Source organism: Autumnicola musiva, assembly GCF_031846585.1.
Classification (GTDB): Bacteria; Bacteroidota; Bacteroidia; order Flavobacteriales; family Flavobacteriaceae; genus Autumnicola; species Autumnicola musiva.
The window spans coordinates 230,685-288,355 of the sequence record NZ_JAVRHK010000001.1; the positions used below are offsets into that span (position 1 = coordinate 230,685).

Genomic DNA, 57,671 nt, shown 5'->3' on the forward strand with positions numbered 1-57,671 from the left:
ACAGATTTGATGAAACTCCTTCTAAAGAGCGCCTCCTATATTTTTCACCCCTTATGGATGCCATTTGCAGGAAGCCTCCTGTATTTCGTGCTTAGCCCTAGGTTTTTCCCTTTAGAACTAATCAAAGCAAAATTACTGGCCATTGCAATAATTACCCTTTTTATTCCTGTGGTCTTTTACTTCCTGTTGAAAAATCTGGGAAAAGCAAATTCTCCTTTCCTGCCGGATGTACGGGAACGTAGATGGCCACTACTATTCCACGTTTTGCTTACAATAATGGTGTTATATCAAATTTTAAATATCTATAACTATCCGGCTCTATATTTCTATTTTGTTGGGATTCTCTTTTCAAGCCTTACATGCCTAATTTTAGCCTTTTTCCGTGTAAAAGTTAGCTTACATCTTGTTGGCCTATCCGGATTCACTATGTTTATCATAGCCCTGGGGGTTCATTTTCATCTAAATTTAATCTACAGCATTGCTTTTCTGATAACTGCACTTGGACTTACGGCCTCCTCCCGCCTATATTACAGAGCCCACTCCTTTCTGGAGTTGATACTTGGTTTAATTATAGGTTTTCTGCCACAGCTTATCGTTCTAAACTACTGGTTATAAAATATAAAACATCAATCCCATCTTTAATGTAGAAATGCCAAGCTGTTCCTCCTGAATAGTAGCATCACCAAAAAATGGATTAAGACTGTAATAAAAATGAAAGTTAAAAGTATTATATCCAAATGTAAATGTAGCACCCAGCCGAAACCTTTCCAGTTCCGGAACTTCCGTCTGGTTAACCTTATTGGCTTCCTGCACAAAATTAGAGCGAAAATGGTAAATATAACCCAGCCGAAACCCTGTGTAAATTCTCCAAAACCTGTAGGAGGTTGCTGTTGAAGTTCTCCACCTAACTTCCAAAGGAGCTTCTACGGCTTGCGTGGTGAACCTGTTGGTATCGTAAGATACATCATCATCCAACGCACGGAATATACTCTCTCCGTTCTCGTCTTCCCCTATAAAAAGATTATGCCCGTAGCTATTAATAGCCCAACCCAAACCGGTACCCAATGAAATATTCCTTTGCTCATTCAATGGAAAATCCCTAACAAATCCAACTTGAAAACCACCGGAAAAACCTGATTGAGAAATTTCATCAGGCTTGTTGGTAAGAAGGTTAAATGTAAATCCTATATAAAACTGATCTTCCCGGTAAACACTATCAACAACTGTGGGAATACTATCACCAAGCCGAAAAATATGATCTGTTTCCTGACAAAAACCATAACTGCATAGCAGAAAAAGAAGCAGGAAAGAAAGCTCATTTTTTATATTCATCAAAAGAAGAGAAAAATTATTTGCAGGATTAAATATAAAAAAACATCCTGTCTAAAACTTAGACAGGATGCTATTATTATTTGAATTTTTAAAACTACTGTTACATATTCTGGGTTGGATCGCCAGGAACGGTTGTGTAATTAATCTTAAGTGCTTCAGCCTTTCTTAGTTCCTGTTTAATATCAGAAACCAGCCCCATATTTGTTTCTTCATCAACTTTTAAAGCTGTTGTTAAATATGGAACAAGCTCTTCACGCTTGGATTCCCTCTCCTGAAATATAAATTGCTGTACTTCTTCAACCCGCGCAAATTTATCATTTAGCTGAATCCGGGCTTCACTACCATATTGCTCCTGATACCTTTCGCTTGGTTTACCTGCATAAATATACATAACCAAATCTTTTTTATCCAGTTTTTCAACCTGATCAGCAAAAGGTAATTTATTTTGTACCATTAAGGTATTCTGACGCATTACCGTAGCTACCATAAAGAAGAAAAGCAGCATGAAAACAATATCAGGCAAAGATGCCGTATTAACAGCAGGCAACTCTCCGGATTTCTTCTTTTTAAATTTAGACATAAGTGCTCAATTTAAATTAATAATATAAAAGTTATTGAACTTTTTAACTCTCTTTAGGCTCTGCTTCAGATAATTTCTGTGGGATCATATCTTTTATTGCTTCAATCTTCTCCTCCAGCGCATCTTTATCGCCAGTATAATTAGGATCGTTATAAGCTGCCTCCATTTCATTAAAGGTAACATTATAAAGACGTGAAGCTTCCCGGTTTCTCAAGAAATTGTAAGCAGCAACAAGCTCATTCTGAACTGCAATGTAAGTACCATATTCCGTACCCCGGTTATTCTGCAGTGCTATAACAGCTTTTTGAGGATTTACCGACAGTTCAGGATCGGCAGGCCCCTGGCAAAAACTACATGCTTCATCACCTGTACCTCCTCCATTATCAAGAAATTTAATTGCAGCTTCACGAAGCTCACTAACCTCTAAATTTTCATCTTCAACCAACAACTCGTTATTACTATTAATAATAACCTCAAACACATTACGCATTTTTAGTGTAGGTGGTTCCACTTCTTCGTCCTGCCATGGCGGTAGCTTCCTGCTGATACCCTTATCTGTCTCAATGGTTGTAGTAACCAGGAAGAAGATTAAGAGCAGGAAAGCAATATCTGCCATAGAACCCGCATTAACTTCTGGTGATGATCTTCTAGCCATAATTTATTTTATTAATTTTCTCACTCCTGATATTATCATTGCCAGGATGGCTACAGCAGCAAGTATATAAAAAGTAACTAAACCTGCTCCCACCCAATGCGATCCACTGGCGGAAAGGGAAGTACCATCTTTCATGATCACTTCAGATCCATCAGTTAAAACATAAGCTAATATTACTATTACCGCAAAGGCTCCAACAGCAATAAGAGTATTTTTAATATTTCCTCTAAATAACCCCGCTATTACAAATATTACTACCAACACCACAATAACCGCCAGTACTATGTAGGCAACCCACATAAATGGTACCAGAAGGCTTGTTTGCAGATCGGCCGAGGCATCGATGGCATCATCACCCGCCGCAATGATCCTTCCCAGTAGGATAAGACCAATTACGCCAATGACAATAGCCAGATATTTTAAAATTTTATGTATGGTCATAATTAATTTATTCTGGTCTTAAACTCTTTTTCTGTTCTTATAATCTACTAACATATCAATCAAAAGGATTGACGCATCCTCCATATCGTTAACGATACTATCGATTTTTGCGATGATGTAGTTATAGAAAATCTGAAGTATAATTGCAACAATCAGACCAAATACAGTTGTTAAGAGTGCTACTTTAATACCTCCGGCAACTAAAGATGGCTGCATATCTCCGGCAGCTTCAATCCTGTCAAAAGCCTGAATCATACCTATTACCGTACCCATAAACCCAAGCATAGGAGCAAGTGCAATAAATAAAGAAACCCATGAAACATTTTTCTCAAGTTGTCCCATTTGAACACCACCGTAAGCAACAACCGCTTTTTCAGCAGCTTCAATACTCTCATCTGCACGATCAAGACCCTGATAATAAATAGATGCCACAGGACCCCTGGTATTTCTACAAACTTCTTTAGCAGCTTCAACGCCACCACTTCTAAGAGCTTCTTCTACGTTTTGCGCTAATTTTTTAGTGTTTGTGGTTGAAAGGTTCAAAAAGATAATCCTTTCTATGGCAATAGCCAAACCAAGAATTAAACATAAAAGAACAATCCCCATAAATCCAGGACCACCTTCAATGAAACGTCTTTTTAATTCCTGATGAAAGCCAACAGACTCCTCTTCACCTGCTTCATCAGCCGCAGCTGCAGTATCCTCGTCTTGTTGCACAAAGTTTACGATTGTGCCCGGCAATGTATTCACACTGTTTGCCGCATTTAGATTAACGGCCCCAAGCACCATAATCGCGGCGATTACCAAAATAGAAAATAATCTTTTCATTACTGTTTGTCTTAATTTAATTAGTTAAAGGGTTAAATATAAAAATAATTTTTCAATAAAACACTTAGCAGAGAGGAAGGGATTCGAACCCTCGATACGCTTTTGGCGTATACACACTTTCCAGGCGTGCGCCTTCGACCACTCGGCCACCTCTCTATTCAAAATGTTTAAATACGGTGCGGCAAATAACAAAAAAAATCATACATCTTCAAGCATGATGCGTTAATTTTATGACATTTCACCACGCAACGATGTTTCAAATATAGTTTTAAAAACTTTGGGAGATAAATCTTTTTGCAATAAATACATAAGTTTTCCAATTGCTGCCTCGGTTGTAATGTCCTTTCCGGAAACCACTCCTATCTCTTTAAGCCCTGTACTGGTTTCATAATTACCCATAGCCACACTTCCTCCAACACATTGGGTAACATTAACTATTTTTAATCCTGAAGAGATTTTATCTTTTAGAATATCCAGGAACCATTTGAAATTAGGAGCATTCCCGCTACCATAAGTTTCCAGGATAACACCTTTAAGATCTTTCTTTGAAAGCATATAATTGACAGTATCTTCAGTAATTCCAGGAAAAATTTTAAGAACAAGAATATCCCTGCATAAATCTCTGTGTAACTTCATCTCCTGCCTTTTATCAGATTTCCATAAGACCTGATTATTTACGGAAAGGTACACTCCGGATTCTGCAAGAGGCATGTAATTAGGTGAACCAAAAGCCTGAAAATGCTCTGCATTTAATTTAGTTGTACGGTTGGCCCGGTAAAGTTTATATTCAAAATATAAACCTATTTCAGATAATACAGGTTTTCCCTTTTTCTGAAGCCCCGCAATTTGGATGCTTGTGATTAAATTTTCTTTGGCATCGGTCCGCAAATCCCCAATTGGTAATTGGGAGCCTGTAAAGATGATAGGTTTATGGAGATTTTCAAACATAAAGCTAAGAGCAGAGGCCGTATAAGACATTGTATCACTACCGTGAAGCACCACAAACCCATCGAATTCCTCATAATTTTCCGCAATGGTTTCTGCAATTTGCAACCAGCAGCCGGGATCCATATTTGAAGAATCTATGGGATGTTCAAAACTAACTGTATCAATTTCATGCTCCAGAATCTTTAATTCAGGAATTTTCTGCAACAGCTCGTCAAAATTAAAAGCTTTTAACGCTCCTGTTTCATAATCTTTTATCATCCCAATAGTTCCCCCGGTGTAAACCAGCAGGATCTTAGCTCTTTTTCTCATACATGCTTTCTTTGTTTATTACAGGGCTTGCATACATGAGTAAATAACTGTTGAGCTCCAGCGCATTTTTATAACCTACTCTTCTGGTAAGCCTCCTTTCAAACTGCCGTTTCTCCTTATCTGTATATTTTGAAGCATATTTTTCATTATTATTCACCAAATCACAAGCGATATAATTAGCTGGCCATAACTTGTAATTTTCATATATTTTCTGATCAATTTTTTCAGCAACAGCCTTTAACTGATCATTTACAGATCCTACATTCTGCTCAATTTCAGTGAAAACATCTTCATTAAGGACTCCGCAGGCACTTATGTGAATTCGCCCTTTTTGTCCCATTGCTCCCTGCATGATGGAATTAAAATCTTCATTTGCAGATTTTACATAAGTCTCCTTCATACGTTTCGCCATAAGTTCAGGCATCTTCAGAATATCGGTTGGATCAAATTCATAAGAAATGGCTACAGGCACCATTTTTAAATTTGAAAAATATTCGGCCAGGCTCATTTTTCCTTTGGCCATAGCCAGCATTTTTAATACTCCCTGCTGAGTATGATCGCTACCATCCTTGGTGCGCCCTTCCCGTTGCGCCATCCACACCGAACGCTTATCTTTAAAAAGCAATTTCCTGATATATTCTGAAAGCTTCATAGAACTTTTCAGCATTTCCCTTGGCCCCAGCCCGCGCAATACCAAAAAATTACGGTTGAGCCGTGAAAGTGCCAGAAGAAAATTCTTTTGAACAAGATTATCCCCTATAGCTGAAGCCGTCATGATAAGATTATGGTCGTACAAGGTATAATTTAGTAATGAAGTATCGAGAATAATATCCCGGTGATTTGAAATATAAAAATAAGATTCGTCCTCCTTCAAGTCATTAAATCCACTGTACGTGAGACCTCCGGTAGTTCTCTCCAGCACCTTATCTACAGAATGATAAATCACTTTTGTCTGAAAATCCCTAATAGAACGGCAGGAAACCACCAGCTCCTCAATCTCCGAATATTCCTTCTCCGGAAAAGTAAACTGGAATAATGCCTTTACCATTGGATGCCTTACATATTCCCGTAACGCCTCCTCTACCTCTTCATCTTTATAAAATCTTATATCTTCAAAATCGTTATTCACTAATTTTCTCTTATCTAAGCTTCAACAGCTTTACATTAAACTTAATGTCTTTTCAGGGCAATATAAACAAACTCTCTAATTGCCTCTACAGGCAAATAAGAAAATATGAAAATATTAGCTTTTATATTCCAAAAACAGATTTGGAATTGGCAGTGGTAATTTCAGCTACTTCTTCAACCTTTAAACCATAAATTTCAGCAAGCTTTTCGGCTATTTTCAGAAGATAAACAGGATCATTTCTCTTTCCGCGGAAGGGAGTTGGTGCAAGATAAGGCGCATCAGTTTCAAGCACGACATCTTCAATAGAAACCTGACCAAGAAATTTATCAATTTTGCCATTCTTAAAGGTTACCACCCCACCTATTCCAAGTTTCATATTATAAGAAAGTGCCTTTCGGGCCTGCTCTATGGTCCCGGTAAAGCAGTGAAAAACTCCGTAGAGATCTTCTCCTTTTTCACTTTCCAACACCTCAAAAACCTCATCAAAAGCTTCCCGGCAATGAATTACAATAGGCAATTTATACTTTTTCGCCAACTGAATTTGCCTTTTAAAAGCTTCCCTTTGGATCTCCAAAGTACTTTTATCCCAATACAAATCTATACCAATCTCACCTACGGCATAAAATTTCCTCTTTTTGAACTGCTCTTCCACATTTGTCAGTTCCTCGCTGTAATTTTCCTTCACATGGGTTGGATGCAGGCCCATCATTAAAAATATGTGTTCAGGATAAGCAGATTCAAGTTCATACATTCCCTGTACATATTCAGAATCTATGGCCGGGATAAAAAAACGCTTAATACCTGCATCAAGGGCTTTAGAAATTGCTTCTTTTCTGTCTTCATCAAAAGCTTCGCTGTATAAATGCGTATGTGTATCTGTTAAAATCATAAACACAAAAATAATTTATTTTGAAGACCTATCTTTGTGAAAAAAGAAAGAATGTCGTCTCTAAAAAAATTACTTGAAGAAAAAGGATATCAGCGTGTAAAATTTAAATATACCAAAACCAACCATATTGAAATAGTTGCCAAAATTAATAACATAGAGGGTAATTTTATTCTGGACACCGGCGCATCAAGTACCTGTGTGGGCATGGAAGCTGTAAAACATTTTGAGCTGATTGCCGAAGATAGTGATGTAAAAGCAGCAGGAGCCGGTGCAACCAATATGCTCACGCAAATAGCCCAGAAAAACCTGATCCAGATTAAAGGCTGGAAAAAGAAAAAGGTGGACCTGGTACTTTTCGATTTAAGGCATGTTAATGAAGCATTGATTAATCATGATGCTGAAAAGGTACACGGAATTATTGGTGCCGACTTGCTTAAAAAAGGAAAAGCAGTGATAGATTACGGTAAAAAAGCCCTTTATTTAAGATAGGAAATTCCAACCGCAGTAAATATTCTTGAAGAAGTTCATTTTAGAAGTAATAATTTTAGAAGTAATAATTTTAGAAGTAATAATTTTAGAAGTAATAATTTTAGAAGTAATAAAAGAAAAGGCCGCAATTTGCGGCCTTTTCTTTTATTACTTCCTGCTTTATTCTATAATTCCAAAGCTCTTTTCACATCATTATCCATCAACAATTCTTCAGGATTTTCCAGCGCCTCTTTAACGGCAACAAGGAAACTAACCGATTCCTTTCCGTCTATAATACGATGGTCATAAGATAATGCCACGTACATGATAGGACGAATTTCAACATGGCCATCTATAGCCACAGGTCGCTCGACGATATTGTGCATTCCCAGTATGGCACTTTGCGGTGGATTTATAATTGGAGTAGACAACATTGAACCAAAAACTCCACCATTGGTTATTGTAAAAGTTCCACCGGTCATATCATCTACCGTGATCTTCCCGTCTCTGGCTTTTAGAGCCAGCTGCTTTACCTCGTCTTCAACTCCTCTGAAACTTAAATTTTCAGCATTTCTTATTACAGGAACCATTAGCCCTTTAGGCCCGGAAACTGCGATACTAATATCTTTATAGTCATAACTTACCTTATAATCTCCATCTATCATAGAGTTTACGTCAGGGAATAATTCCAGAGCTCTGGTTACCGCAAGAGTAAAGAAAGACATAAAACCAAGGCTCACACCATGCTTATCTTTAAACTCCTCTTTATATTTTTTACGAAGTGCAAAAATTGGCGACATGTCTACCTCGTTAAAGGTGGTAAGCATGGCGGTCTCTGTTTTTGCACTTACCAACCTTTCAGCCACCTTACGGCGTAGCATGGACATTTTTTTACGAGACTCCCCTCGTTTTCCGGTTCCCGGAGTTCCCATAGAAGCTTTGGCCTGTAAGGCATCTTCTTTGGTAACCCTGCCATCTCTTCCTGATCCACTTACAGATTTGGAATCGATTCCTTTCTCATCAAGAATTTTTTTGGCCGCAGGAGAAGGACTTCCACTGGCATAAGTATCCCGTTTCTGGGACGGGGTTGAAGATTTGGAAGGTTCTTCGGCTTTAGGTTCTGCTTTGTCACTTTCGGCTTTGGAAGGAGTTTTGTCCTCCTCCTCTGCCACTTCCTCCTCTGCAGATTCTTCTTTTTTATCTCCACCTCCAGGTTTTGGTGCGTCTGTATCAATTAAACACACTACTTCCCCAACAGCTACCGCATCTCCTTCTTCAGCTTTTAATGTTACTATTCCACTGGCTTCTGCCGGCAGCTCAAGCGTAGCTTTATCGCTGTCTACTTCGGCTATTGCCTGATCTTTTTCAACATAATCTCCATCTTCAACCAGCCACTGTGCTATTTCCACTTCAGTGATGGATTCCCCTGGAGAAGGAACTTTCATTTCTAAGGCCATGATCTTAATTTTTATTTTTGGTCTTCTGCCTAAACAGAAAAGTTATTCTTCTTAATATTTAAATTGATTCTTCTAAAGATTTATCAAATACACCTGCAATCACACGCTGGTGACGCTTTTTGAAACGAACCGAACTTCCCGCAGCCGGGGAGCCATAGAATTTTCTACTACAAACCCTCATATTCTTTGCTTCATCAAAATGCAGTAATAAATGGCCATAAGCCCCCATGTTTCTAGGTTCTTCCTGAGCCCAAACCAAATCATCAGCATTTTTATATTTCTTGATCACTTCTTTCATCTTCTCAACCGGCAATGGAAATAATTGCTCAATACGAACAAGTGCAACATCATCCCGTGCGTTTTCTTCTCTATATTCCAGAAGGTCATAATAGAATTTTCCTGTACAGAACACAAGACTTTTTACCTTTTTAGGACTCGCATTATCTTCATCAATAATTGGCTGAAAAGTGCCATTGGCGAATTCTTCTTTAGTCGAAATCACCTTTGAATGCCTTAACAGGCTTTTTGGTGTAAATACAATTAAAGGTTTTCTGAAGCCAACCTTCATCTGTCTTCTTAAAAGATGAAACATATTTGCAGGCGTGGTAATATCGGCCACATACATATTATCTTTAGCACAAAGTTGAAGAAACCGCTCCATCCTACCTGAGGAATGCTCTGCCCCCTGACCTTCATAGCCGTGAGGAAGAAACATTACCAGGCCATTTTGCAATTTCCATTTGTCTTCGGCCGCAGAAATATACTGATCTATTAAAATTTGTGCGCCATTAACAAAATCACCGAACTGAGCTTCCCAAATTGTAAGTGTCTTTGGGCTTGCCATGGCATAACCATAATCAAATCCCACCACTCCATATTCCGAAAGAGGAGAATTGTAAATAAAAAATTCACCGTTTCTATCTTGTACGTTATTATGAAGGATAATCTCTTCTTCACTGTCTTCAACCTTTAAAACTGCATGACGATGAGAAAAAGTTCCGCGCTCGCTATCCTGGCCGCTTATTCTTACATGATAGCCTTCCGTCATTAGAGAGCCGTAAGCCAAATGTTCAGCCATAGACCAGTCCAGCTTATTATCCTCGAAATACATTTTATGGCGAAGCTTTACCAGCTTATCTATTTTACGAAGGAATTTTTTGTCTTCCGGCAGCTTTGAGATTGCTTCGGCAACTTTATCCAGTTTCTCCAAACTATAGGTAGTATCTACCTCCTCCATCATTTTATCTTCCTGGGCATTGTCAAAACCTTTCCATTCATCCTGCATGAAAGGAGTGATTCTTGTTTTTTCCTCTTTCCGGGAATTTTCAAGGCTTTCTTCAAGGCTGGCTTTATAATCGTCTTCCAGCTTCTTCAGGAAACTATCATCAATAACTCCGTCCTTTTTAAGCTTTTCAGCATAAATATCACGTGCATTTTTATGTTTGGCTATAGCTTTATATAATTTGGGCTGCGTAAATCTTGGTTCATCTCCTTCATTATGCCCGTATTTCCTGTAACCAAGTAAATCTATAAAAACATCCCGATGAAATTTCATTCTGAATTCCAGTGCAAATAAAATGGAATGCACCACGGCTTCAGCATCATCTGCATTCACATGGAGTACCGGCGAGAGAGTGACTTTAGCCACATCTGTACAATAAGTTGAAGATCTTGCATCCAGATAATTTGTGGTAAAACCAATTTGGTTATTTACTACAATATGAATGGTACCGCCATTCTCATAACCTTCTAGCTGGGCCATCTGCACAATTTCATATACAACGCCCTGCGCGGCTATTGCTGCATCTCCATGTACTAAAATAGGCAAAACCTTAGAGCTGTCACCATTATAATGACGATCTTTTTTCGCCCTGGCAATACCCTCAACCACCGAACCAACAGTTTCAAGATGAGAAGGATTTGGAGCAATATTAATGTTAATATCCTGTCCGTTGTCTGTAGTACGGCAGGAAGTCCAGCCTAAATGGTATTTAACATCACCATCAAAAATATCCTGTTCATAATCTTTCCCGTCAAATTCACTAAATATATCTTTGGCACTTTTACCAAATATATTGGTTAATGTATTAAGGCGCCCCCTGTGTGCCATCCCCATTACAAAATCCTTGATACCAAATTCCGCGGCCCTTTCGATAAGTGCATCCAAAGCAGGAATTAAACTTTCACCGCCTTCCAGAGAAAAACGTTTTTGACCTACATACTTAGTATGTAAAAATCCTTCAAAAGAAACTGCTTCATTAAGTTTTCTTAGAATTTGCTTTTTTTGACCTACCTCAAATTTCGGGTGGTTTTCATTAATATTCAGTTTTTTCTGAATCCATTCAATTTCCTCAGGCTTCCGTATAAACATGTATTCCACCCCAATAGACTCGCAGTAAACATTTTCAAGGTGATTAATAATCTCCTGAAGCGTTTTAGGACCAATACCTAAAACTTCACCTGCATTAAAAGTGGTGCTTAGATCTTCCTTTGAAAGACCAAAGTTTTCTATATCTAAATTAGGAGTGTATTGTCGCCTTTCCCTTACAGGATTTGTTTTAGTAAACAAATGCCCTCTGGTACGATATCCATCAATCAACCTAATAACCTGAAACTCTTTTATTACATTTTCAGGAACTTCACCTTCCTGAAAAGTCGCGGGTGCATCGTCAAGAACTTCCTGGGCAATACCATCCTGCTGTAATCCAAAATCAAAACCCTGAAAAAAAGCCCTCCAACTGGGCTCTACACTATCGGGATATTGCAAGTACTGATCATAAAGTTCTGCAAAATAAGCTGTATGTGCGGCATTTAAAAATGAGAATCTATCCATAATGTGAAACTAATGTTTCTTTTAAGTGTAAAACATAGCAAAAGTACAATTTTTACAAAAAATACCCTGCCGCATATAATATATTTATCCTATGCATTATAAGAAATTTAACATGAAAGCAGGAGAAAAAATTATCAGGATTATGTTTTAATGAATTTTCAAAAGAAGATTTCTGCTAATTAAATTACACCTGCCGCTCCATTAAACTCTGACCAAATTTCTTAAGCGGTTCTTTTTTACTTGGGGAAATATTTATTTTCTCCAGAATTTCAAAAGCCTTATGTGTATACTTTTCTATTTCACGCCGGGTAAGCCCGGCCGCTCCACTGGATTCAAAAATATTCTTTACAGCTTCTACTTTTTCTGAATGTTCACCGGGATTGATGGAATATAGATGGGCAAGCTGGTTTGCCTCTCCTTTTACTGAAGTTTCCAGCGCTTTTAGATAAAGAAAGGTTTTCTTATTTTCAATAATATCACCTCCCGGTTGTTTTCCAAAAGTTTCAGGATCACCAAAAGCGTCCAGATAATCATCCTGCAATTGAAATGCTATTCCCAGTAGCCGCCCATATTGATATACCGCTTCTTTGCATTCTTTATTTTCCCCGGCAACTATAGCTCCCATTTGCAGCGATGCCCCCACAAGCACAGCTGTTTTATATTCAATCATTCTTAGATAATCTTCAATACTTACATCATCCCGCGTCTCAAAATCTATATCATACTGCTGACCTTCACAAACCTGAATGGCGGTTTTTGTGAATAACTGGGCGAGCTCCTTGAAAATTTCCCCTTCATAGTTTTCAAAAAGCTGGTAGGCATTTATTAACATAGCATCACCAGAGAGTATTCCAGTATTAATATCCCATTTCTCATGCACGGTTTCTTTCCCTCTTCTTATAGGAGCATCGTCCATTATATCATCATGAACAAGAGAAAAATTATGAAACATCTCTATAGCAAGTGCTGCATCCAGTGCTTTTCGGTAATCGGAATTAAAAATTTCAGCAGCCATAAGCACCAAAACCGGCCGCAGGCGTTTTCCGCCCTGCGATAAAATATAGACCATTGGTTCATATAAATTCTCTGGCTCCCTGACCTTAATTTTCGCCTCTAAATATTCTGAAAATGCTTCCCTGTATTGAGAAATAGATAACATAAAAATTAATTTTCCCGCTAAAATACCATAATTGAGAATATTTAGGATTCAGGAAGAATGTTAAATAATAAAACTAAGGAAACTTTTTTTGTATTTAAAGTTTCCTAGTAGTACTTTTGTGCCAAATTTTAGAACATTGAGAGAAAAGATACTAAATACAGCAAGTGAAATGTTCTTAGCCTATGGATTCAAAAGTGTGACCATGGACGATATTGCCGATAAACTCGGAATATCAAAAAAGACCATTTATGCAAATTTTTCTACCAAAGTCAAGCTGGTAGAAGCTACTGTTCACCACCTATTCAGCGTGGTGCAGGAAGGCATTAAAAAAATCCAGTCAGAGGAAAAAAATCCAATAAAAGAACTCTATGCAGTGCGCAGGTACGGGATGAATTATGTTAATGATCAAAAAGCCTCACCCCATTATCAGCTAAACAAATATTATCCCAGAGTGGCTAAAAGCGTTGAGGGAAAATATTTTAATGTGATACTGCACTGTGTTATTGCTAATCTTGAAAGGGGTATTACCACCGGCCATTACCGCTCTGGAATTCCAATTTCCTTTATTGCGAGAATTCACTTTGCCGGTATAAAGGGTGTTAAAGATCCCGATCTTTTTCCACCGGAAGAATACAGCAACCAGAAATTAATGGATTATTTCCTGGATTATCATTTACGCGCAATATGCACCTCAAAAGGATTAGAAACTTTAGAAGAATTCAAAAACAACCATGAGCATTTTTAATAAAATTAAATTCGCCTTCATTGCAGGTCTTTTCCCCCTTTGCTCTTTTGCTCAGGAGAATGTGGCCGATAGTTTAAGCCTTAGTCTCGATGAGGCTGTGGCAATGGCACTCGAAAACAATTATTCGGTACTCAATGCCCAGAAGGATATTGAGATTGCCCTGAAGCAGAAATGGGAAATTATTTCACAGGGACTGCCACAAATTGGCGGAAATGTAGATTATCAAAACTATATAAAACAACCGGTAACACTGCTCCCCGGTGAGATAGCAGGTGCAGAACCAGGCACTTTTGTTCCCGTGACTTTTGGAACTCAGCAAAGTCTTAATGGCACTGCCACCTGGAACCAGCTGATTTTTGACGGTTCTTATATCGTGGGAATTCAGTCTGCCAAAACCCTTCTTCAGATTTCTGAAAACGCCAAAACCAAAACAAATCATGAAGTAAAGGAAGCAGTGATTAATGCATACGGAAATGTTCTTCTTGCCCAGGAAAGTGTGGATATTCTTGAAAATAATGTCACCACGGTTCAGAAAAATTATGATGAAACGAGTCAGATTTATCAAAATGGAATGGCAGAACAGGAAGATGTGGAGCAACTTGAAATTACACTGCTGGGATTGAAAAACAATTTAAACCGTAGCATTCGCATGAGAAATATTGCTCATGAAATGCTGAATCTTACCCTGGGCATTCCTGTAGAGGTTGATGTAGAATTAACTCAGGACCTGGACGAACTTACACGGGAATATGTAAACCTTCAATTAATTGAAAAAGAAATTCCCGTTGAAAAAAATATTGATTACCGTATTGCACAAAACACAGCAGAATCTGCTCATATAGAAGTAAGGCTCGAGAAGGCTAAAGCTTTACCCAGTTTAACGGGTTTTATGAACTACGGGCTTCAGGGCTTTAGTGATGACTTTACTTTCTTCAACAATGACCAGGAATATTTTGATCAATCTGTAATGGGCATTAGCCTTAATATTCCCATTTTCAGCAGTGGCATGCGAAGTTCAAGAACCCAGCAAAAGCAGATCGCCTACGAACAGGCACTTATAGATTTGGAAAGAACCCGAAACGAGGTTAAAAACCAGATCAATTCAGCTAAATCGGAATATCTTTTCAGTATAGAAAATTATCAAAACCAGAAAAGAAACCTGCAATTAGCTCAACGTATAGAAGAAAAAAATCAGGTTAAATTTTTTGAAGGGCTTGCAAGCAGTTTCGAATTAAGTGAAGCCCAAAGGCAGTTATATACCGCACAGCAGGAACTTTTACAGTCCATGCTTGATGTAATTACTGCAAAAGTAGAATTGGAAAATTTGTTAGACACCACAACCTACAACAATGAAGACTAAAAATAAGATTATTGCACCAATGAAAAAAACAGCTGTTTTATTTAGCGCGGTAGCCATGCTTTTTGCCTGCGGAAAAAGTGATACCCAATCTATAGACAATGTTATAAAATCTGATAATCTGGAAGAAATTCGCCAGACGAAAGCTCAACTGAGTAAGCAACAAAGCGAATTAACCGCTAAAATAGACCAGCTGGACGAAGCTATTAATCGATTGGATAAAAGTAAACGACTCAACCTGGTAACTGTAGAACCCATAAACGATACTGTTTTTAAACATTACGCCCAGGTACAGGGAGATGTGGCAACAGATCAAAACATTGTAATTTATCCGGAGTTTTCAGGGATTTTAAATGATGTGCGCGTAAAAGAGGGAGAACGGGTGACCAAAGGAGAGGTGCTGGCCACAATAGATGACGGGGGGCTTTCCAGTGAGCTGGCTCAACTAGAGGCGCAGTCTACACTGGCAAAGACCACTTTTGAGCGTCAAAAGAGGCTGTGGAACCAGAATATAGGTTCCGAAATGCAGTTTTTGGAAGCACAAACAAATTATGAGTCTATGCAGAATTCTGTTAACCGGCTAAAATCCCAATTAGCCAAAACAGTAATTAAGGCACCTTTCAGCGGGATTATTGATGAGGTTATGACTGAACAGGGGGAAGTGGTAAACACAGGCCAAACACAGCTCTTCAGGTTGGTAAATCTTAACAATATGTATGTGGAAGCAGATATTCCTGAATCCTATTTAGGGCAAATCCAACAGGGAACAGATGTAAAAGTACAAATTGCTTCGCGGGAATTTGACGGCAAGGTTAGCCAGGTAAGCAATACCATTAATCCCAGCAACAGGACATTTCAGGTAAAAGTTTCAGTTCCCAATGAAGAAGGACTTATAAAACCTAACCAGATTGCCACTTTGCAACTTAATGATTATACCGCTGAAGATGCGATAATTGTTCCTGAAAATACCGTTCAGAAAAATGCTATGGGTGAAAGCCTGGTTTATGTTCTGGAAAACAAAAATGAGCAAAACAATACCGGAACCGCCAAAAAAGTAATTGTGAAAACAGGTTATGTTTCCAACGATTCTATTGAAATAACAAGCGGATTGCAGGCCGGGCAGACACTTATAGTGGAAGGCTCCAAAAATCTGCGTGACGGGCAGGAGGTAACATTCAGAAATTAAAAGATAATGAAAAAGATAGATAAGGAATTTAAACTCTCTTCGTGGGCCATTGATAATAAAATGACGGTGTATGTTATCATCGCTATTATCATGATTGGCGGATTGATGTCTTATTATAATATGCCGCGTGAATCCTTCCCCGAAATTGTGGAAACAAAAATTTACGTGAGTTCAATCAACCCGGGGAATTCAGCAGAAGATGTTGAAAAGTTTATCACTGAACCCCTGGAAGAAGAATTCAGTGATGTGGGAGGTATTAAGGAAATTACCTCAACCACCCTTCAGGATTACTCTCTTGTTATTGTAGAATTTGAAGATGATGTAGATGTACAGGAAGCCAAGCAAAGGGTTAAGGACAAAGTAGATATAGTAAAATCAGAAACTACATGGCCTACACTGGATAATGGGGCAAAGGTAGAGCCAAATGTTTTTGATCTAAACTTTTCAGAAGCCCAGCCCATCCTGAATATAAACCTTACAGGAGACTACCCTGTACAACAGCTGAAGGAATATGCAGAATATCTTCAGGAGAAAATTGAACTTCTGCCACAAATAAAAGAAGCCAGTATTCGGGGTGCCGAAGATATGGAGGTGGAAATTGCCGTTGATATCTATAAAATGACGGCTTCGCAGGTAAGCTTCAGCGATATTATAAATGCAGTAAGTACTGAAAATCGTACCATTTCTGGTGGGAACGTAGTTACCAGCGGTGTCCAGAAAAACATCAGGATAATTGGAGAAATTGAAGAACCTTCAGAACTTGAAGATGTTGTGGTAAAACGCCAGGGCGGAAATATCTTCCTTAGGGATATTGCCACTGTGCGCTTCCATGAAAAAGATCCCACCACTTTTGCAAGAGAGTATGGAAATCCCGTAGTGATGCTGGATGTTAAAAAACGCAGCGGCAAAAACATGATTGAAGCTGTAGACCAGATTAAGCAAATTGTAGAAAGGGAGGAAGAAGAATATTTACCGCAAGGCCTGGATATAAGCCTTACCAATGACCTTTCCACCGATACCCGAAACCAGGTGGATGATCTGGTAAATAATATAATATTTGGGGTGATCCTGGTAGTTTTGGTGCTTATGTTTTTTCTTGGTTTCCGAAATGCTCTTTTTGTTGGCCTTGCCATTCCGCTTTCCATGTTCCTATCATACATTGTGCTGTCCAGTCTTGGCTACACCCTTAACACAATGGTATTGTTTGCATTGGTAATGGGCCTCGGGATGCTGGTAGACAACGGAATTGTTGTGGTGGAAAATGTTTATAGCCTTATGGCTGAAGGAATGCCCAGGATTAAAGCTGCCAAACAGGGACTTGGAGAAATCGCGTGGCCAATTATAGCCTCTACAGCCACTACTCTTATGGCGTTTTTCCCATTGGGCCTATGGCCGGGGACTATTGGAAAATTTATGATGATTTTCCCAATTACTCTTTCTATCGTATTAGGTTCTTCATTATTTGTGGCTCTTATCATTAATTCCATGTTAACCTCGCAATTCATGGAAACTGAGGAAGAAGAAATTTCAAAAAAGAGGCTTATACGTATAAGCGTGATTCTTGGTGGTTTGGGAGTAATCTTTTTAATTACAGGATTTATAATTGATATAGGAGCATTAAGGGCCATTGGTAATTTAGCCATTCTGGCCGTGTTGTTACTATGGTTATATAAATATGTATTGGCAAAAGCAGTAGAATATTTCCAGTTTAAGGCTCTTAAAAAACTTGAAAATAATTATGAGAGGGCTCTTAAATATGCCCTTAGAGGAAAAAAAGCTTATGGATTTTTCTTTGGAACATTACTACTTCTGGTAGCCTCTTTCGTATTAATTGGGCTTGTACAACCTGAAGTTTTGTTCTTCCCGGAAAATGAACCTAAACAAATCATTACCTATATTGAATATCCTGAAGGTACCGATATTCAAAAAACTAATGAGCTCACTAAACGGGTAGAGCAGCGCATTTTTGATGTTGCCCAGCAGTATGAAGATGAGAACGGGTATAACTTCATGGTGGAATCCATGATTTCCCAGGTAGGTGAAGGCGCAGGAAACCCTCAAACCGATGGAGGACAGCAAAATTCCATGCCACATAAAGGTAAGGTAACCCTGGTAATGCGGGAGTTTAAAGAACGCCGCGGGGTAGAGAGTAGCAAGGTGCTTTCAGAAGTTCGCGATGCCGTGCAGGGTTTCCCCGGCGCATCTATTATTGTGGAAAAAGATGCTGCAGGCCCACCTTCAGGTTATCCTATTAATATTGAATTAAAAGGCGAAAATTACGAGAACATGCTTGCGGAAGCAGAAAACCTCAGGTCTTATATTCAAAATTTAAGTATAGCGGGAATAGAAGAATTGAAAATAGACGTAAATAAGTCTAAACCCGAACTGGACGTTCGTGTGGACAGGCAAAAGGCAGGACAATTAGGAGTTTCCACTTCTAGTGTGGGCCAAACCCTGAGAAGGGCTATTTACGGGGAGGAAGTTTCTACATACAAAGAAGGTGATGATGACTATGAAGTGAATGTTCGTTTTGCTGATGAGTACAGGTATGATGAAAATGTGCTTTTTAATCAGCCAATTACATTTAAAGATCAGAATACGGGCGAGGTGGTACAGGTACCAATTTCATCCCTTGTTGAGACTGAGGTGGCTTCATCTTTCAGCTCAATCAAACGAAAAGATCTTAAGCGCGTAATAACAATTTATTCCAATGTTCTGGAAGGTTATAACGGCAATGAAATTGTTGAACAGCTAAAAACAGAACTAAACAACTACGAGCTACCGGAGGAAATGACTTTTGAATTCACCGGAGAGCAGGAAAAGCAAGCTGAAAATATGAGCTTTCTGGTAAAGGCCCTGCTTATTGCAATAGGCGGAATTCTGCTAATACTGGTAGCCCAGTTTAACTCGGTTTCCAAACCGGTTATTATTGTAATGGCTGTGGTTTTGAGTTTAGTTGGGGTTTTCCTTGGGCTAATTACTTTCCAAATGGACTTTATCATTATTATGACGATGATGGGCATAATTTCCCTGGCGGGAATTGTGGTGAACAATGCCATTGTGCTTATAGATTACACCCAAATCCTGATTGACCGGAAAAAGGCCGAGCTTGGGTATGAAGATGATGAGTTGCTTACCCGTGCCGAATATTTTGACTGCATTGTAAGAGGTGGTAAATCCAGGCTACGGCCGGTGTTATTAACAGCAATCACTACAGTACTGGGGCTTATTCCGCTTGCCGTAGGATTAAATATTGACTTCTTTGGATTGTTTATAGATTACAATCCGGCAATTTATATTGGTGGAGATAATGTAATCTTCTGGGGGCCTTTAGCCTGGACGGTTATCTTCGGGTTGGTCTTCGCTACTTTCCTAACGCTAATTATAGTACCAGTAATGTTTTACCTGGTAAACAGGGCTAAGGTAAAAACCAGGGATAAACGCCTGGCAAGAAGAGAGAGGAAACAGGCTGCTGCTTAAATTACCTGTTACCAATAAAAAAACCCGAAGCATTATTAACTTCGGGTTTTCATTTTTTATAGCAGTTATTAATTAATAGTTACCGCATTTTCATCGTTCTTCCAGTTATTTACTGAAGCTATCCGGTTGTTTTTATAATCAACTTCTGTTAATCTGTCTTCAGTCCAAAAAAACCACTTGCCAGTTTTCCCGCCCATGTTGTATTGGGCGACTGCTGTCTTTTCACCTTCTTTATTGTAAGAAATCCACTCCCCGTGGAGTTCCCCTTCCTTGTACGTACCTTCCTGTCTAACACTTCCATCTTCATAATAAAACGTTCCTTTAATTAAATCTCCCTGTTTCTCAAATGCAGGTTTTTCCTGTGCTGAAACTGCTCCTGTAAATACTAAAGCAGCACCTATAAACAAATATTTTAACTTCTTCATCTTCACACTTGTTAATGATTGCTTTACAAATATATGTTATTATTTACAATTAAGCAATAATTACATAACATTAGCTTAACATTAGAATCATATAAACATGAATACTAGTATATTAGAGTATTTTAAAAAATTTTACTATGGCTAAATAACAGATTTTTTTATACATCATATATTATCTAAAACCCTAAGAACTTACTACTTTTGCCCCACTTTTAAATCTTAGGAAAATATGTACAGAAGTCATACCTGTGGGGAATTGAATATGGCAAATAAGGGAGAGCAAGTACAGCTCTCCGGATGGGTCCAGAAAATAAGGAATAAAGGCTTTATGATTTGGGTAGACCTAAGGGACCGATATGGAATTACCCAGCTTATTTTTGATGAAGAACGTTCTTCAAAAGAGCTCATGGAGAAAGCTGAAAAACTGGGGCGTGAATTTGTTATCCGGATAATAGGTGAAGTAATTGAAAGAGAATCCAGGAATCCAAATATCCCTACCGGTGATATTGAGGTAATGGTTTCAGAATTAACAATTCTGAACACTTCCCTAACGCCTCCTTTTACTATCGAAGAAGATACAGACGGAGGTGAGGATTTAAGGATGAAATACCGTTACCTGGACATCCGCAGGAATCCTGTAAAAAATAAGCTTATTTTCAGGCACAAGGTGGGTATGCAGGTTAGAAATTATCTTTCCGGCGCCGGTTTTATTGAAGTGGAAACACCTTACCTTATAAAGTCAACTCCGGAAGGTGCCCGTGATTTTGTGGTGCCCAGCAGGATGAATGAAGGCCAGTTTTACGCCCTTCCGCAATCTCCGCAAACTTTTAAGCAATTGCTTATGGTTGGTGGTATGGATAAATATTTCCAGATTGTAAAGTGTTTCCGGGATGAAGATTTGCGTGCAGACCGCCAGCCGGAATTTACCCAGATAGATTGTGAAATGGCTTTTGTAGAGCAGGAAGACATTTTGAAAATTTTTGAAGGCCTTACCCGCCACCTTATTAAAGAAATAAACGGAGTTGAAATTGAGGATTTTCCAAGGATGACCTATGCCGAAGCCATGGAAAAATATGGTAACGACAAGCCTGATATAAGGTTTGGGATGGAATTTGCCAATCTGAACGAAGTTGCGAAAAATAAAGGCTTCAATGTTTTTGACCAACAGGAACTTGTAGTGGGAATCGCTGTGCCCGGGGCTGCATCCTATACCAGGAAGGAAATAGACAATTTAATCTCCTGGGTTAAACGTCCGCAAATTGGTGCCAACGGCCTTGTTTGGGTAAAATATAATGAAGACGGAAGCTTTAAATCTTCCGTAGATAAGTTTTATTCCGAAGATAACCTAAAAGCCTGGGCTGAGAAAACAGCTGCCAATCCCGGTGATCTTATTCTTATTATGGCCGGAGATACTGCAAAAACAAGAACACAACTGAGTGCTTTAAGAATGTTTCTTGGCAATGAGCTGGGACTTAGAAAGCCTGATGAGTTTGCACCACTTTGGGTAGTGGATTTTCCGCTTTTGGAGTGGGATGAAGAAACTAACCGATACCACGCCATGCACCATCCTTTTACTTCCCCTAAAACAGAAGATATTCCGCTGCTGGAAAACAATCCGGGCGAAGTGAGGGCCAACGCCTATGATCTTGTACTAAATGGCAATGAAATTGGCGGTGGTTCTATAAGGATACACGATAAGAAAACGCAATCTAAAATGTTTCATTATTTAGGTTTTTCTGAAGAAGAGGCTAAGGAGCAATTTGGCTTTTTAATGGATGCTTTTCAATATGGAGCCCCGCCCCACGGTGGCATTGCTTTTGGTTTTGATCGCCTGGTGGCAATTCTTGGTGGGCAGGAAACCATACGCGATTTCATTGCCTTTCCAAAAAATAATGCGGGCCGGGACGTGATGATAGACGCTCCTGCTAAAATTGATGAAGAGCAATTAAAAGAACTACATCTTCAGGTTAAATTATAATATATACATCCTGCCCTGAGGCAGGATTTTTTTGCTTCAACAATTTAAATACTTTTTGAATGTCAAAATTCAGTAAGTCTCTTTTGCATAGGTTCCTTAACTGGAAAACGAAGCATCTTACACATCAGCAGTTTCTTATGCTACTTAGTGCCATTATTGGCTTTGTAGCCGGATTGGGCGCAGTGGCCATTAAGAACCTTACTCATTTTATACAAACACTTCTTGAAGGGGAATTTATAGCCAACTATCATGATGCTTTCTATTTTATATTCCCCATGATTGGCCTGGCTCTCACAATAGTAATTATCCGTTTTGTATTCAGAAAGAATGTGGGGCATGGTATTCCAACTACATTGCATGCTATTTCCCAAAAGAAAGGGATAATGACCAGGTTTCAAATGTATGCATCGCTTATTACCGCACCCATAACTGTGGGTTTTGGAGGGTCAGTTGGGCTGGAGGGTCCTACAGTGGCCACAGGGGCATCTTTGGGCTCTAATATTTCCAGGATGTTTTTGCTTAACCAGGCTTCCAGGACTTTGCTAATTGGTTGTGCCGCTGCAGGAGCTATGTCTTCTATTTTCAAAGCACCTATTGCCGCAATTATTTTTGCCATAGAAGTATTTAGTCTGGATCTTACTTTGGCTTCTCTCCTACCGCTGCTTATAGCTTCGGTCTCGGCTATTTTAACTTCATACTTCTTCTTCGGAAGTCAACTCATCCTGCCATTTGAACTTCAGGATAAATTTATTATATCCGAAGTGCCATATTATATACTTTTAGGCATATTAGCATCTTTGGTTTCTATCTATTTTACCAAGATATATTTCAGCATCCATAACATTTTCGGCAAAGTAAAATCTCCCCTGTTAAGGCTTCTGCTTTGCGGTGCCGGGCTGGGGATTCTAATATATTTCATTCCGCCGCTCTACGGGGAAGGTTACAGCGTTATTAATAATTTATTACAGGAAAACTATCTGGAAGCTTTGGGAGCCAATTTCTTTAATGCTTATCTGGAGAATTTCTGGGTGGTCATTATCCTGCTTATTGGGCTTGTGGTTTTCAAGATAATTGCTTCTTCCTTAACCTTTGCAGCAGGCGGGGTTGGAGGGATTTTTGCACCTGTATTATTTATGGGTAGCGCCATGGGGCATTGTTTTGCACTGGTTTTAAACCACCTTAACATTCTTAAAAACCCAATTTCAGTAAGTAATTTTACACTTGTGGGTATGGCAGGATTAATGGCCGGGGTTCTACATGCACCACTTACCGCTATATTCCTTATTGCAGAACTTACACATGGATATGAACTTTTTGTTCCGCTAATGATAACTGCGGCAATCTCTTTTATAATTACTTCTCAGTTTCAGCCCCATTCTGTATATACCATGGAACTTGCGGCAAAAGGTGAATTGCTTACCCACAATAAGGACCAAATGGTTTTAACCCTTATGAACATTAACAGGCTTATTGAGAGAAATTTTATTTCCCTGCGCCCGGAAATGACTTTAGGGGAAGTGATTAAAGAAGGAGTAGTTAGGTCTTCCCGTAATATTTTTCCCGTGGTGGATGAAAATGGCACATTATTAGGGATTATTCTTCTGGACGATATTCGTCCTATTATGTTTGACCAGAAATTGTATGATGAAGTGACAGTAAGCGAGATAATGCAAAGGGCACCGGAGATAATAGATATCCGTAATGACAGAATGAAGGAAATTATGCGTAAATTCCAGGATAGTAATGCCTGGAACCTTCCTGTGGTAAAAGATGATGTGTATCAGGGATTCATTTCCAAATCTAAACTACTTACTGCTTACCGTAAAAAATTAATTGAAGCAACCGTTTGATATGAATATTGTAATGAAAATTTTGGGTATTGCTATTTTAATAGCAATTGGAGTAGGATTCTATTTTAGAATGAACAATAATATTCCTTTAGGAGACCGGTTTATTGGAATTGCCGTTTTGGCCAGTGCTTTTGTACTAATGCCAATCTTTCTTTACGTGCGATGGAAAGGAAAACGACTGGAAGATTATACCCTTTCTGATAAAAATATTAAGAAAATGCAGGAAAGAAATAAGGACTAAAAAACTGGTTTTGAGAATTTTTTAAAAATAAAATCTGAAATGTACATTCATGTCAAATATATTATACTAAGTTTGTACTTTAATAATTATTTATTTTTTTATAATGGAAGGTACAGTAAAATTTTTCAATGAGTCTAAAGGTTATGGATTCATTACCAACGACGAAACCGGAAGAGACATCTTTGTTCACATAACAGGACTTGACGGCGAAACTCTTAATGAGGGTGACAAAGTTGAGTATGTTGAGGTTGAAGGAAGAAAAGGAGTAAACGCAAGCCAGGTGCGCGTTATAGAATAATATAAGTTTTTCTATTTTAATCTTCAAAAGCCGCTTTTCAGCGGCTTTTTTCATTCCTTATTTTTGAAATAAATCAGGCGAAATTCAGCTTGGGTCTGCCGAACCGGTTTTCTGCAACCGTGCTTCCACTCCTTTCAACATTTCTTCTGTAAGGCTGGCCAGATTAAATTTATGCTCCCATCCCCAGTCTTTTCTTGCTTCAGAATCATCTATGCTTGAAGGCCAGGAATCAGCAATTTTCTGCCTGAAATCAGGTTCATAATTTATACGGAATTCGGGCAGTTTCTTTCTAATTTCTTCCGCAAGAATTTTAGGAGTAAAACTCATAGCAGAAAGATTGTAAGAAGACCTTATTCTGATATTTTCTGCGGGAGCATCCATAATATCTATAGTTGCCTTAATGGCATCTTCCATAAACATCATGGGTAGGGAAGTATCTTCACTTAAAAAAGAAGTATAGGAACCGCTTCTAATAGCTTCATGAAAAATTTCCACCGCATAATCTGTAGTCCCACCTCCGGGCATGGTTTTATAACTTATTATCCCCGGATAACGCAAGCTCCTTACATCAACCCCATAAATACGGTGAAAATATTCACACCAGCGTTCGCCGGTTTGCTTACTAATTCCGTATACGGTTGTTGGCTCCATTACGGTGGTTTGCGGAGTGTATTTTTTGGGTGTGCTCGGGCCAAAAACAGCAATACTGGAAGGCCAGAAAATCTTTTTTATTTTTTTATCCCTGGCAAGGTTCAAAACATGAAAAAGGGAATCCATATTTAGCGACCAGGCTTTCATCGGTGATTTTTCAGCAGTAGCACTAAGCATCGCAGCCATCAGGTAAACTTCGCTAATGTTATGCTTCTCCACCAGACCGGCAATAAGTTCTCCATCCATCGCATTGGCCACTTCAAAAGGGCCGGATTTCATAAGTTCTTCATTTCCTTCCCTTATATCACTTGCAATTACATTATCCTTACCATGAATCTCCCTTAATTTCAAGCTTAGCTCGGTTCCAATTTGACCGCTCGCACCTATAATGAGAATTTTCCCAGCCATAATATTAAATTTTCCGCAAAGATATTTAATTTTACAAGGCTTTCTCCAAGGAGAAGCCTTAAAAGTATCTTATTTTTGAATATCTTTTAAAAAGACGGAGAACAGGAAGATTATAAAAATCCCCGGTTCAGAGATTTTATTTCCTGCAGATTTGCAGTAAATTTATATTTACAATTTAAATCTTTTCAAGATTTATCCGCGGCAAATTGATTACATGAAGAATATTATCCTAATTATATTGCTTATATGCCTTTTTTCCTGCAGGGAGAAACAGGCTAATCAAACAGTTAGTAAAGTAGACACTACAGCTTTTGGCCTCGAAATAGCTGTTACTAACCAGCAGGTACAACTACAGCCCGGGGCACGGGAATATGCCAGCCAATGGATTGAATATATTACGGCCCAAAATGAAATTCAGAAATTTCAGGATGCGAGCTTAAGAGATGTTATGGAAAATTCTGCACCACTGGCCGAAATCATGGAGTCTTTGCAAACCTCTTTGCCAGATTCCCTACGCACCAATGCCGTTGAAGCAAGGCTGAGTGTACTTACCACCAAATCTAAACTTCTGAAATACGCTGCTTCAAAACGGGATCCAAATCCGGAAGAAATCAGGGAAATTTCAGAAGAAATTCCTACAGAATTCAATAATTTGAAGATTCAGCTAAACGAAATCTTTCTTAAAACACTGGAAGATTTTGAAAAAGAACTGGATGAAATGGAAGAGGAAAATTTTGATCAGGAAAATGATTCCGTGCCTGCGATTCCGCAGCAGAATGAAATTCAGCAATAAATATGAAGCATATTTTCCTGCTATTTCTGATATTCAGCCTTAGCTCTAATGCACAAAATTTAGCAGGCAGTAAAGCTTCAGCTAAAAATGAGATTAGTCATTATCTCAACCTTTGGCATAAAGCAGCAGCAACCGCTAACTTTGAACAATATTTCAATTTAATGACCAAAGATGCAATCTTCATAGGCACCGATGCTACTGAAAATTGGCAAAATGAGGATTTCAAAAAATTTTCCAAGCCTTACTTTGATCAAGGCAAAGCCTGGAATTTTGCAGTTTTGCAACGCAATATCTATTTAGGAGAAAATGGAAGCTATGCCTGGTTTGATGAACTTCTTGATACTCAAATGGGTATTTGCCGTGGCTCGGGAGTGCTGGAATACAAAAATAATGAATGGAAAATTAAACATTATGTACTTTCCATTACAATTCCTAATGAAAATGTGGAGGAGGTAACGGCTCTTAAAAAAAGCTTTGATAAGCATCTGAAATTACAAATAGAAAGCCAGGCATCCTTTTTGCAACCAACTGGGCACCAATAAATTTAAAAACCATATTGCGGTTTTTGTTATTTTAGCACATAAATTTTTAATCAATAATAAACCACACACATGAGAGTACTTAAAAACGTGTTTTTGCTTTCTGCACTGGGATCGGTGCTTTTCACCGGTTGTCAGGACAGGGAAAAAACCACCGGTGAAGAGGAAGAAGTCCATGGAATTAATCTTGCCTATATGGACACTACAGGTAGTGCAAAAGATGACTTCTTTAGATATGTAAACGGAAAATGGCTGGATTCTACTGAAATTCCCAGCGACAGGACCACCTGGGGAAGTTTTATGGAGCTGCGCCAGGAAACGGATAATGATGCATTAAGAATCCTTGAACAATCAGCTTCCAATTCCAATGCCGATTTAGCCGAAGACCAGGCTAAAGCCGTTGCACTTTACAAGAGTATAATGGATACAGTATCCCGAAATGAAAAAGGAATTGCCCCTATTGAACCATATCTTGCAAAAATTGATTCTATAAACTCTAAAGAAGATTTGCAAAATTTTCTTGTGGAAATGAGTGATTACGGAAGTGCCGGATTTTTCTCCTTTAGAGTAAGGGCAGACAGGAAAGACAGTAACATGAATGTTGCTTACCTTAACCCTTCAGGATTGGGATTGCCAGATCGTGACTATTATGTGGCCGATGACGAAGATTCCAAAGAAAAAAGAGAAAAATATAAGCAGTACATTACTGAAATGCTTCAGTATTTAGACTATTCTGAAGAAGAAGCGGCCGGGGAAGCTCAAACTATTCTTACTTTTGAAACCCGCCTTGCACAACCTCAAATGGATAAGGTAGAAAGACGTGATGCAAGAAAAACCTATAATCCAATGACAGTGGGCGAACTTCAAAAAAGTGTCCCGGGCATGGAATGGAACAAGTATTTTGAAGGAATAGGCGCTAATAATCTGGATACTATCGTTGTTACCCAGCCGCAGTATATGGATGCGCTTCAGGATATTCTTGCTGAAAATTCTGTTGAAGAATGGAAATCTTATTTAAGATGGAATATGTTTAATGATGCCGCCCCTTTCCTAACCACAGATCTGGAACGTGAAAGCTGGGAGTTTTACGACAAAACTTTACAGGGGGCCCAGGAACAACGCCCAAGAAATGAACGCGCCCTTGCTACCGTGAATGGAACAGTTGGAGAAGCATTAGGTAAACTGTATGTTAAAGAAAATTTTCCTCCTGAAGCTAAAGAAAAAGCACAGGAAATGATTGGAAACATCATTAAAGCTTATGAAAACAGGATCCAGCAACTTCCCTGGATGAGTGAAGACACTAAGAAAAAGGCACTTGAAAAACTAAGCAGCTTCACTGTTAAAGTTGGTTATCCCGACAGCTGGGAAGATTACGAAGGTTTGGTAGTTGAAAGTCCCGAAGAAGGAGGTTCTTATTTCCAGAATATGATGAACGCCCAAAAATGGGGCGTCGCCGAAAACATGGCAGACCTTGGACAACCTGTAGATAAAAAGGAATGGTACATGCCGCCACAAACGGTAAATGCTTACTATAATCCAAGTTTTAATGAAATTGTATTCCCTGCTGCCATTTTACAACCACCTTTCTACGATTATAAAGCCGATGCTGCTGTTAATTACGGCGGAATTGGTGCCGTTATCGGCCATGAAATTTCTCATGGTTTTGATGACAGTGGGGCACGTTTCGATGCCGAAGGTAACCTGAATAACTGGTGGACAGATGAAGATTTAAAGCAATTTGAAAAACTTGGAGGCAGCCTGGCCGAGCAGTATAGCAATATTGAAGTGCTTGATAGCGTTTACATCAACGGAAAATTCACCCTGGGTGAAAACATCGGTGATTTAGGCGGGGTTAATGCCGCGTACGACGGACTTCAGATTCACCTAAAAGAACATGGAGATCCTGGAAAAATAGATGGCTACACTCCTGAGCAGCGTTTCTTCCTTTCATGGGCTACTGTTTGGCGCACTAAAATGAGAGAGGAAGCTCTAAGAAACAGGATTAAAACAGATCCTCACTCTCCTGGAATGTACCGCGCTTATGTACCGCTTCAAAATATTGATGCTTTTTATGAAGCCTTTGATATTGCTGAAGGAGACAAAATGTACCTTAAACCTGAAGACCGGGTGAAAATCTGGTAATTTCAGTAAAAGTTATTATTAATTAGGAGGTTGTTTAAAAGGTCCTTATTTCGTCAAGCTGAACTTGTTTCAGCTTCTAAATGAATTTTACCATTCAATTTAAACTCCTGAGATAAATTCGGGATGACGTTCTTCCGACTTTTTAAACAATCTCTTTCTTTTTTAGAAGTAGTAGAAAGCATCTTTTAAATGCTCAACTCTTGTTCCCGATTTATTCTTAATAATTGCCAAAATATCAAAACGAACCTCAAGATTAAGTTCGTGTTCTTCCGCGAAATGGTTTACCGCTTTCAGTAATTGCTGGATTTGCTTCTTCTTTACAAATTCCTGGGGATCTCCAAAATCTGGCGTACTTCTGGTTTTTACTTCTACCGCAATCAATTCTTTATCGGTACGCGCAATAATATCCACTTCCGCTTTTTGATAAACGAAATTTCGGGCTATAATGGTATAAGAATTTTTTTGAAGAAAATCTGCTGCAAGGTCTTCTCCTTTTTTTCCAAGTAAATTATGTTTAGCCATTTAAATCGAAATAATAAAAGTGAAGGTAAGTATTATTCCATTGATTTAAAGCTAATTAAAATCGTGTTTTTAAGATTGATTCAACACCACTGCCTGAACTTTTAAATTCATATTTTCAATTTCCCGGGGAGAAGCTTTTATGATTTCATCTCCATAAAATTTATCTGCAGGTTCATCTTCAGGGCCAAGGAAAACATGAAGATTAGAATCTTCCAATTTCCCACCATTCCAAACTACTGCACCGCTATAATCCCAGCCAAAGCCATAGAACGAAACGGGTTTCCCGTTCAACCTGTTCAGTTCGTCATAGGTAGTACCCACTTTTATCCCGGAAGAAGTTTTCCAGTTTCCTGCATCCGCAAACCTGATATCATGAATTTCAGACTTACCATTCTTCCATGTGATCACCAATTCATTAGTAGTTTCAGGATATAGAATAGTATAAGACCGCCGCTTAGTTCCTTCATCATACACCTCATCGCCTTCTTTGATATTGGCATCGGGATACTCCCGGCTAATTTCAGATTTTGAATAATTCATAAGATTTTCAGCAACAAATTTGTCTGGAGTGCCGGAAGTTGCTTTTTTTGTGCTATTACAGGAGTAAAGGCCTGCTATAAAAAATATGAAGAGTAATTTTTTCATGGCGAAATAGTTTCTGAGATAAGATTTTAAGTCTGATTTTTGTTTTGATCTTTCAGGAAATAAATGTAGAAAGTATTACATCACCAGCAGGGCCTTTTACAAGAATTTAACGCGTATTATACACCAGTTGCTTACCTTTACAAGCTTAAAATATTACAAAATAAATGAATAATTCTCCAGAGAGATATACCATCACCGCCGCCCTGCCCTACACTAACGGCCCTATTCATATTGGGCATCTTGCAGGTGTTTACGTTCCTTCAGATATTTATGCCAGGTATTTAAGAATGCACGGCCAGGATGTGGCTTTTGTTTGCGGAAGTGACGAGCATGGTGTTCCTATTACCATTAAGGCCAAGAAAGAAGGAGTTACGCCCCAGGATGTTGTAGATAAGTATGACGGGATTATCAGGAAATCATTCAAAGATTTTGGTATTTCATTCGATAATTATTCACGTACCTCTGCCAAAGTGCATCACGATACTGCTTCAGAATTCTTTAAAACCATGTTTGAAAATGGAAAATTTATTGAAGAAACCACCAAGCAACTTTATGATGAAGAAGCAGGACAATTTCTTGCCGACAGGTTTGTAACCGGAACCTGCCCCAAATGTGGAAATGAAGAAGCCTATGGCGACCAGTGTGAAAGCTGCGGAACTTCGCTGAATGCAACAGATCTTATCGATCCGAAATCGGCCATTACTGGCGCCACACCTACACTAAAAGAAACAAAACACTGGTTTTTACCTTTAGACCAGTATGAAAACTGGCTGAAGGAATGGATTCTTGAAGGCCATAAAGCCGACTGGAAAACCAACGTTTACGGACAGGTAAAATCCTGGATAGACGATGGTCTGCGTGCCCGTGCGGTAACCCGTGACCTGGATTGGGGAATTCCCGTTCCGGTTGAAGGAGCCGAAGGCAAAGTACTTTATGTATGGTTCGATGCGCCAATCGGCTATATTTCTTCTACCAAAGAATGGGCAGAGCGGGAAGGTAAAGATTGGGAACCTTACTGGAAGGATGAAAACACTAAACTGGTTCATTTTATAGGGAAAGATAATATTGTTTTTCATTGTATAATTTTCCCGACGATGCTGAGAGCCCACGGCGATTATATTTTACCCGATAATGTGCCTGCAAATGAATTTCTAAATCTTGAGGGCAAAAAACTATCCACTTCTAAAAACTGGGCGGTTTGGCTGCACGAGTACCTGGAGGATTTTCCAAACAAGCAGGACGTGTTGAGATATGCTTTAACTGCTAACGCTCCCGAAGCTAAAGATAACGACTTTACCTGGAAAGATTTCCAGGCGAGAAACAACAATGAATTAGTTGCCATATTTGGCAATTTCATCAACCGTGTTGTGGTTTTAACCAATAAATATTACAACGGAATTGTACCAGAGCCAAATCAATATTCTGATGTTGACGAAGCTACTATTGCGGAATTAAAAGCCTATCCTGCCGTTATTGCCAGCTCCATTGAAAAGTATCGCTTCCGCGAAGCGCAGGGAGAATTAATGAACCTTGCCCGCCTCGGGAATAAATATCTTGCCGATGAAGAGCCGTGGAAAATTATTAAGACCGATGAAGAAAGGGTGAAAACGGTAATGTATGTAGCTTTACAAATAGCTTCGGCCCTGGCAACTTTAAGCGAACCGTTTTTGCCATTTACTTCAGAAAAACTCAGAGGAATTTTAAAAATTTCAGAAGAACCTGCAGGTAAAGGGGGAGAAGCTCAGTGGGACAGGATTGCTACTAAAAAATCATTGTTGCAGGCGGGACATCAAATTGGTGAAGCTGAATTGCTCTTCAGCAAAATAGAAGATTCAGAAATAGAAAAACAGTTAGAAAAATTGGAAGCGACAAAATCCCTTAACGAAGCAGAAAATAGGAAAGTGGAGCCACAGAAGGATATTGCCACTTTTGAAGATTTCACCAAAATGGACCTTAGGGTGGGAACAATAATTGAAGCCCATAAAATGCCAAAAACCAAAAAACTGATGGTGATAAAAGTAGACACCGGCCTAGACAAAAGAACGGTAGTTTCCGGTATCGCCGAGCATTTTAAAGCCGAAGAAATTATTGGTAAAAAAGTGACTGTTCTGGCCAATCTCGCCCCCAGAAAACTTCGCGGAGTAGAAAGTGAAGGCATGATTTTAATGACAGAAACTGCCGAAGGAAAACTTGTTTTTGTAAACCCAGATGAAGCCGGGGTGGAAAATGGAGCTACGATAAATTAGTTCTCGACTGCGCTCGAACTGACGAACCTCGACTGCGACTGTCCGCCACCAGACAGGCTTGAATTGACAAACCTCGACTTGGCCCGAATTGAAAAACTTGATTTCATTTGAAAATGACAAACTGGAAAGTTCTCGAAATGCCAACCAATCTTTGCGGACTCACAAAAACAGATGTGTTGAAACTGACTTAATTGGACAACTTTCTTTTTCCTATATTTAATTCATTAATAGCAGTAGTGTCTCCGCGAGCGCAGTCGAGGGGTCTGTTATTCAATGAGCCAAATATGAAATTGTATTATGTCTATATTGTCGAGTGCAGTGATAAATTGCTCTATACCGGAATAACCAATAATATTACAAGAAGGCTGGCAGAACATAATTCAGCTCTCAATCAAAATAGTTTTACGTACAAGAGAAGACCTGTGCAGTTAATCTTTCATCAAGAATTTAATGATGTAAATCAGGCAATTTATTTTGAAAAGAAGATAAAGAAATGGAGTGCACAAAAGAAAAGGGCACTTGCAAAGAACGATTTTGATATGTTACAAATATTAGCCGAATGTAGGAATGCTACCCATTTTAAATATAAGCCCGAAGATGATTAGTTCTCGACTGCGCTCGAACTGACAAATCCATTATATTTCTAAAAACCATACTTTATTGAAATTGAAAGACATTGTTTATTGCACTTAACACAACAACCTTTTTCTTTATTTATATTTAATTAAGTTATAGCATTGCTGCCTGCCCCGTGCACAGTCCAGGGGTTGGTTTCAATAAGGTACATTTCAATTTTGCTCTCGAAAAATCAACAATTCCTCAATGCTTAAAATAGCCTATCATCCCATTTATAAACACCCTTTGCCTGAAGGACACCGTTTCCCGATGGAGAAGTATGAACTATTGCCAAAGCAACTGGTTCACGAAGGCACCTGTACAGAAGAAAACTTCTTTGAACCTGAAATTCCGCAGGAAAAATATATACTTGCCGTTCATGAAGAAAACTATTATTTCCGGTTAAAGAACCAGGAACTGAGTCCGCGCGAGGTAAGAAAAACCGGTTTTCCGCTTTCAAAAGCATTATACGAACGAGAAATAATTATTACAGACGGCACGATGAAATGTTGCCATTTTGCCCTGGAACACAGAATTTCCTTTAACATCGCCGGCGGCACACATCATGCTTATTCCAACCGTGGGGAAGCTTTTTGTTTGCTCAATGATCAGGCAATTGCCGCAAGGTATCTTCAGCAAAAAGGATTAGCTGAAAAAATTCTGATTGTAGATCTGGACGTGCACCAGGGAAACGGGACTGCCGAAATTTTTGAAAATGACGACTCTGTTTTTACCTTTTCCATGCACGGCAAAGGAAACTATCCCTTTAAAAAGGAAAAATCTGATCTTGATATTGAAGTTCCCGATGGAACGGGTGATGAAGAATATCTAAGAATATTAAAAAGTACATTGCCCGATCTTATTGAACAGCAACAGCCGGATTTCATTTTTTACCTCAGCGGGGTGGACATTCTGGAGAGCGATAAACTGGGGAAGCTTTCCTGCAGTATTGAAGGCTGCAAAGAACGGGACAGGTATTTACTGCAAACCTGCCATGACCTGCAAATCCCGTTACAATGCAGTATGGGCGGAGGTTATTCTACGGACATAAAAATAATTCTGGAAGCGCACGCCAACACTTACCGGCAGGCGCAGGAGATTTATTTTTAAGCTGAAATTCCTTTTAGATCCACAAAACATCCGCACCACAAGCCTTCAGAAGCAGATGGTATCTAAGATCCTGTTCCCGGATTGCTGGCAGGAGGGCCAAATCCCGGCCAACAGGATAAATCCGGCTGTGAAAATCTATATACTGAAAACATCAATTTCCTGCTACCTCTTATATTGATGAAACCTGCAGTTACGCCAGTAACGAAATTGCCATAAACTGAAACGCTCCCTTTGTTTATCTTGCCAATGCGATTGAAGCCATTCGGTAATAGCCTCAATCTCATTTAATAATTTATAAAGCTTCAGAAAAGTTTTATTCAACAACTGCATCTTTATAATGAAAATACCACAGATTAGTGTTATAATTTTTTACGTAATTAGTAATTTTTAACAATTTAATTATATATTAGATAAAATATCTTTTCTAAATGGACAAAAACAGGAATGCCAAAAATTACTGGAAGGAAAATAAAAAATATCTCCTGATTCTTTTAGGCATCTGGTTTATCATTTCTTTTGGTGCAGGAATTCTTTTCAAAGATTACCTCAACAACTTCCACCTGGGAGGTTTTAAACTCGGCTTCTGGTTTGCCCAGCAAGGCTCTATTTACATTTTTGTTCTCCTTATTTTTATATATATCAGGCTCATGAACAAGTTGGATAAAAAATACGGCTATAGTGAAGATGATACAGATTAATATTTTAAATCACTTTTACATTATATGAGCATTGAGGTATGGACCTGGTTATTGGTAGGGATTAGTTTTGCGCTTTATTTTGGAATAGCCATTTGGGCACGCGCAGGATCCACAAAAGATTTCTACGTGGCAGGAGGCGGGGTTTCACCCTTAGCCAATGGAATGGCCACCGCCGCCGACTGGATGAGTGCAGCCTCTTTTATCTCTATGGCCGGGATAATTTCTTTTAGCGGTTATGACGGTTCAGTTTATCTCATGGGCTGGACAGGCGGGTATGTGCTGCTGGCCTTGTTACTTGCTCCATATCTTCGGAAATTCGGCAAATTTACCGTCCCCGATTTTATAGGAGACCGGTATTACTCCAATACAGCAAGAACAGTGGCGATAATCTGTGCACTGATAGTTTCTTTCACATACGTGGCGGGACAAATGCGCGGCGTAGGAATTGTTTTTTCACAGTTCCTGCAAGTGGAAATAAATCTTGGGGTAATTATAGGAATGATTGTAGTCTTAATTTTTGCTTTTTTAGGCGGAATGAAAGGTATTACCTATACCCAGGTAGCGCAATATTGCGTGCTAATTTTTGCCTTTATGGTGCCTGCTATATTTATTTCCATTCAAATGACGGGAAATCCATTACCACAAATTGGAATGGGTGGAAGAGTTGAAGACGGCACATTCCTCCTGGAAAAGCTGGATAATTTACACACCCAGCTTGGTTTTAACGAATATACCTCCGGGACAAAGTCTACCTGGGACGTATTTGCCATTACTTTGGCATTAATGGCGGGAACTTCCGGCTTACCACATGTGATTGTACGGTTTTTTACGGTTCCCAAAGTTCGCGATGCGCGGAAATCTGCCGGATGGGCTTTATTGCTTATTGCTATTCTTTATACCACAGCTCCCGCAGTTTCGGTTTTTGCACGCACCAATTTAATTGAAACCGTTAGTGAGACGCCTTATGCAGAGATACCTGAATGGTTTAAGAACTGGGAAAACACCGGGCTTATAGCGTGGACCGATAAAAATAACGATGGAAAAATTCAATATCTGAAGGGCGAAGCAGTAAATGAAAAGCCGTTGTTTACTGAAAAACGTGGAGCCTACGGCCAGCGAATGGTGAGCAATGCAACTACTAATGAGAATGAACTTTATGTAGACCGGGATATTATGGTTTTGGCAAATCCTGAAATCGCCCAACTTCCTAATTGGGTTATCGGTCTGGTGGCGGCAGGAGGCCTGGCTGCTGCATTATCTACCGCCGCAGGCCTGCTTCTGGTTATTTCCACTTCCATTTCCCATGATCTTTTAAAAAAGCAATTGAAACCGGATATTACAGATAAACAGGAGCTTTTAGCTGCCAGGATAAGTATCCTGATAGCAGTACTTATTGCAGGACTCTTCGGAATATATCCTCCGGGATTTGTTGCCGCTGTTGTTGCGCTGGCTTTCGGACTGGCCGCAGCATCTTTTTTCCCCGCCATTGTGCTAGGCATCTTTGACAAAAGAATGAATAAAGAAGGAGCTATTGCCGGAATGACAGTTGGTATTTCTTTAATGCTGTTCTACATGGTTCGTTTTAAAACAGGACTTTGGGGTATTATGGAGCCCCTGCCATCTTCAGAATGGTGGTTTGGAATTTCTCCCGAAGGTTTTGGAACTATTGCCATGTTTATAAACATAGCTCTTTCAATTATAGTTTCCAGATTTACCGCGGCGCCACCCGATGAAGTTCAGGATATTGTAGAGAAAATAAGAATACCAAGCGGTGCAGGAAAAGCAACAGAGCATTAAATCATTAAAATAAGAAGTATTCTCCCCCTGTTGTGTATTTAAGCCAGAATTCTTACATTTAAATGCTTTTTTCAAAGCCCCTTGAAAATGAGTGAAAAAGAACGTCTCCAGGATTTATTGGATTATAAAATTCTGGATACCGCCCCTGATTTAGAACTAGATGAATTGGTAGAGATTGCTTCAGCAATCTGCAACACCCCTATCTCCCTGATTAGCCTTGTAGATGACAAACGGCAGTGGTTTAAAGCAAAAAAAGGTATTGAAGCAGAAGAAACCGATCGTAATGATGCATTCTGCAGGTACAGCTTTGATAAGCCCCATGAAGTATTAGTGGTGGAAGACTCTTTGAAAGACGAAAGGTTTAGTAGTAATCCTCTTGTCCTGGGAAACCCTAATATCAGGTTTTATGCCGGAGCTCCATTGCTAACTCCAAAAGGCAACGTTTTAGGTAATCTTTGTATTCTTGATAAACAGCCTAGGAAAATCACAAATTCCCAGCAAAGGGCGCTACAGTTACTGGCCAAAAAAACAATGGACAACCTTAATAACAGAAAAAAACTTGTTGCGCAGGATAAAAAGATTGAGGCCAGTATTTCCCGTTTAAAAAAGCTCACCAATCAGTCGCCCGGCACCATCTATCAGTTTGAGATGGATCCCGAAGGACGTTACCGGTTCACTTTTATCAGTGAAGGAATTTCAGAAGTTCACCCCAGTTTAAATCCTGAGCTTTTAAAAAGCGATGCGGGCAATGTTTTTAAAGTGGTACATCCTGAAGACCTGGATTATGTTCTGGAAAGTATTAAAATATCAGCCGAAGAACTCAGTATCTGGGATGTAGAATATCGCGTGCTTCTTAATGGCAAAATTTCTTGGCAACGGGGAATTTCCCGCCCCGAAAAACTGAAGGATGGCACCATCGTGTGGTATGGCATGTTTCAAAATATTAACAGGATAAAACAATATGAACAGGCTCTTGAACAAATTTCTTTTGATATTTCCCATATTTTAAGAAGGCCAATCACCACCATCCAGGGACTTACCGATATTATCCAACAGGAAAAACTGGACGAGAAATCTTTTAAACAGTATTCTGCCCTTATAAAAGAAGTTTCTGAAGAACTGGATGTTTTTACCCGCAGGTTACACGCCACTTATGCAGAGAAGCACAAACAAATTGGCCGGCGATAAATTTATTTAGTAAAATTTCTCCGGGGCAAGCCCACCGAGCATTTTGGAGGAACACGTTTTCAGACTTTAAATATTGACTTGCGAGGCAAGCCTTGGGGGTATTTACCCTCTTAGAATAAAATTACCTAAAAGGTTGTCTAATCTGGAATATCCGTTGAAGATTATAATAAATTTGTGCTGGGACTTATTCAGTTTTATCAGATAGCTTCCTAATTTTCTATACTCTAAATTAAATACTAAAAAAGGCCTGCCTTATGGGCAGGGCAGGTTCAGTATCATGATTTTTTCATTCTCACTTATTTCAAAAATCAGATCAAATATTTACAAGCCTGATACTTATAGCTTAAGATAAAATCCAATAGGGCTTTTTATGGTAAAAAGCCTTTCCTCCTCTAAAAACCGGAAGGAAAAGCTTTTTAATTACATCTAATATAGAAATACAATCACCATAAATTATTTTCCAAGCAACAGGAGTTCGCTGCAAATTACTTCAGTAATATATTTTTTTTGCCCTTCCTTGTCTTCATAACTTCTGCTGGTAAGTTTACCTTCTATCCCCACTTCTTTGCCTTTGGGAACATAGTTCTCTACCAGCTCGGCGGTTTTCCCCCAGGCCACTATATTATGCCATTGTGTATCGGTGATCTTTTCACCTTTGGGATTTTTATAGCTTTCGTTTGTAGCAATAGAAAATTTTGCCAGTTTTTTACCAGATTCCAGATTTACGATTTCAGGATTGTTACCTACATGCCCAATCAGTTGTACTTTGTTTCTTAAAGTGCTCATAACTATTAGAATTTATTGCAGTTGAAAATCATTAGTTCATTTCAACATGACAAACATACAGCAACACTTCAGCCGTAATCGTCTAACAACTATTTGCTTACGTTTATATGCGTTTATAAACGTTTATAAATGAGAAGAAATGAACAACAAAATCCTGAAAAATCTGCATCTGATCCAATTTTAATGCACTGGCACATCAAACATAAAAATTGTGAAGCTAAATCCGGAAGATATGATTGTATTTTGCGATAAGGCTGAAGCGGAATAAGAATTGGTAATAACCACCATACAGGTTGCAAAATTAATGCAGCCTAACATTAAATACTCCTGTTTATATCCAAAAGATTTCCCTGCCGTGGAAGCTCTCATAAATATTATTGGAAAATTGCTTCATTGCCTTTTCTATTAAAGAATTACCATTGATATTTGCATTTTTTCAGCAGAATTATGGAAGCAAAAAAGAAGCAGCGCATCTCTTTAAGTATATATTTTTTTCTGGCAGGCTTCTGTTTTTCCACCTGGGCTTCGCGCATCCCCACTATTAAAACTACTTTTAACTTAAATGAAGCTGAACTGGGCAGTCTGCTTTTAGCAATGCCTGTAAGCAGTCTTATAGGGCTGCCTATTTCAGGCTGGCTGGTTTCAAGGTTTAACAGCCGTGGGCCATTGACTATTTCCTGCATTCTGTTTTCGGTCGCGCTGTTTTCTATAGGAAGCGCAAATAATTTAATCCTGCTTATTACCTCTATCTGCGCTTTTTCCTTTTGCATGCGCATCCTGAACATTTCCATGAACACGCAGGCTATAACGCTTCAGAAAAATTATGGTAAGAAAATTAATGGTTCTTTTCATGGTTTATGGAGTACCGGCGGTTTAACAGGTGTGGGATTTTCTACCCTTATGCTGAAATTTGATATTTCCATGGCACAGCATCTATTAATCGTGGCCGCGTTTACATTTATCCCGGCAATTGCCGCTTATCGCTTTTTACTTGAAAACGACCGCGCGCCGCAGGGAAATAAACTCAAGCTGGGAAAACCCGATAAATTTATTTTATACCTGGGTCTTCTAGTGTTTTTTGCTGCTTTATGTGAAGGCGGAATGTTTGACTGGAGTGGCGTTTATTTTAAAGAAGTTATTGGGGAAGAAATATTTACCCTGGGCTATTTTACTTTTATGATCTTTATGGCGTTATCCAGATTTTTTTCAGATATAATAATTGAAAAAATCGGAATGGCAAAAACATATATCATTAGCTCTTCGCTTATTTCCTGCGGTATTCTCATCACAATACTGTTTCCTTATTTTTGGCCTGCTTTAATAGGTTTTAGCCTGGTTGGAATGGGAGTTGCCGCGGTTATACCCATGACCTTTACTCTTGCCGGCACCTCGCCAAAATATTCTGCCGGCATGGCTGTTTCTATCATAACAACTTATTCCATAACTGGAATGCTGCTGGGGCCGCCATTAATTGGATATCTCGCTGAAGCTTTTAATCTAAGGTTATCCTTTATTCTTTTTATTATATCCGGTTTAATGCTTATTCCGGTTTCCAAATTATTTTTTCGTTACCGGAAGATAGAAAAGTAGTTATCCTTTTTCCCTCAACCCGAGCTGGTCATTTTATTGAATGTACTGAAAAAGTAAATTCCTGCCACGCAATTAAATAGTGGAAATTAGCAGATTATTTCTACCTTTATTAAATGCAGAGAAGTTGTTTGGAATGTGGGGAAAAACTCGTTGGGCGGGAAGACAAAAAGTTCTGCAGTGACTATTGCCGCAATGCCCATCACAACAAAGCCAACCGTGGCGAAATTGCCATTATAAGAGCGGTAAATAATCAGCTGCGAAAAAACTATAAAATCCTGCAGGACTTGAATCCCGAAAATAAAGGCAAAACCAGCAAATCCCGATTACTGGAAAAAGGTTTCAGCTTTAATCACATCACCAGCATTTATACTACAAAAACTGGAACGGTTTATTATTTTGTATATGACCAGGGTTATTTACCACTGGAAAACGAATACTATGCATTGGTAAAACGTACTTAAATACGCCAGGTATCACCTTTTAGCTGAAGTGCTGCACGCATAACGTCCCGCTGACTTATTTGCCCGACCAGTTTCCCGTTCTCCAATATGGGAAATCTCCTGTGCTTAAGCTCTATAAATTTCCTGGCGGCATCCAGAACATTCATTTTTCCATCAATAGTCTCCACATTGCAGGTCATATGTTTTTCTACAGTAAGATCTTCCATAGGCATATTATAATAGCGGCTGTCTGAAATCTGTTTAAGGCAGTCACCTTCGGAAATTATTCCAAGAAGTTCATAATTGTCATTAACAACCGGCCCTCCGGAAATATTGTTCTCAATAAGCCTTGCTATCACATCAACCACTTTTTCCTCTTTTCTAAAAGTAACAAGTGAGGTACTCATATAATCCTCAACCAGCATCGCGGGTTCAACCGGCTTTTCCGGCTCGGCCCGCTTTCCCTGAAAACTCTTTATAGCCATAATACAAAGTTTTGATTGTTAACTACTTAAATATAAACATTTTTAAGTTATTCGTATCCACAGTTGAAATTATTCTTTTTTATGCTAAACTTGACTAACTTTAAAATCGAATTGTCACAGCCATTTTTATGCTGAAAAAAATTTCTCCTGTCTTAGCCTTTTTTCTGATCCTATTTGCTGTCTGGTTAAGCTATTACAGCAGCAGGCCGCATGAGATAAAACCCTCAACTGCCCCGGCAAAAGAGTTTTCCACCGAAAGGGCATTCTTGCATGTTCAGAATATTGCACAGAAACCTCATTTTGTAGGCAGCGCCGAGCATAACAAAGTCCGTAATTATATTGTAAACCAGTTGCAGGATCTGGACTTACAGGTGCAGGTCCAGGAAGGTTTCAGCCTGAATAAAATGGGAGAAATGGCTCGTCCACAAAATATTATATGCAGGATTGAGGGTTCGGGAGACGGCGGTGCCATAGCCATTATGACCCATTACGACAGTGACCCCCACTCTTCATATGGGGCCAGCGATGCCGGAAGCGGCGTGGCTACTATCCTGGAAGGCATAAGGGCTTTTGTAACCGCTAATATACCACATGAAAATGATATAATTCTCCTTTTTACAGATGCCGAAGAATTGGGACTTAATGGTGCTGAACTTTTTATTAAAGAACATCCCTGGGCAGAAGATGTGGAACTTGCGCTAAATTTTGAGTCTCGTGGTAGCGGCGGCAATTCTTTTATGCTCCTGGAAACCAACACAGCCAATTCTGCATTAATAGAAGCCTTTAAAGAAGCGGGGCCAGATTATCCGGTCACCAATTCACTGGCCTACAGCGTCTACAAAATGCTGCCTAACGATACCGATCTTACAGTAATGCGGGAGCAGGGAAACATAAATGGTTTTAATTTTGCTTTTATAGATGATCATTTTGATTATCACACTGCCACAGATATTCCCAAAAATCTCGATAAAGAAAGCCTGGCACAGCAGGGAAATTACTTAATGGCATTGCTGTACTATTTTAAAGACGCCGAACTTTCGCTTGATTCTGCTGAAGATTTGCTTTACTTTAATTTGCCGTTCGGAAAAATCATCAGCTATCCGTTTTTATGGATTTTCCCAATGCTGTTATTGGCCATTCTTCTATTTGCCGCATTGCTTTCCTATGGCTTTTCTACTGCCCGGCTGGAGCTTAAAAATGTTCTAAGGGGATTTATCCCCTTCCTAATTAGCCTGGCAGGTTCAGGATTGGCAGTTTACCTTCTCTGGAAATTCTGCCTTATGATCTATCCGCAATACGGAGAAATAGAACAGGGATTTCCATACAACGGCTATTATTATATTTATGCTGCTATTTTCCTTAGCTTAACGATTTCCTTTTTCTCTTATAGAAATTCCGGAAAATACCGTGGTAAAGCTTCTTTGTTCATAGCTCCGTTATTTTTCTGGTTATTCCTTTGCTGTATCACAGCTTTATATTTAAAAGGAGCTGCATATTTCGTGATATGCTTCTTCTTTGGCCTTGTTCAACTCTTTGTTATGATGAGGCAAAAAAAGCCAAATTTGCTTCTCCTGGCTCTTCTGTCTTTACCGGCCGTTTTTATTTTATTACCTTTTGTAGATGCTTTCCCCGTGGCCCTTGGCCTGGGAATTCTCTTTATTTCGGCAGTACTAACTGTTTTGCTGTTCTGCCTTTTGTTACCTGTGTTTGGCTACTTCAGAAGAAATAAAGATTTTGCCCTGCTTTGCTTTATTGTATTTAATATTTTATTTATTACTGCTCATTTCAAGTCAGATTTCAGCAAAGAACGCCCGAAACCTAATAGCCTGGTTTATTTATATGATGCTGATAAAAACAATGCCAACTGGTATTCTTATGATAAAATGCCGGATGAATGGATTTCAAATTTCTTCGGAAAAGAGCCGGAAATTCAGGATATCCACGTTACTGGTTTTGACAGTAAATACGGCAGCCGGTTTACCTATAAAGCAGATGCTCCTGAAATAGACCTTAAAGAGCCAGGTATTATTCTGAAAATAACAGACAGCTCTGCTACAGAAAATTCCTATTCTCTTAAAATTGCACCAAACCGGGAAGTGAACCGTATGGAACTTTTTGCAGAAAGAAATCTGGATTTTGAAGCATTTGAAGTGAATGGGAAAAAGGCAGATTCTGTTTACCTGGGTGAAAACAGATTCCACATCTTTCAGAAGCGCTGGAATGACAGGCTGTTGTTATACCATGCTACAGGAAAGGATACCCTTAGAATCACTTTCCGACTTAAAAATGACAAAGAACCGGAATTTGTTCTCTTCGAATCCAGTTATGATCTTCTGGAGAACCAACAGCTCGAAATTCCCGAAAGAAGAGCCTGGATGATTCCGCGGCCTTTTGTGGTAAATGATGCAGTTATTATCAGGAAAACTATCAAAATGGGGGAAACCCAACAGAATAATACTGCTGCCAACGAGGCAGGACAAATTATAATGAACTCAAATTAAGACTAATGAATATTTCAATTTTAGGTTGCGGCTGGTTAGGATTTCCTTTAGCCAAGGTGCTTTTGGATAATGCTTATAGTATAAAAGGCTCTACTACCTCCAGGGAGAAAATTGTAAAATTACAGGAGAAAAATATCTCACCCTATCAGATTAAATTATTTGCTGAAGGAGTACAGGGCGATCTTACCTCTTTCCTTTCTCATTCTGAAATTCTCATTATTGATATTCCCCCAAGACTTAGAAGCGATCCTGAAGCTGATTTTACCGGCAAGATTAAAAAGCTCCTGAGCTATATTAAAAAAAGCAGTATCAAAAATGTCATATTCGTGAGTTCCACATCAGTTTATAAAGACACTGAAGAATTTCCTGAATATACCGAAGCTTCCGCTCCAAACGGCACTTCCAGGGCAGCTGTGGAAATCATTTCCACGGAAAAAATGCTAAAAGAAACCGCTGAGTTCAATACCACAATTATAAGGTTTGGAGGATTGCTTGGAAATGACCGGCACCCGGTAAATTTTCTTTCCGGAAAGACAGGATTAAAGAATCCAAAAGCTCCTGTAAACTTAATTCAGCAGGAAGATTGTATTGATATTATTACTAGAATTATTAAAAAGGAAGCCTGGGGAACTGTTTTTAATGCTGTTTATCCAAACCATCCCGATAAGGAAAGTTATTACACCAAAAAGGATAAAATTAATAATCTGGCTTTACCGGAATATGACCACAGCTTAGCTTCAAAAGGAAAAATTATAAAATCAGAACGTTTACAGGAAATGCTGGATTTTGAGTTTCAACATGAGATTTAATTAGGATATTTTCCAATATCATGTTAAATCAGGCCGGGATTCTAAAGCAGATATTTACTTAAATTTGAGATATGGATACTCCTGAAAATCATATTGAAACATTAAACCAACTTTGCAAAAAATATAATGGTGATAAGATGTACATATTTGGATCAGCTTTAAAAGAGGATTTTTCCGATCAAATTAAAAAATGAAATAGATTTTCATACTCAACATTAACGATGCAATAATGGCACTTTTCAAGTTATCTATTGTAGTAAAAATTTGCAAAAATCAAATAGCTACTCCGTGTAAGCTTCAGCATAAGGGGACCAGATTTCATAAAGCGGATCGCCTTTAGAACTTTTTCCCTGGTGATGCCATTCCCCATCCTGTACATCGTACTGAAAACCAAGACTCGCTCCAATCCGCTCTTTATCCCGGGAGAAAAATTCTATATTTTCAGTATAATTTCCTTTTTCTGCCGAATAGGTTCCACCTCCGGTACCGAAAAATTCTCTGGTTTCTGAATTAAATGCCACCCACTGGAAACGATCCCCACCAAGAATTTTGATAGTACGTCTTTCTCCCGGTGTGCTCCTGCGCAATTCCCCGTCTCTCTTCCTGCCGGTTATCACCCAGTTTCCAGAGAGAGCATTTTCATTATTAGAAATTTTCTCCCAAACCTGAACTTCATCTTCGTTCCTGATTTCAATGATATTTCCATTGTCTTTAAAGGTTAGTTCCGGGTTAAAACTTTGGCCGATAACTTCCTTATTTTTAGTATTGAAATCTAGCGTTTCCTGGTAATCATCTTCAGAATATTCACCGCCAAGCGCCCAGAGAAATTCATTTGTTTCAGCATCTTTAGCCCCTTCGGAATAATAGCCGTCCTGATATATTCGAACTACTTCTTTATCTGAAATCTTCTGCCCGTTTTCTTCTATCAGCTTCCAGGATCCCTCAAGATTCTGTGCATTCAAAGAGAAACAAATAATTAATAACGACAGTAAAACCAATTTTCTCATAACTGCAAATATTTGATCTTCATAAATTTAAATAAAATCAAATAACTTTCAGTTAAGGAATTGCCAAGCTATTCCTGTTCATTACCGTAGGTGTCATATTCGGGATAGAGGAAATTATTATATGGAAACCTGGTAATATGGATTTTACGCACCGCTTCATAAACCTTTTTCCTGAAGTATTCCATATTTTCCTTCTCCAATGCTGAAATAAATAAAACATCATCTCCTAACCTGTTCATCCACGTCCTTTTCCAATCGGCCAGAGTATTGTGTGCAGTGGTCTTTTCGGTTATAAGATCGTCTTCAGCAATCACCTCTGGTTCATACTTATCAATTTTATTGAAAACCATTAACGTGGGCTTATCTGAACTTTTTATTTCATCAAGGATCTGGTTCACAGAATCTATATGCTCTTCAAAATTGGGATGAGAAATATCCACTATATGTAGCAGTAAATCGGCTTCACGCACTTCATCAAGAGTTCCTTTAAAAGATTCTACCAATTGGGTGGGAAGCTTTCTAATAAATCCTACAGTATCGGTAAGTAAAAAAGGTAAGTTTCTAATCACTACTTTTCTTACGGTAGTATCGAGTGTGGCAAACAACTTATTTTCAGCAAAAACTTCACTTTTACTGATTACGTTCATTAAAGTAGATTTTCCTACGTTGGTGTAACCCACCAGGGCGGCACGTACCAACTGCCCACGATTACCCCGCTGCACCTCCATTTGTTTATCTATGGTGGCAATTTTCTTCTTCAGCAGGGATATTTTGTCTCTTACAATCCTACGGTCTGTTTCAATCTCTGTTTCCCCGGGGCCACGCATTCCTATTCCCCCGCGTTGCCGCTCAAGGTGCGTCCACATTCCGGCAAGCCTCGGTAGCAGGTATTCATATTGTGCCAGCTCCACCTGTGTTCTTGCATAACTGGTTTGAGCCCTTTGTGCAAAAATATCGAGAATCAGATTAGTTCTGTCCAGCACCTTACACTTTAAAATTTTTTCAATATTCTTCTGCTGGGCGGGAGATAATTCATCATCAAAAATAGCTGTACCAATATCGTTTTCTTCCACAAAATGCCTTACATCGTTCATTTTTCCCGAACCAATAAAAGTCTTGGGATCGGGACGATCCATTTTTTGGGTAAAACGCTTCAGCACTTCCCCACCCGCGGTATAGGTAAGGAATTCCAGTTCATCAAGATATTCCTCAAGTTTTTCTTCCCCCTGATCTTTGGTGACAATTCCTATCAGGACCGTCTTCTCGTATTGTAAATCAGTCTTTTCAATCATAATGCAAAGATATGGAATAGGAAGAAAACAGTTTTATTTTCAACATTTATTTAGGATTTGAACAATTAAAATTCTTTTGGCCTAAACCTTTAAAATAAAAATTAACTGTTGATTTTTGGATTGAAAAATTTTATACATTCACACGTTTTATCCAATTTAAGAATCTGATAACCAGTAACTCATAAAACAACGTAAATAATCTTAAAATGAAGAACATACTCCTAATATTGCTTATGCTAACCTTTACTACAAGCCAGGCCCAGAAAGATCATTTGATCACACTTGAAGCTAAAGACTCACTACAAACCAATTTCTACATCAAAAAAGTTATAGATGCAAGATCCCAGAAGGAAAATATTGGCGTCGCTCAAAAAGGAGCCTTTAATAAGAAAGTACCTGCTAACTTTAGTGAAGATTTTGTTCCCCATCTTCAAAACTACTTCAATAATTTGTTGCCGGCAAACGAGGAAAAAATACCATTGATTTTAAAAGTTGATAAGTTATATATTTCAGAAAGAACTTCAGCAATGTCTGAACAAGGGGTTTGTGAAGTACAACTGGAATTTTTAAAGGATGTTGATGGGCAGGAATATTCACTTGGAATCTTCTCAAGTTCTTTGGAAGGAAAAGGAATGGATGTTACCGGCAAGCATGATGAACGTATAAAAGATGCTCTGAAAAATTGTATTACCGAATTCTCCGTATCCAACTGGAAGGAGATGGAGCTACAGCCATTATCCACTACTAACATTACTGAAACTTTTAATTGGGACACAAAACCGGTTAAAGGTCTTTACATGAACTTTGATGATTTAAAGAACAATAAACCTCATACTGATGTTTTATTCAATTCCAAATTGGTTGGGAAGAATAAAAAAGCAGAACATTATATGGCTTATCAGGATGGAAAGAAAAAACGGATTAAAAAACTATTTGGATATTCTGATGGTGAGGATATTTTTTTAAGTGCCTCAAATTATACTACTACTGAATATTTTGTAAAGGCGTTATTAAAAGGGCGCTATATATATTTTGAAGATCAATTCTCCTCTCCTACTGCCGCTGCTACTTTTGGAGTTGTTGGAGCCATGGCATCTATGAAACATACAGGAATAATATTAGACTCTAAAACGGGCATAACTTCTATCCTAAACAATAAGAATATGGAAAAGTTATTGAGGAAATATCCTGAGTTATTGATAGAATATGATAAAACTGACAAATCTGTTGAAGCAGATCGCCTGATGATCCAAAAGATCAATGAGCTCGAACAATATCAATCATAGAGGAAATAATAAATGGCTGTTTCGGCAGCCTGATCTTACTCAAGAGCTATACCGGAATCTACAATATGGCTACAAGGTTTTGAAATAAATTCAGTCTTTATTTAGTTCTTACCCCGGTGCAAGTGAATTAAAATCCGTAGTTAATTCCAAGCCCAAAAACTTCCCTTATCTGGAACGCCCCCACAGCGTTATCGTCATAAATAGCCTGGAACAAAAGGTTAGCAGAAAGATAGTCGTTAATTCCCATTTCCAGGTTCATCAGGTAATCTATATCCACATTACCCGGTTTGTCCAGGTAATTAGAGTAAAGGTTAAGGGAATTATCCATCACCACGTTTTCAAGCAATTCAAAACTTGCCAAAGCACTAAGGGAAGCACCCAGTTCAAACCTGATGGATTTTCCTGCATCAACACCAAAATATTGTCCATCTGTATAATTCGGACCCGAAGTAAAGTCACTATCTACAAAAATAAACCTGGCCGTTGCGGGAGCTAAATTCAGAATAAAATTTTCACTTTTTTTATACATAATCCCAGGACCGGTTTGCAGATATGCAGGGGAAAGAAAATGTGTGGTTTCTGTTCTTATAGTTTCTCCGGTTTCAGCATCTTCACTAAACCTATAGCCCTTGTCTATTTGCGTTCTAAAGTTTAGAAAGTAAGAATAAAAGAAATTAGTATCTTCAATTTCCAGTCCCGCGATTGAATTTATTTCCAGTCGGTCACTTGTTTTACGCGGAAAATCATCTCCTTTTACCTTTGTTAATCCATAATTGGCAAGAATGCTGTTATTCCAGCTAAAATTATCTTTTGTATAATTAAAATTGTAGTTAAAGGTGAGATTGGCTGCTACACTGGATGTTCCGCCGCCGGTCCATTCCGCATTAAAGGCAGACTGGTTAAAAAGCAACTGCACATTGCCTTCGGTATGCCAGCCATTGGGGATTGTATCCTGTTCTTCATCTTCCTGTGCCTGTACCATTCCCGTAATTAGAATACTTACCGCTACAAGTAAAATTTTCCTCATTACTGATTTTTTGGTTTTTTGTAAAGCGGAACTGAAGAACAGGCTTCACCATACATAAGACTTTTCACCACAGGCTGCAGTTTTTCTATAAGTAATAAATAGGCATTATCAGGAACGGGTTTATGAGAACAGCCTTTTACAATTACCGGTTTGTCCTTTAAGGCTGAAACATCCATATTCTGAAGAACTTCAGTATAGAGAATAGTTTCCATATCATCCAGGCTTCCCGTTATGCTTTTCTTCGCATAAGGTTGAAGATACGTGGCCAGAAGCATGTATGCCCAGGCAGGAACAATTGCATCTGTTGTACAGGTTAATGCTACATATTTATTTTCGTACCGGCTCCAGTCGTGTTCAGCCGCTTTTTCCCTGAAGATCCCTTCCCTAAGAACAAAACCCTCGAGCAGCCAATCTTTTATATCAAAAAGCACCCGTTCCCCGGCAGGATAATAATCTTCCAGATTAAAGGTTACCAGTTTACTATTTGAGACTCTGTTTACAATTTCTGCAGACATAAAACTTTTTTATAATAATCCAAGTTCCAGTTTTGCACCTTCACTCATAAGATCCTGGCTCCACGGTGGATCAAAAGTAATTTCTACTTCTGCATCTTTAACCATATCCAGGGATTTTACCTTTTCTTCCACTTCCTGCGGAAGCGTTTCTGCCACCGGGCAGTTAGGGGTGGTAAGCGTCATAAGGATTTTAACCTCATAATCTGTATTCACCATTACATCATATATAAGCCCAAGCTCGTATATATCAACGGGAATTTCAGGATCATATATGGTTTTTAGAACCTTTACGATTTTTTCACCTAATTCCTGAGTGTCTATTTCCTGTTCCATTCTAATTCAATTGTGTTTGGTATGCCACGGCATACATTTTAAGTTGTTTGATCATGCTCACCAATCCATTCGCCCGAGTGGGAGAAAGATGTTCCTTCAAACCTATTTCATCTATAAATTGCGTATCAGCTTCAATAATATCGGCTGGATGCTGGTTGGAAAAAGCCCTTATTAAAATTGCTACAATTCCTTTGGTGATTATCGCATCACTATCGGCTGTAAAAATAAGTTTATCGTTTTCAAGTTCAGCATGTACCCATACTTTACTTTGACATCCTTTGATAAGATTTTCTTCAATTTTATATTTTTCATCAACAAGGGGCATAGTTTTACCCAGTTCGATCATATACTCATAACGCTGCATCCAATCATCAAATATTGAAAACTCATCAACGATTTCCTCCTGTATTTCTTTTATACTTTTACTCACTGTTTCTGTTTTTTCTTCTGATAAATTAGCAATTTTGAGGCTGTAACTGAAGAGTTAAGAAAGCATCATTTTAGCCTTTTTAACGGCCTCAATAAAACTGTCAATTTCAGCTTTGGTATTGTAGAATGAAAAAGAAGCCCTAACCGTTCCCGGGATTTTATAAAAATCCATTATAGGCTGCGCACAGTGATGTCCGGTTCTCACCGCGATTCCCAGTTTATCCACTATGGTACCTATATCGTAAGGATGCAAACCTTCAATATTAAAAGAAATTACCGAAGTTTTTTCTTTGGCAATCCCGTAGAGTTTAACCCCCTCAATCTTCAGCAATTCTTCAGTTGCATATTTCAATAATTCCTGTTCGTAAGCAGCAATTTCATCGAAGCCTATGGCATTCATATAATCCAGAGCGGCTCCAAAAGCAATTCCACCGCAAATATTTGGCGTTCCCGCTTCAAATTTATGAGGAAGGTCGGCATAAGTGGTTTTCTCAAATGTTACCGTGGCAATCATCTCGCCGCCTCCCTGGTATGGAGGAAGTTTTTTCAGCCATTCTTCTTTTCCATATAGCATCCCTACTCCTGTAGGGCCGCACATTTTATGGGCAGAAGCTACATAAAAATCCACATCCAGTTCCTGAACATCGGCTTTAATATGCGGGGCCGCCTGTGCACCGTCAATTAACACCGCTGCCCCTTTGGAATGTGCCTTATCAATAATTTTTTTAATCGGGTTCACCGTGCCCAATGCATTGGATACATGGTTTAAAAAGACAATTTGAGTTTTTTCAGTTAGCAGGTTTTCAAATTCTGAATAAACAATTTCCCCATCTTCATTCATAGGAATCACCTTCAGTTTTGCCCCGCTTTTTTCACAAATCATTTGCCACGGAACTATATTTGAATGATGTTCCAGGGCAGAGACCAAAATTTCGTCACCTTCTTTCAGCAGAGAAGCAAATCCGCTTGCTACAAGATTGATCCCGTGCGTAGTACCTGAGGTGAGAATAATCTCGTAAGACTTTTCAGCATTAAAATGTTTCTGAATGGTCTTCCTGGCGGCCTCATATTTATCTGTAGCCTCTTGAGAAAGCGAGTGGACCCCACGATGGATATTTGCATTATAATTGGAATAATAATCCACAATCACATCCATAACCTGTTGCGGAGTCTGAGATGTTGCCGCATTATCAAAATAAACCAGTGGATATCCATTTACTTCACGCTGAAGTATGGGAAAATCCTTTCTGATCTTTTCTACGTCAACAGCTAATTTTTCAGTAGCAATACTCATTCTGTTTTTGTTTTCAGGATTGAATTCAGGCTGCTACTTTTCAGCAACAATTAAAGGTTAAAACCTAATTCCACTCCTAATTTTAAAGCGATTAGCTTATTAATTCTTTTCTTGATCTCGGGGATTTTTACACTTTCCAACACATTGTTGGCAAACGCATACATTAATAATCCGCGAGCTTCTTTTCTCGGAATTCCGCGGGACTGAAGGTAAAATAATGCCTCTTCATCAAGCTGTCCAATGGTACAGCCATGGCTACATTTTACATCATCTGCAAAAATTTCCAACTGTGGTTTGGAATTAATGGTTGCTTTATCATCAACAAGGATATTGTTGTTGGATTGATAAGCATTGGTTTTTTGCGCTTCTTTTTCCACCACTACTTTACCATTGAACACACCTACAGATTTATCAGAGAATACACCTTTATAATCCTGGTGACTTTCACAATTTGGTTCTATATGATGCACCAGGGTATTATGATCTACATGCTGCTTCCCTTCAATAATCGTTACTCCCTTAAGTGTACTGTCAATACGCTCTCCTTTTTGATAAAAATTGAGGTTGTTACGTACCAGCTTTCCTCCAAATGAAAAGGTATGTACCGACACATGGCTTTCAGCCTGTTGTTCGATAAAAGTATTATCTATAAGCGAAGCTGTAGATTTATCATTCTGGATCTTATAATAATCCACTATCGCACGTTTATCAGCATATAATTCGGTAACCGAATTGGTTAGAACCGGATGGTCTGTAAGGCTTTGGTGGCGCTCAATTATCTGAACATGGGAATTCTCATCTACCACCATAAGATTACGTGGCTGTACCAGTAAAGCGGATTCGTTCCCGGTAGAGAAATTTATTATCTGAATTGGCTTATCTGCCAGCTTATTTTTATGAATATGAATAAACGCACCTTCTTTCGCAAATGCAGTATTCAGAGCATTTAAACCTGACTTTGGCGCAATTTTATTGAAATAATTATCAATAACGGGTTTATATTGCGGCTTATTTAAAGCCGAAGACATGAGGCAAACATCAATTTTGTCGTGTGTGGTTTGAGAAAGATGGGAAGAATAAATCCCGTCTATAAAAACAAGGTCATAAGTATCTATGTCATGAATAAGATATTTTTTAATATCACGATATTCAATAGCCTCCTCTTTCTTCGGAAATACACTATAATCATGCTTTAGGATTGAATTTAGAGAAGTATACTTCCAGGCTTCTTCCTTCCTGCCGGGAAAACCTAAATCCTCAAAATCCTTAATCGCCTGACTTCTTATTTGATGCACCTCGTTATCAGCTCCAAAATCTTCTTCAAAAGCCAAAAATGATGATACCAGTTTATCTTTTAATTCCATTTCTTCAGTTTCAAGTATTAAGCTTAAAGTTTAAAATCATCTTTTTAAACTTCCAATTTTCACATTGAAAAATTCAAATTGCTTATACGGCTTCCTTTTTAAGCCAGTCATAACCTTTTTCTTCCAGTTGATGCGCCAGTTCTTTTCCGCCTGTTTTTACTATTTTTCCGTCTACTAAAACATGTACCACATCTGGCACAATATAATTCAACAAACGCTGATAGTGAGTAATTACCAGGACGGCATTGTTTTCATTACGCAATTTGTTCACACCATCGGCAACTATCTTTAAGGCATCAATATCCAAACCAGAATCGGTTTCATCCAGAATTGATAATTTTGGATCCAGCATCGCCATTTGGAAAATTTCGTTACGCTTTTTCTCTCCTCCGGAAAAACCTTCATTTAAAGACCTCGATAAAAATTTACGGTCAATTTCCAGCATTTCAGACTTATCACGAATTAGCTTCAGCATTTCATTGGCCGGCATATCCTCCAGCCCATTTGCTTTTCTATGAGCGTTAATGGAAGTTTTCATGAAATTAGTAACCGAAACTCCCGGAATTTCCACAGGATACTGGAAAGAAAGAAATATTCCCTTATGGGCTCTTTCCTCAGGATCCAGTTCAGAAAGATTTGTTCCCTCAAAAGTGATTTCCCCTTCAGTCATTTCAAATTCTTCTTTACCTGCAATCACAGAAGAAAGCGTACTTTTTCCTGAACCGTTAGGCCCCATTATAGCGTGAACTTCTCCGGGATTAATTTCAAGATTAATTCCCTTTAAAATTTCTTTATCGTCAATACTCGCGTGTAAATTCTTTATTTTAAGCATAATTTCATGATATGCACCCCAATTAATATTGGGATTGATTTTAAACTACTCTTCTATATTCTGATCTTCCGGAGTTTTTTTATCCTCCAGAACATCAATTATTTCTCTAATTTCTATAACTTCTTTCCAGCCTTCTCTACGGCGATTTTGCTCAATTTTTACTTTCACCTTCACCTTCACCATATCGAATTCCTGATCTTTATACGGCTGCACCTCTTCTGCCAGCACCTGTGCCATAGAGTCTATCTTCACTCCATAAACAAAGTCTTTACCCCTTAGCACACCGGCATCTGCCACATAAATATATTCTCCTACAAGAGTAGGAACAGTATCGGCAACTTCTTCAGCTTCAGGTTCAGAAACCAAATCCCTGCGGTCTTCATCTTCACAGCCCACCAACACCAGGAAAAGCACAAGAAGGCTTAACATATTTTTCATTTGTGGCTTCAAAAGTTTAATTTATCCTACGGAACCTTCCAGTGAAATTTCCAGCAATTTCTGCGCTTCCACTGCGAATTCCATTGGAAGTTTATTCAGCACCTCTTTACTAAAACCATTCACAATTAAAGCAATAGCCTTTTCTGTATCTATGCCTCGCTGGTTGCAGTAAAAAATCTGGTCTTCTCCAATTTTACTGGTAGTCGCTTCATGCTCTACCTTGGCCGATTTATTTTTCACCTCTATATAAGGGAAAGTATGCGCACCGCACTTATTACCCATTAACAAAGAGTCACATTGTGAGAAATTGCGGGCATTCTCTGCACGGTTATTTATTTGCACAAGTCCGCGATAGGAATTTTGGGATTTTCCTGCAGAAATACCTTTGGAAATAATAGTACTTTTTGTGTTTTTACCTAAGTGAACCATTTTGGTACCGGTATCAGCCTGCTGATAATTATTGGTAACGGCAATAGAATAAAATTCTCCTACAGAATTATCACCTTTCAAAATACAGGAAGGGTATTTCCATGTTACTGCAGAACCGGTTTCAACCTGTGTCCAGCTGATTTTAGCATTTTTCTCACACAAGCCCCGTTTGGTAACAAAATTATATACCCCACCTTTTCCTTCTTTATTTCCGGGATACCAGTTTTGGACGGTACTGTATTTAATCTCAGCTTCATCAAGTGCAACAAGTTCCACAACCGCCGCGTGCAATTGATTTTCATCACGGGTTGGCGCAGTACATCCTTCCAGATAACTTACATAGCTTCCGGGTTCGGCCACCACAAGAGTACGCTCAAACTGCCCGGTTCCTGCCTGATTAATCCTGAAATACGTGGAAAGTTCCATAGGGCATCTCACCCCTTTTGGAATGTAACAGAAAGAACCATCACTAAATACAGCAGAATTTAAAGCCGCATAATAGTTATCTTTCTTCGGAACCACACTGCCGATATATTTTTTCACCAGATCCGGATGCTCTTTGATCGCTTCCGAAATGGAGCAGAAAATAATCCCTTTTTCAGCAAGTGTCTTTTTAAAGGTAGTTGTGACCGAAACGGAATCCATCACCACATCTACTGCCACTCCGGCAAGTTTCTTTTGCTCATCTACAGATATACCCAGCTTTTTGAAGGTGTCCAGCAATTCAGGGTCTACCTCATCTAAACTATCGTATTTCGGCTTTTTATTTGGAGCAGAATAATAAGAAATATTCTGAAAATTGGGTTTTTCATAATGCACATTTGCCCAATCCGGCTCGTCCATTTGCTCCCATGCACGATAGGCTTCCAATCTCCATTCAGTCATCCATTCCGGTTCATCTTTCTTTTTAGAAATCGCACGAACAATATCTTCATTTAAACCAACCGGCAGGGTATCAGATTCTATATCTGTATAGAACCCATACTCATACTCTTTGGTCTCGAGCTCTTTTTTTAAATCATCTTCAGTATATGCCATAACTTTGTTTTAATGTTGGAAAGTCAAAAAATATTAAATTGAAATAATATTGCATTAAACCAATTATCAACCTTGAAATCTCACTAACTGCTGCAATCAATTTTTTAAACTTTCTACTTTAAATTTGATTCTATAACGAAAAACTTTCTCCACAACCACAGGTTCTTTGAGCATTAGGATTGTTAAAAACAAAACCCTTGCCATTTAACCCTCCGGAATATTCTAAAATAGTGCCGGCTAAGTACAAAACACTGCGTTTGTCAACTATAATTTTCACGTTATTATCTTCAAAAACCTTATCTCCTTCTGCCTGGGATTTGTCGAATTTTAACTCATATGACAAACCTGAGCAGCCACCACTTTTCACACCAACGCGAACATAATCCTGAATGCTGTCAAAACCCTCTTCCGTCATTAAAGTGGCAATCTTTATTTTTGCGTCTTCGCTTACTTTTATCATAGCTTAAAAAGATTAATACTATTGAGCACAAATATACTACAAAACAAGCGTTTTACCATAGTCTGTGCATTTGTTTTAAGAATAGGTTGATAAGTGTAGTCGATTAAATCTTTTTATCATGTAATGAGCATAATTATTTGATAAACAAGACGTTGAAACCAAAGAAGATCCAGCTACCCAAACCACAAATTCTTCCAGTCCGGAACCGCCCAGAATTCAACATTCAAAACAGAAACAGCCATCAAGTGTCGGCATTTGAATATTTATTCACTTATTTTGCAGTAATAAATTGCATGTTATGTTTGATAATAGTCAGGAAACAAAAACAAACCTTTCAGAATTAGGTGAATTTGGCCTTATAGATCATCTTACCAAAAATTTTGCTCCAAAACTGGAGTCCACCAAAAAGGCCATAGGTGACGACGCAGCCGTACTGGATTTCGAAGATATGCAGTGCATTGTCACCACCGATCTTTTGGTGGAAGGCGTGCATTTTGATCTTTCCTATATGCCATTAAAACACCTTGGTTATAAGGCGGTGATGGTAAATGCTTCCGATATTTACGCCATGAACGGCAAAGCAACACAAATAACTGTTTCTATTGCAGTTTCCAACAGGTTTCCTGTAGAAGCACTTGAAGAACTTTATGCAGGAATACAACTGGCTTCCCAAATTTATAATATCGATGTTGTGGGTGGAGACACCACCTCTTCCACCTCTGGATTAGTAATAAGCATTACTGCACTGGGACAGGCCAAAGCCGAAAATATAACTTACCGAAACGGGGCAAAACCGAACGATTTGTTAGTGGTATCAGGAGATTTAGGCGCGGCCTACATGGGTTTACAAATCCTGGAGCGCGAAAAACAGGTTTTTAAGGCTAACCCAAATGCCCAGCCAGACCTGGATCAATACACTTATTTGATTGAGAGGCAGTTAAAACCGGAAGCGCGAAAAGATATACCACCATTACTAAAAGAATTGGATGTAAAACCTACTTCTATGATAGATATTAGTGACGGACTTTCTTCTGAAGTAATTCATCTTTGTAAAAATTCCAAGACCGGCGTGAACCTGTTTGAAGAAAAAATTCCGCTGAATCCTGCAGTAATTTCAGTTTGTGAAGAATTTGATATTGACAGCACCACAATCGCCCTTAGCGGCGGCGAAGATTACGAGCTACTCTTCACGATTTCACAAGATGATCACGATAAGATAAAAGGAAATCCTAATATGACCGTTATAGGCCATATGACTGAAGAAAATGAAGGAATGCACCTTATTACTCGTGCAAACACCAAAATCCCGTTAATTGCTCGCGGCTGGAATTCGATGGAAAAAGAAGAAGAGGAAGATTAAGAAGCCTCTGCAAA

58 protein-coding genes and 1 tRNA gene (2 of these 59 cut by a window edge) are annotated in these 57,671 nt (G+C 38.8%); 27 read left to right on the top strand and 32 right to left on the bottom strand.

The genetic code is table 11. The features are described from left to right. Together rpoN and RM539_RS00980 are read left to right on the top strand one after the other, a co-directional pair. On the top strand, positions 1-10 hold the end of the coding sequence (gene rpoN, locus RM539_RS00975; protein WP_311501598.1) for an RNA polymerase factor sigma-54. It extends 1,451 nt beyond the left edge of the window; the window shows 10 of its 1,461 coding nt (coding positions 1,452-1,461); the start codon falls outside the window, past its left edge; its stop codon occupies positions 8-10. Then, on the top strand, positions 10-615 hold the full coding sequence (locus RM539_RS00980) for a hypothetical protein (protein ID WP_311501599.1): 606 nt from the start codon (positions 10-12) through the stop codon (positions 613-615). The genes rpoN and RM539_RS00980 overlap by 1 nt, the downstream gene beginning before the upstream one ends. Here RM539_RS00980 and RM539_RS00985 read toward each other — a convergent pair. The 9 genes from RM539_RS00985 to RM539_RS01025 form a co-directional block, all read right to left on the bottom strand. Continuing rightward, entirely contained in the window at positions 610-1,332 is a 723-nt protein-coding gene (locus RM539_RS00985; RefSeq protein WP_311501882.1) for a porin family protein, read from the bottom strand. The genes RM539_RS00980 and RM539_RS00985 overlap by 6 nt on opposite strands. Positions 1,333-1,432: 100 nt before the next feature. After that, positions 1,433-1,912 carry an ExbD/TolR family protein gene (locus tag RM539_RS00990; protein ID WP_311501600.1) on the bottom strand — a complete coding sequence of 160 codons (480 nt, stop codon included), beginning with the start codon at positions 1,910-1,912 and terminating at the stop codon, positions 1,433-1,435. Between the two features lie 43 nt (positions 1,913-1,955). Beyond that, on the bottom strand, positions 1,956-2,567 hold the full coding sequence (locus tag RM539_RS00995; RefSeq protein WP_311501601.1) for an ExbD/TolR family protein: 612 nt from the start codon (positions 2,565-2,567) through the stop codon (positions 1,956-1,958). Between the two features lie 3 nt (positions 2,568-2,570). After that, the gene (locus RM539_RS01000) at positions 2,571-3,008 is read right to left on the bottom strand and encodes a hypothetical protein (protein ID WP_311501602.1); all 438 of its coding nucleotides are present in this window, start codon (positions 3,006-3,008) and stop codon (positions 2,571-2,573) included. A gap of 18 nt (positions 3,009-3,026) precedes the next feature. Next, complete coding sequence (locus RM539_RS01005) at positions 3,027-3,836, bottom strand: MotA/TolQ/ExbB proton channel family protein (protein ID WP_311501603.1); 810 nt, start codon at positions 3,834-3,836, stop codon at positions 3,027-3,029. 68 nt (positions 3,837-3,904) lie between these two features. Continuing rightward, a tRNA-Ser gene (locus tag RM539_RS01010) sits at positions 3,905-3,992 on the bottom strand. A 72-nt stretch (positions 3,993-4,064) separates the two neighbouring features. Then, complete coding sequence (locus tag RM539_RS01015) at positions 4,065-5,093, bottom strand: asparaginase (RefSeq protein WP_311501604.1); 1,029 nt, start codon at positions 5,091-5,093, stop codon at positions 4,065-4,067. Beyond that, positions 5,077-6,222: a 1-acyl-sn-glycerol-3-phosphate acyltransferase gene (locus tag RM539_RS01020; protein WP_311501605.1), complete on the bottom strand. Its 1,146-nt coding sequence runs from the start codon at positions 6,220-6,222 to the stop codon at positions 5,077-5,079. Before RM539_RS01020 ends, RM539_RS01015 begins: the two co-directional genes overlap by 17 nt. 121 nt (positions 6,223-6,343) lie before the next feature. Continuing rightward, complete coding sequence (locus RM539_RS01025; RefSeq protein WP_311501606.1) at positions 6,344-7,111, bottom strand: TatD family hydrolase; 768 nt, start codon at positions 7,109-7,111, stop codon at positions 6,344-6,346. A gap of 51 nt (positions 7,112-7,162) precedes the next feature. Here RM539_RS01025 and RM539_RS01030 point away from each other — a divergent pair, with 51 nt between their 5' ends. After that, complete coding sequence (locus RM539_RS01030; protein WP_311501607.1) at positions 7,163-7,600, top strand: aspartyl protease family protein; 438 nt, start codon at positions 7,163-7,165, stop codon at positions 7,598-7,600. A 164-nt stretch (positions 7,601-7,764) separates the two neighbouring features. Here RM539_RS01030 and odhB read toward each other — a convergent pair whose 3' ends face one another. From odhB to RM539_RS01045, 3 genes are all read right to left on the bottom strand, one after another. Next, on the bottom strand, positions 7,765-9,036 hold the full coding sequence (odhB, locus tag RM539_RS01035; protein ID WP_311501608.1) for a 2-oxoglutarate dehydrogenase complex dihydrolipoyllysine-residue succinyltransferase: 1,272 nt from the start codon (positions 9,034-9,036) through the stop codon (positions 7,765-7,767). A gap of 58 nt (positions 9,037-9,094) precedes the next feature. After that, complete coding sequence (locus RM539_RS01040) at positions 9,095-11,869, bottom strand: 2-oxoglutarate dehydrogenase E1 component (protein WP_311501609.1); 2,775 nt, start codon at positions 11,867-11,869, stop codon at positions 9,095-9,097. A gap of 184 nt (positions 11,870-12,053) precedes the next feature. Beyond that, a complete protein-coding gene (locus RM539_RS01045) occupies positions 12,054-13,028 on the bottom strand; it encodes a polyprenyl synthetase family protein (RefSeq protein WP_311501610.1) in 975 nt (324 codons plus the stop codon). Positions 13,029-13,164: 136 nt separating this feature from the next. Here RM539_RS01045 and RM539_RS01050 point away from each other — a divergent pair, with 136 nt between their 5' ends. The 4 genes from RM539_RS01050 to RM539_RS01065 are packed head-to-tail and all read left to right on the top strand — an operon-like array spanning position 13,165 to position 19,796. Continuing rightward, positions 13,165-13,773, top strand: a complete 609-nt coding sequence (locus RM539_RS01050) for a TetR/AcrR family transcriptional regulator (RefSeq protein ID WP_311501611.1) — start codon at positions 13,165-13,167, stop codon at positions 13,771-13,773. Further along, positions 13,760-15,133, top strand: a complete 1,374-nt coding sequence (locus RM539_RS01055) for a TolC family protein (RefSeq protein ID WP_311501612.1) — start codon at positions 13,760-13,762, stop codon at positions 15,131-15,133. Before RM539_RS01050 ends, RM539_RS01055 begins: the two co-directional genes overlap by 14 nt. Next, positions 15,123-16,316, top strand: coding sequence for an efflux RND transporter periplasmic adaptor subunit (locus RM539_RS01060; RefSeq protein ID WP_311501613.1), 1,194 nt, complete (start codon positions 15,123-15,125; stop codon positions 16,314-16,316). Before RM539_RS01055 ends, RM539_RS01060 begins: the two co-directional genes overlap by 11 nt. A 6-nt stretch (positions 16,317-16,322) precedes the next feature. After that, positions 16,323-19,796 carry an efflux RND transporter permease subunit gene (locus tag RM539_RS01065; RefSeq protein WP_311501614.1) on the top strand — a complete coding sequence of 1,158 codons (3,474 nt, stop codon included), beginning with the start codon at positions 16,323-16,325 and terminating at the stop codon, positions 19,794-19,796. A gap of 68 nt (positions 19,797-19,864) precedes the next feature. On the opposite strand, the gene RM539_RS01070 is transcribed toward RM539_RS01065, so the two are convergent. Further along, positions 19,865-20,221, bottom strand: a complete 357-nt coding sequence (locus RM539_RS01070; protein WP_311501615.1) for a toxin-antitoxin system YwqK family antitoxin — start codon at positions 20,219-20,221, stop codon at positions 19,865-19,867. Between the two features lie 229 nt (positions 20,222-20,450). Here RM539_RS01070 and aspS point away from each other — a divergent pair, with 229 nt between their 5' ends. The 4 genes from aspS (at position 20,451) to RM539_RS01090 (ending at position 24,588) form a co-directional block, all read left to right on the top strand. Continuing rightward, positions 20,451-22,199, top strand: coding sequence for an aspartate--tRNA ligase (aspS, locus tag RM539_RS01075; RefSeq protein WP_311501616.1), 1,749 nt, complete (start codon positions 20,451-20,453; stop codon positions 22,197-22,199). Positions 22,200-22,258: 59 nt separating this feature from the next. Beyond that, positions 22,259-24,049: a chloride channel protein gene (locus tag RM539_RS01080; RefSeq protein ID WP_311501617.1), complete on the top strand. Its 1,791-nt coding sequence runs from the start codon at positions 22,259-22,261 to the stop codon at positions 24,047-24,049. Next, a complete protein-coding gene (locus RM539_RS01085; RefSeq protein WP_311501618.1) occupies positions 24,033-24,290 on the top strand; it encodes a hypothetical protein in 258 nt (85 codons plus the stop codon). Before RM539_RS01080 ends, RM539_RS01085 begins: the two co-directional genes overlap by 17 nt. Positions 24,291-24,393: 103 nt before the next feature. Continuing rightward, a complete protein-coding gene (locus tag RM539_RS01090) occupies positions 24,394-24,588 on the top strand; it encodes a cold-shock protein (RefSeq protein WP_311501620.1) in 195 nt (64 codons plus the stop codon). 84 nt (positions 24,589-24,672) lie between these two features. On the opposite strand, the gene RM539_RS01095 is transcribed toward RM539_RS01090, so the two are convergent. Beyond that, positions 24,673-25,647, bottom strand: coding sequence for an NAD-dependent epimerase/dehydratase family protein (locus tag RM539_RS01095; RefSeq protein WP_311501622.1), 975 nt, complete (start codon positions 25,645-25,647; stop codon positions 24,673-24,675). A 214-nt stretch (positions 25,648-25,861) separates the two neighbouring features. Here RM539_RS01095 and RM539_RS01100 point away from each other — a divergent pair, with 214 nt between their 5' ends. The 3 genes from RM539_RS01100 to RM539_RS01110 all read left to right on the top strand — a co-directional run bounded on the left by RM539_RS01100 (position 25,862) and on the right by RM539_RS01110 (position 29,121). Next, positions 25,862-26,440, top strand: coding sequence for a hypothetical protein (locus tag RM539_RS01100; RefSeq protein ID WP_311501623.1), 579 nt, complete (start codon positions 25,862-25,864; stop codon positions 26,438-26,440). 2 nt (positions 26,441-26,442) lie between these two features. Next, entirely contained in the window at positions 26,443-26,982 is a 540-nt protein-coding gene (locus RM539_RS01105) for a nuclear transport factor 2 family protein (RefSeq protein ID WP_311501625.1), read from the top strand. Between the two features lie 69 nt (positions 26,983-27,051). Next, positions 27,052-29,121, top strand: a complete 2,070-nt coding sequence (locus RM539_RS01110; protein WP_311501626.1) for a M13 family metallopeptidase — start codon at positions 27,052-27,054, stop codon at positions 29,119-29,121. Between the two features lie 162 nt (positions 29,122-29,283). On the opposite strand, the gene RM539_RS01115 is transcribed toward RM539_RS01110, so the two are convergent. Both RM539_RS01115 and RM539_RS01120 read right to left on the bottom strand, forming a co-directional pair. Further along, a complete protein-coding gene (locus RM539_RS01115; protein WP_311501628.1) occupies positions 29,284-29,643 on the bottom strand; it encodes a YraN family protein in 360 nt (119 codons plus the stop codon). 69 nt (positions 29,644-29,712) lie between these two features. After that, positions 29,713-30,288, bottom strand: a complete 576-nt coding sequence (locus RM539_RS01120; RefSeq protein ID WP_311501630.1) for a hypothetical protein — start codon at positions 30,286-30,288, stop codon at positions 29,713-29,715. A 164-nt stretch (positions 30,289-30,452) separates the two neighbouring features. Here RM539_RS01120 and metG point away from each other — a divergent pair, with 164 nt between their 5' ends. The 3 genes from metG (at position 30,453) to RM539_RS01135 (ending at position 34,259) form a co-directional block, all read left to right on the top strand. Continuing rightward, positions 30,453-32,534, top strand: a complete 2,082-nt coding sequence (gene metG, locus RM539_RS01125) for a methionine--tRNA ligase (protein WP_311501632.1) — start codon at positions 30,453-30,455, stop codon at positions 32,532-32,534. 284 nt (positions 32,535-32,818) lie between these two features. After that, a complete protein-coding gene (locus RM539_RS01130) occupies positions 32,819-33,139 on the top strand; it encodes a GIY-YIG nuclease family protein (RefSeq protein ID WP_311501634.1) in 321 nt (106 codons plus the stop codon). A 217-nt stretch (positions 33,140-33,356) separates the two neighbouring features. Continuing rightward, positions 33,357-34,259 carry a histone deacetylase family protein gene (locus RM539_RS01135; protein ID WP_311501635.1) on the top strand — a complete coding sequence of 301 codons (903 nt, stop codon included), beginning with the start codon at positions 33,357-33,359 and terminating at the stop codon, positions 34,257-34,259. Positions 34,260-34,321: 62 nt separating this feature from the next. Here RM539_RS01135 and RM539_RS01140 read toward each other — a convergent pair whose 3' ends face one another. Continuing rightward, complete coding sequence (locus RM539_RS01140) at positions 34,322-34,543, bottom strand: hypothetical protein (protein WP_311501637.1); 222 nt, start codon at positions 34,541-34,543, stop codon at positions 34,322-34,324. A 144-nt stretch (positions 34,544-34,687) separates the two neighbouring features. Here RM539_RS01140 and RM539_RS01145 point away from each other — a divergent pair, with 144 nt between their 5' ends. The 3 genes from RM539_RS01145 (at position 34,688) to RM539_RS01155 (ending at position 37,942) form a co-directional block, all read left to right on the top strand. After that, entirely contained in the window at positions 34,688-34,957 is a 270-nt protein-coding gene (locus tag RM539_RS01145; protein ID WP_311501638.1) for a DUF4212 domain-containing protein, read from the top strand. A 24-nt stretch (positions 34,958-34,981) separates the two neighbouring features. After that, complete coding sequence (locus RM539_RS01150) at positions 34,982-36,754, top strand: sodium:solute symporter family protein (RefSeq protein ID WP_311501639.1); 1,773 nt, start codon at positions 34,982-34,984, stop codon at positions 36,752-36,754. An 87-nt stretch (positions 36,755-36,841) separates the two neighbouring features. Next, positions 36,842-37,942: a GAF domain-containing protein gene (locus RM539_RS01155; protein ID WP_311501640.1), complete on the top strand. Its 1,101-nt coding sequence runs from the start codon at positions 36,842-36,844 to the stop codon at positions 37,940-37,942. 453 nt (positions 37,943-38,395) lie between these two features. Here the strand turns inward: RM539_RS01155 and RM539_RS01160 are convergent, their stop codons facing one another. Continuing rightward, entirely contained in the window at positions 38,396-38,728 is a 333-nt protein-coding gene (locus tag RM539_RS01160; RefSeq protein ID WP_311501641.1) for a single-stranded DNA-binding protein, read from the bottom strand. Positions 38,729-39,175: 447 nt separating this feature from the next. Between RM539_RS01160 and RM539_RS01165 the strand changes: the two genes are divergently transcribed. Both RM539_RS01165 and RM539_RS01170 read left to right on the top strand, forming a co-directional pair. Continuing rightward, complete coding sequence (locus RM539_RS01165) at positions 39,176-40,318, top strand: MFS transporter (RefSeq protein ID WP_311501642.1); 1,143 nt, start codon at positions 39,176-39,178, stop codon at positions 40,316-40,318. A gap of 113 nt (positions 40,319-40,431) precedes the next feature. Continuing rightward, a complete protein-coding gene (locus tag RM539_RS01170; protein ID WP_311501643.1) occupies positions 40,432-40,779 on the top strand; it encodes a hypothetical protein in 348 nt (115 codons plus the stop codon). On the opposite strand, the gene RM539_RS01175 is transcribed toward RM539_RS01170, so the two are convergent. Then, a complete protein-coding gene (locus tag RM539_RS01175; RefSeq protein WP_311501644.1) occupies positions 40,776-41,243 on the bottom strand; it encodes a CBS domain-containing protein in 468 nt (155 codons plus the stop codon). The two genes, RM539_RS01170 and RM539_RS01175, sit on opposite strands and share 4 nt — an antisense overlap. A 128-nt stretch (positions 41,244-41,371) precedes the next feature. Between RM539_RS01175 and RM539_RS01180 the strand changes: the two genes are divergently transcribed. From RM539_RS01180 to RM539_RS01190, 3 genes are all read left to right on the top strand, one after another. Then, positions 41,372-43,744 carry a M28 family peptidase gene (locus RM539_RS01180; RefSeq protein WP_311501645.1) on the top strand — a complete coding sequence of 791 codons (2,373 nt, stop codon included), beginning with the start codon at positions 41,372-41,374 and terminating at the stop codon, positions 43,742-43,744. A 5-nt stretch (positions 43,745-43,749) separates the two neighbouring features. Then, positions 43,750-44,553 (top strand): Rossmann-fold NAD(P)-binding domain-containing protein, encoded by an 804-nt coding sequence (locus tag RM539_RS01185; protein ID WP_311501646.1) that lies wholly within the window; start codon positions 43,750-43,752, stop codon positions 44,551-44,553. 71 nt (positions 44,554-44,624) lie between these two features. Continuing rightward, the gene (locus tag RM539_RS01190; protein WP_311501647.1) at positions 44,625-44,747 is read left to right on the top strand and encodes a hypothetical protein; all 123 of its coding nucleotides are present in this window, start codon (positions 44,625-44,627) and stop codon (positions 44,745-44,747) included. Positions 44,748-44,834: 87 nt separating this feature from the next. On the opposite strand, the gene RM539_RS01195 is transcribed toward RM539_RS01190, so the two are convergent. Then, positions 44,835-45,560: a hypothetical protein gene (locus RM539_RS01195; protein ID WP_311501648.1), complete on the bottom strand. Its 726-nt coding sequence runs from the start codon at positions 45,558-45,560 to the stop codon at positions 44,835-44,837. A 68-nt stretch (positions 45,561-45,628) separates the two neighbouring features. Continuing rightward, positions 45,629-46,852 (bottom strand): GTPase HflX, encoded by a 1,224-nt coding sequence (hflX, locus tag RM539_RS01200; protein WP_311501649.1) that lies wholly within the window; start codon positions 46,850-46,852, stop codon positions 45,629-45,631. A gap of 206 nt (positions 46,853-47,058) precedes the next feature. Between hflX and RM539_RS01205 the strand changes: the two genes are divergently transcribed. Next, a complete protein-coding gene (locus RM539_RS01205) occupies positions 47,059-48,138 on the top strand; it encodes a DUF6563 family protein (protein WP_311501650.1) in 1,080 nt (359 codons plus the stop codon). A gap of 127 nt (positions 48,139-48,265) precedes the next feature. Here RM539_RS01205 and RM539_RS01210 read toward each other — a convergent pair whose 3' ends face one another. The 10 genes from RM539_RS01210 to RM539_RS01255 form a co-directional block, all read right to left on the bottom strand. Continuing rightward, the gene (locus RM539_RS01210) at positions 48,266-49,165 is read right to left on the bottom strand and encodes a DUF3078 domain-containing protein (protein WP_311501651.1); all 900 of its coding nucleotides are present in this window, start codon (positions 49,163-49,165) and stop codon (positions 48,266-48,268) included. Beyond that, positions 49,165-49,680 (bottom strand): DUF2480 family protein, encoded by a 516-nt coding sequence (locus RM539_RS01215; protein WP_311501652.1) that lies wholly within the window; start codon positions 49,678-49,680, stop codon positions 49,165-49,167. Before RM539_RS01215 ends, RM539_RS01210 begins: the two co-directional genes overlap by 1 nt. Positions 49,681-49,689: 9 nt before the next feature. Further along, a complete protein-coding gene (locus RM539_RS01220; protein ID WP_311501653.1) occupies positions 49,690-50,013 on the bottom strand; it encodes an iron-sulfur cluster assembly protein in 324 nt (107 codons plus the stop codon). Between the two features lies 1 nt (position 50,014). After that, on the bottom strand, positions 50,015-50,443 hold the full coding sequence (locus RM539_RS01225) for a SufE family protein (protein WP_311501654.1): 429 nt from the start codon (positions 50,441-50,443) through the stop codon (positions 50,015-50,017). Positions 50,444-50,497: 54 nt separating this feature from the next. Beyond that, positions 50,498-51,736, bottom strand: a complete 1,239-nt coding sequence (locus RM539_RS01230) for an aminotransferase class V-fold PLP-dependent enzyme (protein ID WP_311501655.1) — start codon at positions 51,734-51,736, stop codon at positions 50,498-50,500. A 50-nt stretch (positions 51,737-51,786) separates the two neighbouring features. Continuing rightward, positions 51,787-53,100, bottom strand: a complete 1,314-nt coding sequence (sufD, locus tag RM539_RS01235; RefSeq protein WP_311501656.1) for a Fe-S cluster assembly protein SufD — start codon at positions 53,098-53,100, stop codon at positions 51,787-51,789. A gap of 82 nt (positions 53,101-53,182) precedes the next feature. Continuing rightward, positions 53,183-53,932, bottom strand: coding sequence for a Fe-S cluster assembly ATPase SufC (sufC, locus tag RM539_RS01240; protein WP_311501657.1), 750 nt, complete (start codon positions 53,930-53,932; stop codon positions 53,183-53,185). A 45-nt stretch (positions 53,933-53,977) separates the two neighbouring features. After that, complete coding sequence (locus tag RM539_RS01245; protein WP_311501658.1) at positions 53,978-54,370, bottom strand: hypothetical protein; 393 nt, start codon at positions 54,368-54,370, stop codon at positions 53,978-53,980. Positions 54,371-54,391: 21 nt separating this feature from the next. Beyond that, positions 54,392-55,837 (bottom strand): Fe-S cluster assembly protein SufB, encoded by a 1,446-nt coding sequence (sufB, locus tag RM539_RS01250; RefSeq protein ID WP_311501659.1) that lies wholly within the window; start codon positions 55,835-55,837, stop codon positions 54,392-54,394. Between the two features lie 130 nt (positions 55,838-55,967). Continuing rightward, the gene (locus RM539_RS01255) at positions 55,968-56,297 is read right to left on the bottom strand and encodes a HesB/IscA family protein (protein WP_311501660.1); all 330 of its coding nucleotides are present in this window, start codon (positions 56,295-56,297) and stop codon (positions 55,968-55,970) included. A gap of 298 nt (positions 56,298-56,595) precedes the next feature. On the opposite strand from RM539_RS01255, the gene thiL reads away from it, so the two are divergent. Further along, entirely contained in the window at positions 56,596-57,657 is a 1,062-nt protein-coding gene (gene thiL, locus RM539_RS01260) for a thiamine-phosphate kinase (RefSeq protein WP_311501661.1), read from the top strand. On the opposite strand, the gene RM539_RS01265 is transcribed toward thiL, so the two are convergent. Beyond that, positions 57,654-57,671, bottom strand: partial view of a DUF1660 family phage protein gene (locus RM539_RS01265; RefSeq protein ID WP_311501662.1) — the 3' end only. 237 nt of this gene lie beyond the right edge of the window; 18 of the gene's 255 nt are visible here — the last part of the coding sequence; its start codon lies off the right edge, out of view; its stop codon occupies positions 57,654-57,656. The genes thiL and RM539_RS01265 overlap by 4 nt on opposite strands.

What these genes read in the sequence shown, in the direction of transcription:
- RM539_RS00980 (WP_311501599.1), top strand. Translation starts at nt 10, where the DNA reads ATGAAACTCCTTCTAAAGAGCGCCTCCTATATTTTTCACCCCTTATGG.
- RM539_RS00985 (WP_311501882.1), bottom strand. Translation starts at nt 1,332, where the DNA reads ATGAATATAAAAAATGAGCTTTCTTTCCTGCTTCTTTTTCTGCTATGC.
- RM539_RS00990 (WP_311501600.1), bottom strand. Translation starts at nt 1,912, where the DNA reads ATGTCTAAATTTAAAAAGAAGAAATCCGGAGAGTTGCCTGCTGTTAAT.
- RM539_RS00995 (WP_311501601.1), bottom strand. Translation starts at nt 2,567, where the DNA reads ATGGCTAGAAGATCATCACCAGAAGTTAATGCGGGTTCTATGGCAGAT.
- RM539_RS01000 (WP_311501602.1), bottom strand. Translation starts at nt 3,008, where the DNA reads ATGACCATACATAAAATTTTAAAATATCTGGCTATTGTCATTGGCGTA.
- RM539_RS01005 (WP_311501603.1), bottom strand. Translation starts at nt 3,836, where the DNA reads ATGAAAAGATTATTTTCTATTTTGGTAATCGCCGCGATTATGGTGCTT.
- RM539_RS01015 (WP_311501604.1), bottom strand. Translation starts at nt 5,093, where the DNA reads ATGAGAAAAAGAGCTAAGATCCTGCTGGTTTACACCGGGGGAACTATT.
- RM539_RS01025 (WP_311501606.1), bottom strand. Translation starts at nt 7,111, where the DNA reads ATGATTTTAACAGATACACATACGCATTTATACAGCGAAGCTTTTGAT.
- RM539_RS01030 (WP_311501607.1), top strand. Translation starts at nt 7,163, where the DNA reads ATGTCGTCTCTAAAAAAATTACTTGAAGAAAAAGGATATCAGCGTGTA.
- odhB (WP_311501608.1), bottom strand. Translation starts at nt 9,036, where the DNA reads ATGGCCTTAGAAATGAAAGTTCCTTCTCCAGGGGAATCCATCACTGAA.
- RM539_RS01040 (WP_311501609.1), bottom strand. Translation starts at nt 11,869, where the DNA reads ATGGATAGATTCTCATTTTTAAATGCCGCACATACAGCTTATTTTGCA.
- RM539_RS01045 (WP_311501610.1), bottom strand. Translation starts at nt 13,028, where the DNA reads ATGTTATCTATTTCTCAATACAGGGAAGCATTTTCAGAATATTTAGAG.
- RM539_RS01055 (WP_311501612.1), top strand. Translation starts at nt 13,760, where the DNA reads ATGAGCATTTTTAATAAAATTAAATTCGCCTTCATTGCAGGTCTTTTC.
- RM539_RS01060 (WP_311501613.1), top strand. Translation starts at nt 15,123, where the DNA reads ATGAAGACTAAAAATAAGATTATTGCACCAATGAAAAAAACAGCTGTT.
- RM539_RS01065 (WP_311501614.1), top strand. Translation starts at nt 16,323, where the DNA reads ATGAAAAAGATAGATAAGGAATTTAAACTCTCTTCGTGGGCCATTGAT.
- RM539_RS01070 (WP_311501615.1), bottom strand. Translation starts at nt 20,221, where the DNA reads ATGAAGAAGTTAAAATATTTGTTTATAGGTGCTGCTTTAGTATTTACA.
- aspS (WP_311501616.1), top strand. Translation starts at nt 20,451, where the DNA reads ATGTACAGAAGTCATACCTGTGGGGAATTGAATATGGCAAATAAGGGA.
- RM539_RS01080 (WP_311501617.1), top strand. Translation starts at nt 22,259, where the DNA reads ATGTCAAAATTCAGTAAGTCTCTTTTGCATAGGTTCCTTAACTGGAAA.
- RM539_RS01090 (WP_311501620.1), top strand. Translation starts at nt 24,394, where the DNA reads ATGGAAGGTACAGTAAAATTTTTCAATGAGTCTAAAGGTTATGGATTC.
- RM539_RS01095 (WP_311501622.1), bottom strand. Translation starts at nt 25,647, where the DNA reads ATGGCTGGGAAAATTCTCATTATAGGTGCGAGCGGTCAAATTGGAACC.
- RM539_RS01100 (WP_311501623.1), top strand. Translation starts at nt 25,862, where the DNA reads ATGAAGAATATTATCCTAATTATATTGCTTATATGCCTTTTTTCCTGC.
- RM539_RS01105 (WP_311501625.1), top strand. Translation starts at nt 26,443, where the DNA reads ATGAAGCATATTTTCCTGCTATTTCTGATATTCAGCCTTAGCTCTAAT.
- RM539_RS01110 (WP_311501626.1), top strand. Translation starts at nt 27,052, where the DNA reads ATGAGAGTACTTAAAAACGTGTTTTTGCTTTCTGCACTGGGATCGGTG.
- RM539_RS01115 (WP_311501628.1), bottom strand. Translation starts at nt 29,643, where the DNA reads ATGGCTAAACATAATTTACTTGGAAAAAAAGGAGAAGACCTTGCAGCA.
- RM539_RS01120 (WP_311501630.1), bottom strand. Translation starts at nt 30,288, where the DNA reads ATGAAAAAATTACTCTTCATATTTTTTATAGCAGGCCTTTACTCCTGT.
- metG (WP_311501632.1), top strand. Translation starts at nt 30,453, where the DNA reads ATGAATAATTCTCCAGAGAGATATACCATCACCGCCGCCCTGCCCTAC.
- RM539_RS01130 (WP_311501634.1), top strand. Translation starts at nt 32,819, where the DNA reads ATGAAATTGTATTATGTCTATATTGTCGAGTGCAGTGATAAATTGCTC.
- RM539_RS01135 (WP_311501635.1), top strand. Translation starts at nt 33,357, where the DNA reads ATGCTTAAAATAGCCTATCATCCCATTTATAAACACCCTTTGCCTGAA.
- RM539_RS01140 (WP_311501637.1), bottom strand. Translation starts at nt 34,543, where the DNA reads ATGAGATTGAGGCTATTACCGAATGGCTTCAATCGCATTGGCAAGATA.
- RM539_RS01145 (WP_311501638.1), top strand. Translation starts at nt 34,688, where the DNA reads ATGGACAAAAACAGGAATGCCAAAAATTACTGGAAGGAAAATAAAAAA.
- RM539_RS01150 (WP_311501639.1), top strand. Translation starts at nt 34,982, where the DNA reads ATGAGCATTGAGGTATGGACCTGGTTATTGGTAGGGATTAGTTTTGCG.
- RM539_RS01155 (WP_311501640.1), top strand. Translation starts at nt 36,842, where the DNA reads ATGAGTGAAAAAGAACGTCTCCAGGATTTATTGGATTATAAAATTCTG.
- RM539_RS01160 (WP_311501641.1), bottom strand. Translation starts at nt 38,728, where the DNA reads ATGAGCACTTTAAGAAACAAAGTACAACTGATTGGGCATGTAGGTAAC.
- RM539_RS01165 (WP_311501642.1), top strand. Translation starts at nt 39,176, where the DNA reads ATGGAAGCAAAAAAGAAGCAGCGCATCTCTTTAAGTATATATTTTTTT.
- RM539_RS01170 (WP_311501643.1), top strand. Translation starts at nt 40,432, where the DNA reads ATGCAGAGAAGTTGTTTGGAATGTGGGGAAAAACTCGTTGGGCGGGAA.
- RM539_RS01175 (WP_311501644.1), bottom strand. Translation starts at nt 41,243, where the DNA reads ATGGCTATAAAGAGTTTTCAGGGAAAGCGGGCCGAGCCGGAAAAGCCG.
- RM539_RS01180 (WP_311501645.1), top strand. Translation starts at nt 41,372, where the DNA reads ATGCTGAAAAAAATTTCTCCTGTCTTAGCCTTTTTTCTGATCCTATTT.
- RM539_RS01185 (WP_311501646.1), top strand. Translation starts at nt 43,750, where the DNA reads ATGAATATTTCAATTTTAGGTTGCGGCTGGTTAGGATTTCCTTTAGCC.
- RM539_RS01190 (WP_311501647.1), top strand. Translation starts at nt 44,625, where the DNA reads ATGGATACTCCTGAAAATCATATTGAAACATTAAACCAACTTTGCAAA.
- RM539_RS01195 (WP_311501648.1), bottom strand. Translation starts at nt 45,560, where the DNA reads ATGAGAAAATTGGTTTTACTGTCGTTATTAATTATTTGTTTCTCTTTG.
- hflX (WP_311501649.1), bottom strand. Translation starts at nt 46,852, where the DNA reads ATGATTGAAAAGACTGATTTACAATACGAGAAGACGGTCCTGATAGGA.
- RM539_RS01205 (WP_311501650.1), top strand. Translation starts at nt 47,059, where the DNA reads ATGAAGAACATACTCCTAATATTGCTTATGCTAACCTTTACTACAAGC.
- RM539_RS01210 (WP_311501651.1), bottom strand. Translation starts at nt 49,165, where the DNA reads ATGAGGAAAATTTTACTTGTAGCGGTAAGTATTCTAATTACGGGAATG.
- RM539_RS01215 (WP_311501652.1), bottom strand. Translation starts at nt 49,680, where the DNA reads ATGTCTGCAGAAATTGTAAACAGAGTCTCAAATAGTAAACTGGTAACC.
- RM539_RS01220 (WP_311501653.1), bottom strand. Translation starts at nt 50,013, where the DNA reads ATGGAACAGGAAATAGACACTCAGGAATTAGGTGAAAAAATCGTAAAG.
- RM539_RS01230 (WP_311501655.1), bottom strand. Translation starts at nt 51,736, where the DNA reads ATGAGTATTGCTACTGAAAAATTAGCTGTTGACGTAGAAAAGATCAGA.
- sufD (WP_311501656.1), bottom strand. Translation starts at nt 53,100, where the DNA reads ATGGAATTAAAAGATAAACTGGTATCATCATTTTTGGCTTTTGAAGAA.
- sufC (WP_311501657.1), bottom strand. Translation starts at nt 53,932, where the DNA reads ATGCTTAAAATAAAGAATTTACACGCGAGTATTGACGATAAAGAAATT.
- RM539_RS01245 (WP_311501658.1), bottom strand. Translation starts at nt 54,370, where the DNA reads ATGAAAAATATGTTAAGCCTTCTTGTGCTTTTCCTGGTGTTGGTGGGC.
- sufB (WP_311501659.1), bottom strand. Translation starts at nt 55,837, where the DNA reads ATGGCATATACTGAAGATGATTTAAAAAAAGAGCTCGAGACCAAAGAG.
- RM539_RS01255 (WP_311501660.1), bottom strand. Translation starts at nt 56,297, where the DNA reads ATGATAAAAGTAAGCGAAGACGCAAAAATAAAGATTGCCACTTTAATG.
- thiL (WP_311501661.1), top strand. Translation starts at nt 56,596, where the DNA reads ATGTTTGATAATAGTCAGGAAACAAAAACAAACCTTTCAGAATTAGGT.